The sequence below is a fragment of the Marinobacter sp. genome (assembly GCF_048266785.1).
Taxonomy (GTDB): domain Bacteria; phylum Pseudomonadota; class Gammaproteobacteria; order Pseudomonadales; family Oleiphilaceae; genus Marinobacter.
In genome coordinates, this window is the sequence record NZ_JBLWYX010000003.1 from 57,672 (window position 1) to 115,342 (window position 57,671).

The following is a 57,671-nucleotide window of genomic DNA, read 5'->3' on the forward strand; positions in this document are numbered from 1 at the left end:
TGGTGATGGGAATAACTCTGCTATTTTTTTATGGGACTATGAGACCAGTAAGAATTACGGTGCAAGAAACAAGCTCGCATTTCGGGGCGACCCACAAGAGACTAATTATAAAATAAAGTATCCGGCTCCGATTGATCTCCCTCGTGGCTTCACTGGTAGTATGTCCTTAAACTTCACAGGGAATGTTATTGACCTTGACGGTGATGGTCAGCCCGATCAACAGATTACTGACTTGATTAATCTGCAAAGCGGCCGATCCATTGACCCAGAAGGTAAAGTGGTAACGCATGATGAATTGTGGGGCAATGAATGGCACAAAGTAGAGTTTTTCATTCAGATGAACTCCGAACCTGGAGCAATGGATGGTGTTGTTAAACAGTGGTTCGATGACCAATTGGTATTCTCGAATGAATCCTTCCCGTGGATGGGCTATGAGAGTAAAGGGGATATTTTGTGGAACGTTGTACATTTTGGCGGAAATAGTCATTTTCACGCTTATCCCGATTCGGTAAGGCGTGAGGAGTGGTACTCAATTGACGATATCGTTATTCGAACCGATCTTCCCGAGGCTCGGAAGAATGATTCTGTTAACTTTCTACCAAAACCGCCATCTGATATTGCTATAGAGTAAGCGCCACTAAATCAGAACTTGTATTCCAGCACCCTGATTTGAAGCACAGATTCTCTTATTCAATCAGGAGAGATATCAATATATAGTGCTCAACAAATTTCGGACAGACGCAAAATCGGCTGGCTGAACTTACCAATGGGTGTCTATATCCAATAGAAACAATGGGGTTGATCTGTCTCAGGGCTGGCCCAATTTTTTCCTTATACCTTTTAATAGACCGATACTGCGGCCTACCAGATAAAAGTTATCAATTAATAGTATCTTTGTTATTTCATCTAACGAGCTCATATGCCAAGCAGACCTTGTTATACGTTTCAAACTGAGGATGATTGCAGGCACTTGGCTGAAAGCTATCAGAAGAGCGGTAAAAAAATAGTTGGCTGTAAATATAGAAAATAGTGCGCTAGCCAAGCATCCAAGGAAGATCAAGGTTAGCCAGAATACTTTATCCTTCAGCGAATTTCTCAAATCAGGGATGTAGTTTTCAGAATGCCAAATCTGCCTTGTGACGAAGTCTCTCGGCGTTTCCGGACACCCTAAATGTGCTACAGAAAGCTCTGGAGAAATGATGACCTGCAGCCCGTTTGCAAGGGCTCGTTCGTATAAATCAGAGTCCTCTCCAGATGTCACGGTCTCGTTGAAAGCACCCAGTCGCACAACATCCACCTTCCACATGAAGATGGAGCTGCCTGCAAGCGAACGTTGCTGAGTCGTATCTCCTGCTTCGTTCAGTATCCAGTATTTCTCAACCCACTTAGCGTTTTTTCGAGGCCTTAATCCTCCACCAAAGGCGTGTTTCGGATTTTGTTCCAGAAGAGACACGCCTGTTTCTATCCAGTTCGGAGGCACCACGCAATCAGCGTCCGTGCATATGATGACCTCGCCCGAGGCGTATGCAATACCAAAGTTTCTCACGGTCCCAACGTTGCCATTTGGCTTGCTGAGGATCAGATCGGCGTACGCTGAGGCTATTTCTGACGTTCTGTCGGTTGATCCGTTGTCTACCAGAATAATCTCATAGCGATCCCGAGGATACGACTGATTTGCAAGAGAGGACAGGCTTGCTTCGATGTCCTGCTCTTCGTTAAAGGCAGGGATTATCACTGAACAGAACGGCCGATCACTCATTCGCTGTTACCTGGTAACGTGTTGTGAGTTGGGGCGCTAGATTTTGGACTATAGACTTTGTTTTCAAGTGATAAATGCTCCATTCAGAAGAGAATCCATTAATTTACTGGTAGACATTCTGAACGACCATTTTATATTTCCCGTTGGGTTCGGGTGGGATGTCATTGACGTATTCAACGTTGATTTTGAGCGATTCCCCTAACATCTTTCTAAGCTCCCAAATCATAAATTCCTCAGATTTTGGATTGAAATCTGACTTTTTTACGAGCTTTACAATGACAGCGTTAGGTTCATTCTGAATGATTTGAGCGTTTTTTATTCCTTCCAAATATTCGAACGCAATCGCTATTGCTGCAGTAGGAGCTTGGCGCCCTTCGTTTATGACGACGGCGCCGACCTTTCCATGAAGTTCCTTTAAAACGGAAGTTCCACGACCGCAGAGGCATGACTCTTCGGTTATCACTCCGAGGTCTCCAATTCTGTATCGAATTAGTGGCATTGCATCGTTTAGTAAGGTCGTTGCGATAAGTTCGCCTTTGCCGGTTGGAGTGATTTCTCCGGTCTCGGTTAATACTTCGAGTATTCCATATTCCGGTTCTATATGCATCGTGCCGTGTGCGCACTCTGATGCGAAGACGACCGACTCTGCCGATCCATACTGGTCGAAAACTCTGCACTGAAAGGCACTTTCTATAACTTTGCGATGGTGTTTGGAAAAATTCTCGGAACTTGTGCTGATGCCAGCGGGCGTGAATGAAAGAGTTAGCGAGTTATTAAGAATGTGCTCAGCGATGCGATAGACGCTAAACGGATAACCTTCAACAACCTTAGGTTTGAACTCGTTCAGCTTATCTACATAGAGTGGAAGATTAGCCTCTTCCATATGGTAAGAAGAAAAAAGAAGCTGTTTATCAGCAATATTGTACCGCCAAAAAGGGGGCAGGTTATTGTCGGGCTCCTGTAGTTTTCTCCCAACGAATGAAGCCTTACGGTCTCCAATATTGAAACCCATGTTGTCATAGAATAATTGCCAGAAAGAGTAGGTTTTCTGCCGTGTCATTTTCGAAATGTAGACTTTTAGAGGGCTTGCGGAGCTACCCCCCGTGTAGAGTGCTATCAAGTTGCTAACATCGAACTTACTCGATATAAATTGCTTAGTATTGTTAGCGACTTGTTGCCTGTCAAGTAGAGGGAAGAGAGAGAGGTCTGGCTGGTCTGAGCGTAAGTGCTGATAGGCAGGTACATTTCTGGTCGCGTTATCGAGGGTGGCTGTTAGAAGTTTTTTCTGAAGGGTATTGTTTTCCTGAAGCGTAAGGAATTTGTTGCCTCTGAGGTGTTTCAGAAAAACGCTATGTTCCCCTCCGTATCGTCTTTCACGCTCAATGTTTCCATAGATGCTCACCAGAACATTTTGGAGCCATACGGGAGAATATAGGTAGAGTTGCTCGGGTAGGTGGCTTTTCATCCTATGGTTCCTTGATGCTTTTGGATACCATCCGAAAAGCGGTTTCGGATGGTTCTTGAGGGGTTACCGGCGAGTATGTCGCCTTCCTTATCCGCAGCTTTACTTAATACGCTACCTGCGGCGACAATGCTGCCATCGGCCACCGCCGCCATAATTACTGCACTATTACCAATCCAGCAGTCAGCACCTATCCGGACTTTTTCAAAGGCGCCGCCCTGGTCCTGGATGAGCTTTTGATTGTCCTGGAATCCATGCTGACGACTTCCACTCAGAATATGAACGCCGCTGCCGATCAGAGTGTTTTCTCCGATGGAGCACATTCCGACATTACACTGGGGGCCGATATACACCCCTTTCGCGATACTGGTGTCACGGTGGGAAAGAATGGTCAAAAAACCCACTGAGATTTCGTCAGAGGTGGCCGGGCAGGCCAGATGGTAGAACGCCGCCCGAAGGTAGACTCCGCATTTACCGGGTATCAGGCTTAGACCCTGTGAGAACGACGTGAACACCCCGTCGGCATTGCCCAGCTGACTGAACAGCAGGCACAGCAAATACAGGGGGGTTGCGAGCGCCAGAAATACCGATTTTACGAGGCGTTTGAATACTCGCATGTTAAGTACGATCCAGTCGTGAGTGAATCCAGGCCCGTTCCCTGGCAGGCCGAAATGTAAGTATTCCTCGGACTAGGCGGCCAACTATCCTGGCTGCAAGCTCACCCCAGGTAAGGCTGGGGGGCTGGCTGTTATTCACTGGGGCCGGATCCTCGGTAAGTTGTGCCAAGCCTTCGCATGAACTGATCTGCTGTGGTCCATAGTTCTGCATTAATATAATGAGGATTCGGGCGTAGTGCTTTTGCTCACTCTGGACGAAAGTTTCGCAGATACCTGCCAACCACTGGTTTCCTTTATTTTGGTATTCTTCCGCGCGCGCCGGATGCAGTTCTGCAGCTTGAAACATCAGCATGGCTTTGCGTACATCCTGGGCTACCCAGGTGTCGTTGGGGAACTCGAGTTGCGCCGGATCGGACAGGAAAGGCCGCTCATTCTCCACCATCCAATTGGCGTAATGCATAAATGCAGCCCGGGCGTAGCTGTAGTGGATATCAGTGTTTCCTGCTTCTCTCTTGAGGAAAAGGTAGCGGGCGATACTGGCCATCAGTATCAGGTACGACCAGCCGGTTTCTACCTCCAGCAAATTTCGCTTTTTGATATTATCTGCCGGATGGATGGTTTTGCGAATGACCACTTCCGCATGTTCCAGCCAGTCGGCACCGGGTTCCAGCAGCGATGCGTCTAGCAGGGTATTGAGGTAATTGCCGGTACCCCTGGTAAACGGATATTGATGCGAGGAAGGGCGCTCGCCTTTCAGCAACGCCTTCAGCTTTGGCAAATCGTGTTTCTTCAGCGCCAGCAGTTGCTCCAGCAGGCCGCCTTGGCCCTCGTGGGAGGCCCGTATCCAATTGGCTAGTTGTAGAACTGCATCCCGCGACGCTGGCGCGCCGGTTATATAGTGGTGGTAAAGCAAACCAGTTGTATAGCAGTGTTCGGACGCTGGCCCGCCTCCTGTCTGACCAGGCGTTGAGCTGGTCTCGTTGTGGCGGGTGAAGGTCCGGTGTGCAGCCGTATGGGCATCCAGATAGTGATCGGTGTGCCAGAACAGTCCGTTGTTGTATTCGACTCGATCTTCATCGGTATGATAGATGTCGATGTCTACAACGTGCCGAGCCAAATCGTCCATTAACTGAAACCAGCGTTTATCCCCGGTCAGGGCGTACTGTCTTGCGAAGCCATATATTGGATCATACTGGTTATTGTAGTGGGAGATGAACGGTGGTTCCCCTTCGTTTTGGTAAAGGGTTTCATGATCCGCGAAAATATCGCCAAAGTTACGCCAGCCAAATTCGTCAATCACTTCTCTTTTGGCAAAGAAGTTAGATTTCCCATCCAGGCCTTCAGCTATGAGTTTGTCGAGAGCGTCGGGTTGAGTATTTGCCTTGAACCACGGAAAAGCATCAGCTCGCTCGTAGCAATCTGGAGCAAGCACTGGCACTAGAGGTGTGTAAGCTGTTGCAGATATGCTGTTATTGAAGTGATGGGCCATTAAGCAGCGCAGAGTCTTCCGTTCGCCACCCTGTAGCTCATAAGCATTCCTTGCATCTTTTGGGAACAGACCGATCGTTACCTTATTGTCTTGCTTATGTAGGCTGGTTGGGAAGTTCGGCCAGAAGTTGGGTATTGCCAAGTCGAGCTGTTCGCAATCGTGTTCAATGCTGGCGCGTGGATTAGCACGCTTACCTCCATTCCGCCTCTGGCTTTGGTTAGTGAGCTTGTAACCACAGAATTGAGTGCTGATTTCGACTTTAAAGCCTACGTGATTCCGGCTTTGCCAATTTTCGCCTCCACTTGAGTCTTGGTAAAGGTTGAAATCAGAAAGATCAAACACACTTGGGTTTTCATCTATAGCCTGCGGCGTGACCCTGGTATTGCTCGTGGCAAGCAGTGTTGTTTCTACCGCAAGTTCGCAGAAATAAACTGAGCCTGGGCCCCCTAAATTCCACAAAGCGCCAAGATGGCGGGCACGTTTGGGGTTGTGAGTTACGAGCTCCACTTGTATTAGCCCAGTTTCCAGAAAGACGCGGAGCTCACATTGAAACCGCGCCAGAGAGTCGTTGTTTTGCTTTAGCCATTCGCCTTTTAAAGTCGCGGCGATAAAAACGGGACCTTTTTGAGAGGTTTCCCAATTGGATTCCGCTTTAACGGCACAGGGCGCGTTTGCTTCATCACTCAGACTTACCATGGATGGAACGCTGGCGTCGCTATGATTAAAGACCTGCCAAGCCAGGTTGCCGGGCTGCAGAGCAATTCTGCCCGTTGAGGTATGGATCGCGAGGCTTTCAGTCGACTGGTTAGTTACAGACTCAGGAGTACAGGGGGAGGGTGCTGGTTGTTGGGCCAGTATCAGGCCTTCCTTGCTGTTTAGCTCCGGACTGACCAGAAAACTTACGTGAACCCAACAGATGCTGCCGTCTGGCCAGTGTGTGAGGGGTTCAAGCTGCAGGCTTAGAGGCTTCCGGTCATCCATCAGTGTGAGATTATGGACAGTCTGAACGGTGCCTTTGGGTAGTGGAATGCCAAGGCCAACGGGCTCATTAATGCGAGCTATGCCGTTTACTTTCTCTAGCTGAATGGCTATTTTTTCCATAACTTTACCTACTGCCTAACTTCCTGTGTGGTGCATAGGATAATCTGCCGGCTTGGTAACTTAAAGCTGCAATTTGGCGGCGTTGTAATCCCAAGTTTTTCACCTATCAGCAGGTTGCTGAACGCTGCCAGCAAGTGCGGCCGGTTGTTGTTCTTGGCCAATCCGCGATAGCGAACCTTGCCATAACCAAAGACCTGCTTAATGTACCGAAAGGGATGCTCCACTTTGGCGCGAACACTGGCTTTGATCTTTTCGGCTTTCAGTTTGTCGGCATCCAGTTTCTTCCGGGTGCCGGGCCATTTGGCAATGAACCAAGATACGTTCTTGCGGTGCTTATGCTCGTTCCGTTTTTGAACTCCGAGATAACCGGCATCGCCGAACACCCGTTGCTCGTCACCATGCAACAGGTTGCCGGTGGATACGATGTCGTGGACGTTGGCTGCTCATGACAATTCCTCCTATGCTCTAATCATAGGCTAGGGGTGTATAATGCACTGGGTAAGTCCAATCATAGGCTAGGAGTGTCTACTGCACCAGGGTAAGTCCAGTCTACTATTCATGGGTAACTCGGATTGGAAACGCCGCTTGTTGTTACTCTACAAATCTTCGAGGATTAGTTGCTAAAGATATTAACATTTACGGGTGAAAATTATGAATAGATGTAATTCAAATAAATCGTTAAGGCAGGTGATATTTATTCGATCTGCAACAATAATTATGTTAAGTGTTGGGTCTGTAACACTAGCCGATAATGAATTAATTTTCGACGCAGACTTCGACAATCAAGCTGATTGGCGGAATACTGAGTCTCGTCAAAAATTGCCTTATCCTAGTTATTCAACCAAAGCCGAAGCTAATTTACCGGGCAATTTTGATTCCTATTACACAAGCGAAAAGTGGTACCCAAATGGATCGTATACGGCTGGGTCAATTACCGGTCCGCATCCAGTTGGTCAAATTTCGGGGGTTCAGTCCCGCCGACCGGGCGGGAAATCTCTTCTAGTGTACGACGAGTCCTACGGTGGCAACAGTCGATGGGGGTCGGAAGCCCAGTTAGGTAAGGATTTTCAAGAAAACTACCAAGTGCTTTGGGTGGAATTTTACATCAAATTTCAACGCGATTATGTCTTACATGACCAACTTCGAAAAGGATCCAGCCAGAGCATTATGAAAGTGTTTAGGGCCCGTCATGTTCCAGAGAATTATAAAGGCAAAAACCGATACGATTTTTTCGGTACCGGCGGTAGAGCGAAGTCACCAGTATACATGTTAGATTTCAAGTCGTGGACAGTTCGAAGTAACAATTTTTCGGTAGCTCGCCTAACGCCCTTTATCCGCGGATACACTCCGCAAGAATTAATTGGCAGTGATGAAAATTATTTTTTAAAAAATTATGAAAAAGAAACTTCAATTAAGCAGGGTGGGGGTGACAGCCTCTCCTTTGCAGAGGTTTTCCAAACCGGTGAATGGGTAAAAATTAACATCTTAATTAAAATGGACTCCGCACCGGGGGCAGGAGATGGTGTTGAAGAAGTTTGGATCAATGACATTCTCGAAAAGGCCCGTTATGATATTCCGTTTCGTAGAGCTGGAGAGGGCGAGGGCGTTGGTTTTAACTGGTTTAGCATCGGTGGAAACTCGCATAATATTCCCTACCCTGAAGAGGATCACTATGAACAATGGTTCGCAATAACGGATCTGAAAATATACGGCGGCAAGCCGGATATAAGTAAGCGATTAAATGTAGAATGACTACGAATTATAAAGGCGTTATTACTTCATAAAAATAGCGTCGGTCGCCGCAAAAGTTTTCTCCCAAGTGTTTTCCATTAAAGGGAGTTGGTCGACGATCTCACGTTCTCTTATGGCTAACTCAGATTTTATAAATCTGATGCCGGTGCGAATACTTTCCAAAGAGTTTAATTTTGTGTAATTGGCACCAAAGGTAAAATACGATCGAATGGTTTTAGTATCGGAAAGTAACATTGGTTTTCTCGCTGCAAGGGACTCGTAGGCTCCACAATTCAATGTGAATTCCTGGTTGGTTAATATTACCGTGAAATCACAATTGAAAAGATGGTCTATGTAGCTTTGGTTGCTTACAAAGCCCAGAAGTTTTACATTTGATGGAAGACCTTCGATTTCTGATTTATTCAACGCACGATCATAATCTCCCGTCACCTCTAGACATATTTCCGGAAAATACCTGAAGGCGGCGAATACCTTTCGGAAAGGCTCGTCATCGGCAAAAGTGCAGATGAAGAAGGCTGTAAGGTTGGATTTAAGAGACTTAATTACCAACTTACTGGAAGGCATTAGATTTGGTATTTTGTCCGGAAGTACGGCTGAATTTTTGGAGTGATTTCTAATAAGGAGTTTCAGGTATTTATTGGTTACGATGGTATGGTCAGCATTTTCTAAACTATAATTACTTAAGCACCTGAAAAGCACCCATTTCAACTTATAGGATTTTCTCTGGTTTAGCTTAAAGTTTGTGTGACGGTCAATAATCGCTATAAATTGACAAGGTTTTTTTAGAAAACAAATCAAGGCTGCAAGAACGACGGAGGGATTTTGGGCGAAGACGTATTTCGGCCTTTCTCGAAAAATTATTTGAACGGTTTTAACAACTAGTTCAGGGTAGCGGAGCAGTCCGTTTCTTTTATTTCTTACGATAAAAAGTTTCGCATTGAATTCATGGCTCAGTATGATGGTTCGCCTTTGTCGCTCCCACGAGATCCATATACGATCATTAAACTGAGTGAACTGTTTTAGTTTCATATTTTCCTGCACTTCGGAGATTGGCGTCACCCGCTTTAACTGGTTTTGTTAGTTTTGATTACCGACCTGAATTTTCCATTATCGCCCCGGACAATTGAGTCTTGATAACGAATTTCGATTCCAAATTCTTGCCCGGCTCTTTCTCGAAGATTCTCCTTGAGACGATCTTCGTTTATTGCCACAAGCCCAGTTTTTACAATCACAATAGTGGCTTCTCCAGGGGAGATTTGTTGGATCTGAGCCTCTTTGATCCCGGCTATGCCTTTAAAAATGTGATCAATGCGTCCGATGAGGCGTCCGTCACTCGTTTCGATGTAGTCGTCGATCCTCCCATTGATGAACTTTAGCTCTGGTGTGCCAATCGTTTCTCCCGGTGCATTCGCTAAGGTTGCCGTATCGCCAAGATTGTAACGAAGAAGTGGCATTTGTTTGTTGGTTAGAGAGGTGGCCAGTAATCTGCCTGTATCAATTGAGCCTGAATCTAATTCAACCTCTGTAATACCAATTATAGGATTCGGTTGATAAATTCCTGTCTTATCCTGCCCGGCGAACATCACATATTCGGCTGTTCCATAGTAGTCGTAAACCGGGCATCCAAACACGGATTCAATTTTTTCACGTTGCCAAAGAAGGAGTGTTTCGGAGTTTGTAATCACCACTTTTGGTTGGAAATTCGGTCTGGAATCAGACTTTAGGTAGTGAACGGCAACATCATAAATCGCGGATGGGTAGCCAATCAGTTCTTCAGGCTGAAATCTGTCCAGCTCTTCTTTATAGTGGGGAAACGTCTTTTCATTAATGTGGTAACTGGAAAAAAATCGTTGGTTTTCAGAGTGGTTAAAGCGCGAAAAAGGAGGTTTCATGTCATCAACCGATTTTAGCATCCTCCCGGCAAAGGTCGCTCGTCTTGAGCCAAAAGGAACGCCGTGGCTTTCTTCATGATCGACCACTAGCGCCATAGCCAATTTATAAGTACGTTCATCGATCTGGAGCGCTAGCGGTGTACCGGTGCTGCCGCTAGTATGCTGGGTCATGAAAGGTTTTAGGGCATCTTTCGACCGAAAATTATGATTCTGTTCCAGTATCGTCTGCTTATTCAGGATAGGTATTTTTTGGAGGTCTTGAACCTTTGTAATATCACTTGGGCATAGCCCATGCTCAGCAAAAACCTTCTGGTAGTATGGAATTCGGTTTGCGCAGTAAGTCACCATCTGATGCAAGCGTTCTTCCTGGAGTGCTTTTATCTCGGTAGCGTTAAATCCCTTAGTCTTCTCAAGCTCTTTGCGAATTTCGTAATACAGACCTTTGTATCGCTTCTGATAAAGCCGATAACCATAACCTGATATCATCAGGTTCTGAAACAGTGGTGGAGAGAGAAAATATATTTTTTCAGCGATTTTCATCGTGAACGGCGCCTCCAATTTTTATCGATTTATTGTTAGCGGATAAATAATAATCTATGGTCTTTATTTTACAGACCATGTCCATAGTAGCGCCGGCTTCTATACCATTTTTTTGATTTGAAGCGATAGTTTTTAACATCCGATTTTTAGACCAGATGTCGGATATTAGCGAGTGTATAGTGGTTTCGAAAAAATCGCCTGAATAAAGGTGTTCGTAGTTAAACCATCCTAAATTAGGGCGATTTTTCTTCAACTTGAAAAAGATATTTTCAAAAAGTATTCGCAAGATTCTTGACAGTTCTTGAATAAAAATCGGTTGCTTCGCTTTCGCCAAAGTAGCTGCCATAGGGAATTCTAATAAATCGGCGTTGAGTTCAGAAATGACTCTTTTGGTTAACCGATTTTGAACTCTTTGTTTGAAGGGGAAATTGTACACCAGTTTGAGTAGATCTGGGTGGCTAAGAGGGGAGTAATACCCTTGAAACGGTTTTGCCATGCTGGGCTGTTTCATCATGTATTGGCGACTGACGTGGTCATAGTTAAATTTCTCAATCGCAAAAGAAAAATCGTCAGTCTCTTTTAAGTAGTCATCTAAGGTGTCATGAATTTTTTTAGTTGTACTGGCAGCGGTTTTGCTAAATATTTTACTGCCTTTTTCGCTTGTAAACCAAAAATTGTGAGGGGCCGTCGCATGTTTCTTAAAGTCGTTTATGATCTTTTCTTCCGAAACTATTTTTGAGCTTATCAGATGTAAAGCATTAAAGGCTTTCTGGAACCGGGTTCCTACGCTTGGAAAGCCATTGTGCCCTCCTAGCCTGGCGCCTATCACACCGCTGGTGATGGGTAGGCAAAACCTTTCTGAGATAAACTTGCTGGATAAATGCCAAATCGGCCATAGACAGTGGCCGTGAAGCTCCAGCATTTCGTCGAGCAAGCCTGTATCTATCACCATTCCTTTCACATCTTTAAAATAGTGGTCCGTCCGCAGAGTACCTGATAGTTTTTTTGCAATGGTGCATTCGCGGCTGGAGGTGTCACCATGGGTATAGGCTACCGTTATGGGGGAGTTTTGCGGTGCGAGCAGAGTTCTGGAGTCCCAACCTGCTGACATCATTAAAGCCATTGGGCCGTATGTCAGCATTACGTCGCTAAGCAGTTTTGCGAACGTTCTGCCATTGCTCGATGGCGTTTCAGCATTTAGTGTTCGTGGCGCGGCATCAGCAATCTGTTTTGTTACATCCAGAGATCCGGTGTTGATCTCTAACCTTTGATTAGGCAGTGTCTGCTGAATGTTCTCAAAAAAGGTACTTTCGCCTAATGTGTAGCCAAACGAAAGGTAGCAGTGAATCGCGTCCCAGTCGGGGCGATCACTGTTTTCAATGAGGTTGTCCAGTCGGTTTGATAACAAAATTCTGGAGTTAACATGCCGATAGTAGAGAGGTTCGGCGCCAGCCAAATCGGATCTTACCCTTAGCTTTTTATTTACGACAGAGTAGGTTATTGAAGTCCCGTTTACTGGAGCCTTGAAATCGATAGTTTTGCTGTCCTTTCTTTCGCCGAAGAACAGATTAAAGTCGCCAGAGTCCTGGACTTCGTGACGAATATAGAAAGGGTTAATGTCGCTTACCTGGAGTAAAACTTGGGATCTGGGGTACTGTATTTCAGTACTGTAGTTGTCCTCTGATCCAATGATCACTAGAAATGAGTTCGGCTTCAACATTTGCTGCTTCTCTTAATTCCGTAACCTGATCTTGACGGCTGGATTTCCGCCCCAAATAGCCCCCGGTTCCTCGATGGGCCGAGTCAACACTGAGCCTGCAGCGACTATAGATTTGTCGCTGACATCTGCCATCAGAACAGCGCTATTTCCAATCCAGCAGTCTTTGCCGATTTTAACTTTTGTATATTTTCCACCTTGATCCTGAATGGGTATTTGAGGATCACTAAAATTATGCTGTTGGTTGCCGCTCAGTATATGTACCCCACTCCCCAGTAGTGTGTTTTCGCCGATCGTACATTTCCCAATGTTACACTGCGGGCCGATATATACGCCTTTGTGAATAGACGTATCCCGGTGTGAAAATACCGTTAGAAAACCGACGAGGATCTCGTCAGAGGTGTCTTGGCAGGCAAGACGATAGAAAGCCGCACGGAAATAGATCCCAATTTTCCCCGGGATCAGGCTAAGTGCTTGAGAGAAAGACTGGAACGTGCCATCCGAAGTGCCGAAGAAGCTCAAGAGCAAATATGCGGCGTAGAGAGGGAAAATTAGTAAAAGAAAAATATTCTTGATAGATCTCTTTAATGTGTGGCGCATGTTCATGATCGATCCAGTCGCGTATTCAACCAGTTTATTTCGCGAAGAGGCCGAAAAGTCAAGATGGCGCGCAGCATTCGCTTTTCAATACGCGAGATAAGTAATCTCCATGTCATAACCGGTGGAGCCCAGTGGCTATGCAGGGAAGTGACGCGATTAGCTGGTAAAGGACTAGAGGTGGTCAATGACTGGGGCCCATGATTTTGCATTAGAATCACGAGTATCCTCGTAAGATGAGCTTCCTGACTGTATTGAAGTGTTCTCGTGACATCTTGCAGCCACTTTTGCCCCGTTTTCTGATATCGAGCGGAGTTCTCATGGTCAAGTTCGGATGCCTGGAACATGATCATCGCTTTCCGTATATCTTGGGCTACCCAAGTATCGTTCGGAAATTCAAGCTGAGTCTTATTGGCCAGATAAGGGCGCTCATTTTCAAGCATCCAGTGTGTGTAACGCAGCAGTGAGTCTTTGGTGTACTCATATTGTTCATCTTCGCTGTCTATCTGGCGCTTCAGGTGAAGATAACGGAAAAGACTTGCGAGCAGAACGAGATAGGACCATCCGGTCTCGACGTTCAGCAGGTCCCGTTGCTCGATATTGTCCGCAGGATGAATCGTATTCCTGATTAACGCTTCGGCCTGATTGAGCCAAGATCCGTGTTCATCCAGTACCCAGGCATCCAAAAGTGTGTTCAGGTAGTTCCCGGTCCCACGGGTAAAAGGGTATTTGTGGGTGGTTACGTGTTCTCCTCGGATCATTTTCTTTAAGGTTCGGATTTCTCTCTTTTTTAGGGCAAGTAGTTGTTCAAGTAATCCGCCTTGGCCTTCATGAAGTGCAGTCGTCCACCGTGCAAGATCAAGAACGGCTCGTCGTGATTTTTCATTACCGGTAAGGTAATGATGATAGAGGAGGCCCGTTGAGTAGCAATGCTCATCAGCCGGCCCGCCCCCTGTCTGGCCAGGAGTAGAGCTTGTGTCGTTGTGTCGGGAAAAGGTTCTATGGGTTGCTGTATGGGCGTCCAGGTAGTGGTCTGTGTGCCAGAATAAGCCGTTGTTGTATTCTGCTCGATCTTCATCGGTATGATAAATGTCTATGTCCGTGACATGCTGAGCCAAATCGTCCATCAACTGAAACCAACGTTTGTCCCCAGTGAGGGCGAATTGCCTCGCAAAGCCATAAATTGGGTCGTATTGATTGTTGTAGTGAGAGATGAACGGCAGCTCACCGTCGTCCTGATAGAGGGTTTCATGGTCCGCGAAGATGTCGCCAAAATTGCGCCAGCCAAATTCGTCAATAACCTCTCTTTTTGCAAAGAAGTTAGAGCTTCCGTTTAGCCCCTCAGCAATAAGTTGGTCGAGAGCGTTCGGTTGAGTTTTGGCTTTGAACCAAGGGAAGGCGTCACCTTGCTCATAACACTCCGGAGTGAGCAATGGTACGAGAGGTGAATAGGCTGTGGCAGGGATGCTGTTATTGGAGCTATGTGCCATCAAGAATCGTAGAGTTTTCTGTTCTCCACCCTGTAGTTCATAGGCACTCTTTGCATCTTTCGGGAACAGACCAATCGTTAGGGTGTTTTCTTCTTTGCGGACACTCGTTGGAAAGTTTTGCCAGAAGTCGGGTACTGCAACGTCGAGTTGTCCGCAGTCATGTTCAATACTGACTAGCGGATTAGCGCGTTTACCTTTCTGAACTAGCTCGCTCGGATTAGAGAGTTTGTAACCACAGAATTGAGTGCTGACTTCACCGGTGCAGTCTATATGGTTGCGGCTTTGCCAATTCTTGCCTCCGCTGGAGTCCTGGTAAAGATTGAAATCGGGCAGATGAAAAATATCAGACGTCTTATCGGTCGCCTGCGGGGTGACTTGGACTATGCTTGTGGCTGGCAGTGTTGTTTCTACGGCCAGTTCCTGAAAGTATACTGAGCCTGGATCTCCTAAATCCCATAAACCGCCGGGATGACGGGCACGTTTTGGATTGTGAGTTGTCAGTTCCAGCTGAACGAGGCCGGTTTCCAGAAAAATACGCAGTTCACAGTCAAAGCGCGCCAGCAGATCGCTGTTTTGTTTTAGCCATTGGCCTTTTAAAGTTGCCGCGACAAAAACGGGGCCTTTAAAAGTAACTTCCCAGCTGGTTTCCGCTTCGGCTTTGCAGGGTGCGCCAGTGTCATCGCTCAGAGTCACTGTCGATGGAATACCCGCACCGTTGTGATTATAGACTTGCCAGGCCAGACGCCCAAGGTGTAATGCCACGCTGCCGGTTGAGGTATAGACCACAAGACCGCTCGTAGTTTGATTAAAAACAGGTTCGGGGCTAGAGGGGGAGGGGGTTTGTAGTTTGGCCAGCTCTAAAACTTTTTCGCTGCTGGCATCCAGACTGATCAAAAAGCTGGTGTGGACCCAGCGAATGCTGCCGTCAGGCCAGTGACCGAGGGATTCGAGCTGCACGCTGATAGATCGCTGGCCATCCATAAGTGCAAGCTGATGAACTGATTGCACTGCGCCTTTAGGCAGCGGAATGCCAAGGCCTACTGGCTCTTTGATGCGAGCAACACCATTTTGTTCTTCTAACCGAATGGCTATCTTTTCCATAAATCTGCCCACTGCTCAACTACCTGTGTGAAGCATAGGATAGTCTGCCAGTCTGCTAACATAAAGCCATGTTTTAGCAGTGTCATCCTAGCCACTAAAAACTCCAAACCATGGGAATAAGCGTCACGCTCACAGCACCGGCAATCAAGCTCAAAGGCAACCCGATTTTCACATAGTCTGAGAACTTATACCGACCCGGCCCATAAACCATGAGATTGGTCTGGTAACCAAGCGGGGTAATAAAAGATGCGGATGCAGCGAACATGACCGCAACCGCAAAAGGCAATACGCTTACGTCCAGCTTCTGTGCCAGAGCCAGCGCGATAGGGAACATCAGCACGGCGGCGGCATTATTGGTGATCAGCTCGGTAAACATTACTGTCAATAAATACACCAGAATCAGCACTTGCCACGGGGATAAGTCCCCAATGCTCAATAGCCCACCTACTATCCAGTCTGCGGCCCCGGTAACCGTCATGGCATTGCCCAGTGCAAAGGATGCGGCGATAATGACCAATACTGGCAAGTCCAAACTGCGCCGGGCACGGCTGGCCGTCAAACAACCGGAAACAATCATGCCGCCCGCTGCCATAAAGGCTGCCTCCATAATGGGAAACAAACCACTGGCGCTGGCCAACACCATCAAAGCCAGAATGCCTAAAGCCGTGGGAGCTTTGCGAAAGTCCGGCGGCGTTGAATCGTTCAATGCACTAACCAACAAGAAGTCGCGCCGAAAGCGATACTGCTCGACAAACTGGTGGCTGGTTTCAAGCAACAGGGTGTCGCCAACGCGGAAGGTAATATCACCCAGTTTACCGGGGACGCGTTTTCCTTCGCGGGCGAGGGAGAAAATCACGGCATTAAACCGGGTGCGAAACTGGCTGTCGCGAACGGTTTTCCCGAGAGCTGGGAACTCCGGCCCAAGTACAACTTCTACCAGGCAACGCTGATGGTTCGCGACATCCAGCTTGTGCACATTGCCACTGGCGGGCCTTAACCCTTGAATCCTGCGCAACTCACTGGCACATTCTGGAGCGCCAATAAAATACAGCCTGTCGCCGGCTTGAAGCACGCGGTCGGGCTCAACCGCAGTAATAAGCCGGTCATCACGTTCAATTTCCGCGAGGTAGCCATAGTTCAGGGCGCGCAAGCCGGCCTCAGCAATCGATTTACCCACCAGCGGTCCAGAATCTACCACCTCAACCTCAACACCGTATTCCCTTACCTGGTTCAACTCTTCGCGTACACCGCCACGATCTGGAAGTAGCTTCGAACCAAACAGAACAAGGAAAGCCCCGCCGATCAGTAACAGCGGCACACCCACCCAGGCCAGCTCAAACAACCCCAAGTGGATATCGAGCTCGGATTGCAAAAGGCCGTCGACCACCAGGTTGGTACTGGTGCCAATTAAGGTGCAGGTTCCGCCCAGAATGGCCGCATAACTGAGGGGCAAAAGCAGTTTCGATGGAGAAATACCCAGCCTCTGGGCCCAGTCCTGAATCGCGGGGATGAACATGGCGACAACGGCCGTGTTGTTCATAAATGCGCTAAGAACACCCGTTGGCGCAATCATCCGTAACTGCGCGCCTTTAGCGGTTTTCGGGTGGCCTAGCAGGCGCCTGGCAATCCACTGCACCGCACCCGTTTCTTTCAAACCTGCCGCGACCACATACAAGGTGGCGATGGTTATAACGCCTGGGTTGCCAAAGCCAACCAGGGCTTCTGAAGGCGTCAGGACGCCCACAATCAGCAAAAGAGCCAGTGCTGCCATCAGCACCAGGTCTGCTGAAAAGCGAGTCAGCATAAGAGTGGACAACACCGAGAACAGCGTTGCCAAGGTGAGAATGCCTTGCCATTCCATTGAATGCGGAGTCTCTTGTTTCGGATTGTGGCGCGGTGGTCAGCCTACGATCAATTTTCGATCGAGAAGATAATTAATCAACGATTCCACACAATCATCCACCGAGGAGCCGGATGTATCCAGGCTGATTTCCGGGTGAGCCGGTGCTTCGTAGGGTGAGTCAACACCCGTAAAGTCACTGATCTCGCCGGCGCGCGCTTTCTGATAGAGCCCCTTGGGATCACGCTCTTCGCACGTTGCCAGAGGTGTATCCATATACACCTCTATAAACTCGCCCGCCGGGAAAAGTTTCCGCACCATACGTCGATCACTGTTGAAGGGTGAAATAAACGCACTCAGCACGATCAAGCCTGCATCTGCAAAGAGCTTGCTCACCTCACCAATGCGGCGAATGTTTTCAACCCGGTCTTCATTGGAGAAGCCCAGATCTTTGCACAAACCATGGCGGACGTTATCGCCATCCAGCAGGAACGTGTGGTAGCCCCGATTATGTAGAGCTACATCCAACGCATTGGCGATGGTGGATTTTCCGGATCCGCTCAGGCCTGTGAACCAAAGCAGGCAAGGCTTCTGGTTTTTGTTCTCCGCGCGTTGAGAGCGGACAACTTTGTGATCGTGCCAAACGATATTGTCTTCCAAAACAGCATCCTTCTGGTACTAAACAGGTTTGCAGGCCCACTCGGGGTAATTTTCTCGGACGAACCGGTTGAGATTCCGCTCGGCCTCTGTGTACTCCCGCTTCGGCGATTCATCGGAGCCGTTCAGTGCACGCTCTACCATGCCGGCGGCGACGGTTACGTTGGTGAGCCGGTCAATGAGGATGAACGCCCCAGTACCGGGATGGTTCTGGTAGTTTTCCATCACTACTGGCTCGGTCACTTGCAGGTCACACAAGCCGATGGCGTTCAGTTCCAAGCCTCCAGCAATCTGCTTATGGCGTTCGAGCGTGTTTATGTCGACTTCTTCCAGCACTTCATTCACATAGCAACTGGTCACCTTTGTGCCGATTTTAATGCCGTATTCGCGCCCGGGCACCAAGGTTTTCTCATTCATCCACACAAGGTGAGCGGCGAAGCGCTCGCCCATGGCGGGTTGCTGGCTGGCATGCACCAGTAGATCTCCCCGGGAGATATCAACTTCATCTTCCAGAGTGATGGTTATCGCATCCCCCGGCCATGCCAGTTCAATCTCGCCTTCGTAGGTATGAATGCCTTTTACCCGGGAACTCATGCCCGAGGGCAAGACGGCTAAAGTGTCACCCTTGTGCACCACACCACTGGCAACCGTGCCGCAGTAGCCACGAAAGTCCAGGTTAGGGCGGTTCACATACTGCACCGGGAACCGGAAGTCTGTGACATTCTGATCTTCACGCAGCTCTACCTGCTCCAGAATGTTCATTAGAGTCTCGCCGTGATACCAGGGCATGCTTTCGCTGCGATTCACCACGTTATCGCCGTTCAGGGCAGATATGGGCACGTAGTAAACGTCCTTCAGGCCCAGCTGTGCTGCGAGCTTCTGGTACTCGATACGGATCTTGTTGAAGACTTCCTCGGAGTAATCCACCAGATCCATCTTGTTGATGGCGACAACAATGTGTTTAAGGCCTAGCAAACTCACAATGAAACTGTGCCGGCGGGATTGGGTCAGCACGCCTTTACGGGCATCGACCATCACCACGGCCAAATCACACGTAGACGCGCCTGTGGCCATGTTTCGAGTGTACTGCTCATGCCCCGGGCAATCAGCAATGATGAACTTGCGCTTGTCGGTGGAAAAATAGCGATAAGCCACATCAATGGTGATGCCTTGCTCTCGCTCGGAAGCAAGGCCGTCCACCAGCAACGCCAAATCCAATGCTTCACCGGCATTGCCCTGGCGCTCATTGTCTTTGTGAAGCGAGGCGAGGTGGTCTTCAAAAATCAGTTTGGAGTCGAACAACAGGCGACCTATGAGCGTCGATTTGCCATCATCCACACTGCCGCAGGTCAGAAAGCGCAGCAGGTCTTTATTCTCGTGCTGGTCCAGGTACGCGAGGATGTCGGATTCAATCAATTCAGATGCGTGTGACATAACAATTCCTTAGAAGTACCCTTCGCGTTTTTTCTGTTCCATGGAGGCCGCGCCATCATGGTCGATTACCCGGCCTTGGCGCTCAGACGTTTTGGTGAGCAGCATTTCCTGAATAATCTCCGGCAAACTCGCTGCCTCGGACTCAACCGCGCCTGTCAGCGGGTAGCAGCCCAGCGTACGGAACCGCACCATCTTCATCTCCGGTTTCTCACCGGGCTCCATGGGCATGCGGTCATCATCCACCATAATCAGCGTGCCATCCCGCTCCACCACCGGGCGTTCAGCGGCCAGATATAACGGCACAATATCGATGTTTTCCAGGTAAATGTATTGCCAGATATCCAGCTCAGTCCAGTTGGACAAGGGAAAGACCCGAATGCTCTCGCCTTTGTTTACCTTGCCGTTATACAGACTCCAGAGCTCAGGGCGCTGATTTTTCGGATCCCAACGATGGAACTTGTCCCGGAACGAATAGACGCGCTCTTTGGCACGGGATTTTTCTTCATCACGACGTGCACCGCCAAACGCCGCGTCAAAGCCGTATTTCTCCAATGCCTGCTTGAGAGCCTGGGTTTTCATTACATCTGTGTGTTTAGCACTGCCATGGGTAAAAGGCCCGATACCCTGCGCTACGCCTTCCTGATTGGTGTGAACAATCAGCTTCATGCCGACCTTTTTGGCCATTTTATCCCTGAAGGCGATCATCTCCCGGAACTTCCAGGTAGTGTCCACGTGCATCAGTGGGAATGGTGGCTTGCCCGGCGCGAAGGCCTTCATCGCAAGATGTAGCATGACAGCCGAGTCCTTGCCCACCGAATACAGCATCACCGGGTTATCAAACTCGGCGGCCACTTCACGGATGATGTGAATGGACTCTGCCTCAAGCTGTTTGAGGTGGGTTTTCTTGGGAGGGGTTAGTGTCATGGTGATCCGTTAGCTCCAGAATTCGGCAATTGCATTCAGAAATTCGTCCAGTTGGTTTCCTGGCAGTACATTGATGCCAGCGGCGGCTTTTCGGCCGCCCCCCGTTGGAAATTGGCGAGCCAGTTCGTCTGCGCCGGTGCGGTTATTAATGGGCGCACGAATACTCACCAGATAGCTACCATCAGCTTTCTCGGTAACGATACCACAGGCTTTATCCGGATTTCGGTTGGCCAGCTCATTGCCCAACACGCCACTTACTCGACGGGCCCAGGGTTCGTCTGGGAGTTTAACAACAATAGAGGACGCATTCTCAGCCATTATGGGGGCTGCTAGTCCACTGGCCATATCGGCCTCATAGCCTTTTCGCAGTTTCTTCCATGCCAGCGGTTTGGAGGCAATCAGTTCAAGTGGATCCTCAAACTTTACAAACTCGCGGTATAGATCTGCCGGATGGAAATGCAGGTCGTCCACCGTGGCGCCATAACCGTTGTAGTTAATGCATACACCAAGGGCTTTAAGCGATGTCGCTTGTTCCGCAGACAACCCAGCTGCTCTCGCGAGACCTTCAGCGACGGCATTGAGGTTGTCACCAAAGGCTGCAGCAATCGCCCAGTTGTGAAAACGACCACCCAAATGCTGGTCTATGAGCAAACTGGTGCAGGTGGTGGGCTGGGTATCAATCAATGCTGTAAAGCCGGGCGCATCCGGCAACGACTCGCCTGGGAAATGGTGATCCACATAAAATACCTCACTGCCTAGTGCCAAAAGTGCATCTACAGCTTCTCGGTTCTTATCAAGGCTGATATCCAGAATTGTCGCCTTCACAGGCTTTATAGTTGGAACTTGTCGCACAAGGGCAATGTCACGCTTAACTCCAGTAATCAGGGTGGTCTCGGCAGGCTCCGCAAGTCGCAGCTGTATCAGGGCGCAAATTCCATCGGCATCGCCGTTAAACACATCGTACACATTCATATCGATTCACAATTCAGTAGGTAGCAGTGATGGGCAAGGGCATCGTGAAAAGCCAAAGTTTCTACTTCGAGAACTTTAGCGGGTACCCCAGTGTGCTAATCATCCGTTATGCAATGAAGGTAGATTATCTAATGTTTTCCTTAACATTGGTTGTTTGCCGGACTGGGTATCAAGCGACAGGATACTGCGTATTTCGTTTACATAAAACTCAAATTCTGACCGAAAAGCCACCCATGCTTTCCTGGTGTCAGAATAATTTACGCATATTGAGGTCGGTTTGTTGTTCAAATTCGTTTCTAATCCTCGAATAACTACAAAACGATCTCTTTAGAACTTTTTGTTCTTATCGGGCGTGTTAAATGCTTCGCTAAAAAGCACATGACGTCTCAGGAGGTGCGTTTGCGCTCCTTCAATGTCGAAGACGTTTACACCTGCATCTCCACATCAGTTAAGTTCTGATTTTACGTTATTTCACGTTGTTGAAAAATAACAATTTTAAACACGTGGCATGGATGATGCTGACTAGCAGGAAGCGCTGGCGTGCTGACTCGAATTCCGGTTGCCAGTGTCCACCTTCAAGGAGAAACAACATGAACAAGGTCCTTAAAAGAACGCTTTTATCATCTCTTGTCGTGCCCTTTGCATTGGGAGCGCAATTGGCCAGCGCGGGGACGCTGGTTACCACGTGGGACTATGCGGTCGACAGCACGCTTTTCGTTACGGGCGAGACTGGCGGAACCGGCACTGTTGACGGTTCCGGCAGCAATCTCCTGTCATGGGGCGTGGGTGATGGAGACCAGTCGTCTGTCGGGATTACTGATGTAGCTAAGACAGGTCCCCTTGTAACCGGCGGTGGCTTCGTAGACGGTGGTGTATTCACCCATACCAACAACATTCTCCCTGCTGAAGGTCGTGCGCTGTCCAGCTTCGATCTAATGTCCGATCTGACGCTGAGCCCGACGAGCCCGGTCGGCCCCGACCAGGGTCCGTTCACAACCACTTTTGAAAGCTTCTTCATAGAAACGGGAAATAGTGCACCTTGTGTCACCGGCGCGGGCAGCATCTGTGATGATATTTTCACCATTGCCAACTTCGGCGATCTGGGTGCGGTGGATAATGGCGACGGTACCTTCGACTTCAAATCGTCGTTCGTGTATGACGCCTACAAGTATACGATCTTCCTTCAGGTGGCGGGTGTGACAACCCTGCTCGACGATGCCTGTACGGAAGCGGGTGCTGATCCCGGATGCGTGGGTCTTCTGACTTTAGAGGACAATGAAAACGAGTTCCAGACCCGGTTCCGTATCGAGGGTGTAGCAGTACCCGAGCCAGGCACCCTGGCACTGCTGGGCATGGGCTTGGCCGGGCTTGGTCTGTCACGCAGGAAAAAAGCTGCAAAGTCCTAACTTTCGAGCATTTATAGCGCCTGGATGACAGTGCTGAAACAAGAAGCCCCTGCTGAGAAGCGGGGGCTTCTTACATTGGCGTTGGGTCAGGCAACCTGTTTGTTGTTATGCTTATAGGTTATATCGGGTTTGGCTGGCAAGTATCGCCCACCGTCAGTAATCAGCGCCCAGACATCTGGGCGGCGCTTCCTTATGCCTTCAATCAGTGACGCGGCTTCGGTGAAAGCAGGGCGGCGGCGACCGTGATACTCCAGCACGGGGCCCACATGATCAAATTCAACTCCAAATCGCTTTAACAGGCGCAGCTGTGCCGGCTCCATGACCGCCATCCAGTGGGTTATGCCATGTTTGACCGACATCTGGAGAATAGCGGCGAAAAGCCCAAGGCTGATATAGGGCATGGCGCGTTTGCCGTTTTCCGAATCGCTGTAGCAGACGAAATCGCTGATGCCAACGTCCGATTTGTCCTCATTGAGACGCCGCCGAAACTCTCGGCTGACCGCCATCCGGGATATTTCTGCGATCTGCTCGCGACGTGCGCCTGCGAATGCTTCCCTTGCATACCGGTCCATCCGGGGGAGGCAGTGGCCTTCCATGGGAAAATCGGCCTGTCCCGGGTTATCGCCCGCCATAACGAGACGAACGGTGGCAACGTTGTCTCTCGTCAGTCGGTGTCGGATCAGAGCGTGCGCGGATCGTGGGTCGTATGCATCGTGTTCGCGTTTATCGGCGAAGCAATCGGGGTCCTCGAAAGGCCGGTCAACACAATAAACCTGATACCGAACTTCAAAGACCTCGTTAATCGCCTCTGGGGACGTTGCCAACTCGACATTGAATACCGAGTTGAAAATGGTGCTGACGTCTTCCTGAATTTGATGGTTTTTTGTGTTTTTTGTTTCGTGCTGAAATGCAAACCCTGTGTGCATTGCTAAATCCTCATTCTGTCCCGTTCAGGGAGCTGTTGTGGCGATAGTCGCAGTGATAAAAAGGCGCCGCCTGAACTCCATTTGACGGCGTACTACGGGTGTATCGAGGTGACAGCTCATCAGACCTCGGAACGCTTGATCCTGGGCACGTAACGTCCGGGCGCCAGGATAAAATTGGGGTCGACTGCCGCTTTCAGTTGGCTGGCAAGTCTGGAGAAAGCAGAGCCACCGGTATGAAGGATGTCCATCGCGTCGATGTTGAGGCGGTAGGGCAGGAAGCCTTCCTTTTGACCCGCGTCGTACAGTGCACGATAACAGTCGTTGGCCCGTGCTGTTGCGTCGGCGTTCCTGCGATCAAAGAGCAGGGGAACGGTCGAGTCAAAACAGCGATCGTTTACTGTCGTCAATGTAATGAGCGGATTGACGCCGTACTGCGGGCAAATTCTTTCAACCATATTGATATAACGGCGAACGTCTTTGCCCCGTATCGGAACCAGCGGTGCGAACCAGATGAGCCCACAGCCATCGCGTGCGGGGTTTTTTGGTTGCCCGGGCCCGGGCAGGGCGCCTGAGCGCCAGTACGCCAGTGCCAGCGCGACATCATTGGGAGTGCCGTGCATGATTTCCAGCGCGCCCGAGAGCGTGTCCGCCATACCCTTAACCCGAGTAGCCAGCCTGCCGGGTAGTACGCGGGCAATCTTCCGGACGGCATCAACTTTCCGCCGGTTGATAAAGATGAGGCGGTCGGTCACTGGGCCGAGAAGTCGCCGTAGCGTGCGTCGGGCCGCTCGGGCTACCTCTTTTGAGGCATAAATCGCTCCAACCCCACTCCACGCCGGCACGCCATGACTGTTGGCGAGACTTTCAACTTCGTGAGCAGGCAGAACACCGTCAAGGGCCTTGTCTTCAGGGAAGGGCGTCATCATCGAGAGCATGCGTTGGCTGTTGAGCAGGTTAATCGCCACAACCGAACCGCCGAGCGTTCGCAACACAGCCCTGACGGTGGGCACAAGCGCTTCCAATTTGGCATCGTCTTTTGTGGAAAAGAAAAACGCAGTGACGGTATCGGGCGCTGGTGCAAGGGCGATGGTCATATTCACAACCACGCCGAAATTCCCCTGGCTGAAAAGCCCGTCGAGATAGGGGCCCAAGCCCCATTTGAAAAGACCGTCTACTTCCGCGCCGCCAAGTTCGCTGAGCGGTGTCCGGTAAAGGGTGCCGTCGGGCAAGATCGCTTCTATCTTTGTCACCGCCGCAAAATGATCAGTAATCGGCGTGATGCCATAGCCCCGCTCGAGCGCATTACCAAGTATGCTGCAGGTGGGCCCCGCGCCCGTCACCGGAACAAGGTAATTGCCTTCTTGTTGATCAAGGAAGTCCCTCAGGGCGCCTTGGGTGACACCGGGTTCAACGGTGACAACGCCCATTTCGGGATCAAAACCGGAGATACGGTCAAGCCCGCTAAGATCAAGGATGGCGCAGCCGTCTTCAACCGGGTTGGCGCTACCGTAGCCCCAGTTATTACCTGTGCTCACGGGATAGACGGCTACGCACCAACGTTGCGCGACCTTTAGAACCGCTGCGACCTGCTCTTGATTCTCTGGGCGGAGCACAGCGGGAATAGAGCGCTTGGTTCCGATTGTGGAGGCGCCGAAATCTGCTGCTTTAGACGCGACGACTCCAGATTCACCCAGAATAGTAATCCATTCGGCAATTGCAGACTCGGTAGAGATCCTATCCACTGGTGTTTCCACGGTTATCTGTGACTTTTATGAACACTTAATTAAAGTTTTGTACCGAGGTGTTCATCATTGGCGACAATTTTAGTCGAGAAAGGGTTGACAAAACATGTAGTATCAGTAATGGCTTTAAAGCAGTATGTGCTAAAGAATAGACGTGCAAACAAATAGTTGGAGTGAAATCAGAGAAATTCGGTGAGGAGTATTTTTGTTAAATAATGTTAAACTGGTTAGTTATTAGGCAGTGATGAAAGGGAAACCTAATGCCTTTCGGGCTTGTGATTAAGTTTGTTTATCAATTGAAGACACCGCAGTTTGCATTTGGGCAAGCACGTTTGCGCAGTCTCGAGGGCCGCAGAATGTTTGTATAGTAATCAATGCAAATCGCGTTTCGCCTGTAAATGCGGCCGGTATCTGCAGTAGTTTGGCGTTGCGGTAGCTCCAGCTTGTGTGCGAACCCACCTTATACAATTGGGCCACCAGAACCTTATTTCTGGTCAGGATGTTGCGATAAATTCGGAGGCCAGGCTCCAGTTGCTTTTCAATGTGCCAAATCGATTTGTCAAATAATTGAGGCAGATAGGGCACGAGTTTTTCATCAGCGCTTTTTTTCTGGCTCTGTGCGAACGATATCCAGGTATCGCCTGAATGCCAGACTTGCTCTTTTAGGCCATCTGGAAGAGAGATTGGCAATGGCAGTCTGCCGGATTGGAGCTGCCGGAATTCCGGAAGGTCAATGACCCATTCCGGTTTTTGGCTGGCCGTATTTTGAGCAAGTACGAGTGCAATCGGGCCAAGAACAATTGCAGTTGCAATCGCAGCAAAACCTTTTTTGTAGTTGATGCCTTCGCCAGCATTCAGGTTTGGCTTTGTGGTGCGTCTGCGAACGGGCGAAAAGTACAGTGCTGGTAGGATAAAGGCGGCAAAGACAACCCAGCCCATGGTTTCATGATCGGAAAGCATTTCGCTTTGCATATTGGTTTCGTAGGCAACGACGACCAAGATGGTTATGCGCACCCAGTTAGCGATGAGGCCGAGTGTGGCGGCGACGAGTAACGTTATCAGCCAACCGCGCCAACGGTAGTCGTTGAGGATGGATGTCATCATGGCCAGCAAAATGGCAATCGCGAAATAGCGTATTCCCGAGCAGCCGTCGGCGATGAGAAGGCGACCATAGGGAAGGGTGATGCTGTTGCCTTCAATAAGGGCTGTCATCCCGAACCAGCCTACCCAGGTTCCGACAACGACACTTGCGAGCTCCACAAGGGCCGGGACCACGTCTGCCCAGATAGGCAGTGAAAGTGAGAGAAGCAGAACGTAAGGGAGGAACTTCAGTGTTCGAGCCAATCCCAACAGTACCCAGGCCGTTGTGATTAGGCCAGCAGGAAGCAGCAGGTAGGCCAGGGTGTCGATACGAACCAGTTCCAGCAGCCCCCAAATCAGCGTTGTCGCAATTAATAGAACTGCGCCGGCAAGATGGTAGGGTTTGAGCTTTGCTTGAGGCTCGACGTGGCCTGGTGGATGAATCAACAAAAGGCCAAGAAATATTACGGCAGTTACAAGACCGTGTGCCAGAACCTGCTCAAATTCAAGCCAGGCTTCCGCCAGCCTGATCCAGGTGGGGTAAAAAATCAGGACGGCAATCGCTGTAACGACCAGATAAGGCCTGGAGAGGGGTAGGTTGTCTAATGTCTTCCTTAACATCGCTTGTCCGCCAGCCTGTTTATCAATCGACAGGATACTGTGTATGTCGTTTACATAAAACTCAAATTCAGAACAAAAAAAACCAGCCGAAGCTGGCTTTCTTATTACTCAACCGAAATCAAGCTTTTTGCTGACGGCGAGCCGCAGCAAGGCCTGCAAGACCAAGGCCAAGGAGGGCAAGAGTGCCAGGCTCGGGTACTGCTATTACGTCACTGACTGCAACAACCATGTCAGTAAAGTCCTCATCACCACCATTGGGCAGGTCTTCCCAGGCAAGAATAAGATCGAACGCATTGGTTAATCCGCCTTGGCCTGCAGTGCTATATGCCGCTAGATGGTCAAAGCCGTCGTTGTTCAAATTAACGTGGGAGTAATACGTCTGGCCTGTGTTTACAACGTCCAGATAGAAACCGAATGTGCCTCCGATAAGCGCTTGAGTATCGCCGGCTGTTAAACCTGTGTTGCCATCATCGTCCAGGTAGGCAATGCCGCTCAGCAAGTCAAAGTAAACGGATTGGCTGGAGGCGAAGCCGGGTTCTTGGCTCGCAGAGAAGACCTGAAGCGCATTTCCGAGTATGGCATTACCGTTGATATCGGTTTCAAACGAGTAAATGCCCATGTTGCTTTCATATGAGGCTTGTTCAAGCACAATTTGCGCAAAGAAATCGTCTTTTGTGTTGTCCATATCAATAAGCTGAAAGGACTGGGCACCATTATCGGAAAGGTTAGGTGCGCCTGCGAGAATCTGATCCAGTGTGGGCGTAGCAAAAGCTGCTATAGGAAAAGAGAGCATCGCTGCCATCGTAAAGGCTGTTTTGTACTGCATGTGTATTCTCCGGTTGACTGCTTCGAATTCCGTTTACGTGCAACCAGGCTGTCTCATTGTTTTATTAGAGATCCTTGGCTTTCCGTCCCACCCTCTCGAATGGTTTGGCATACGACCGGGACTGCCGATCTTGCATTTAGGCAATAAGCGATTATCGCGCCAACATTTTAACTAATTGAATTTAAACAATATTTTTGGTTTTCATTAGTTGAACTGTAAAGAAAGTCGACGCAAAAATAAAAAAGACCCAAGATTGTTACATCTCAGGTCTCTGCTTATTAAACGTTCTAGCGTTAACGTCGATTTTCTTTACAGTGCTTTATTTACCGTCTCAAGATGCCCCGCTATGTCCTCATTGCCCGGCGCAAGGGTAAGAGCTTTTTCTATGGCAGTTTTGGCTTCTGCGTGCTTCCCGTTCAGGTGGAGCACCCAGCCATAAGTATCCAGGACCGCAGGGCTGTTGGGCGCGAGCTCACTTGCCTGCTGGGCGAGTTTCAGTGCGCGGTCGGAGCTTTGCTCGCGCAACACCCAGGCCAGATTGTTCAGCGCGGCAACGTTATTCGGCTGCTGTGCAAGAACTTGTTCGTAGTGGTTTGCTGCTGCCGTTTCCTGGTTGTCGGTCATCAGCCAATCGGCTCTCGCCAAATGTGCTACAAGGTTTTGCGGGGCTTCGTTAAGCCAGCTTTCTGTCAGGCCGTCTAGTGAGCCGGGAGCTTCTTTTTTTGCCAACCCAAGGAGGGTGGGCATCAGTTGTATATCTTTGGTGGCTTGCCATCTTTCCGAAAGGTATTCGTAGACAGCTTCTGAGCCCTGCTGTTGCTGGATTAACTTAGCACGGGCAAGTCTGGTCGCTGTCACTTCTCCGTAGGTTTTCTCCACTGCGTCCAGCGCTGAGAGGGCGTCTTCAATCTTGCCTTCCACTTGGGCAATTCCCACTGGCAACAGTGCGAGCCGGAGACTCTCGGGCGCAAGAGCAATGGCTTCGGCAGCTTTGGCCCGAGCTTCAGCCCATTCCTTGTTGTTCGCTGCGGCCTGAGCCTCAGCAACCAACAATTGGGTATAAACGCGTTTTATCGTTGCGGAGTCGGAATCTTTCAATGCTGACAGAATTGCTCTGGCTTCTGACAGTTCGCCCTGGTTTATATTAATTAGCGCGGTGAGTGTATCAGTATTCTGTTTCAGTTCAGGGTGGGCTTTCGCCACACCAGCCAGCCAGGTCTTGGCTTCAGCTACAGTATGATCCAGCGTATAAATTTGGCCGGCCTGCTGAAGTGGACGGATAATATCCGGAGTAAGGGTAGCCGCGTCTACCAGCAAGGTAACTGCGCTTTCACGTTTGTCAGATTGGGCATAAAGGCTCGCGAGTGCAACTTTTGGCGCCTGTAGTTCGGGGCTTTCCTTGACCAGTTTTTCAAGCCGCGTTGCGGCCTTATCCGGGCTCCCCAGCTTTGCATCTGCAAGGCTTGCCAGTAAAACGGCCCGGGGCTGGTCGCCGTAACCGTTAATCAGAGAGTCGCGGATCTCACCGGCTTCTTGCTTTTCACCTTGCAGGATTAGCAGGTTCAAGTAGGTGCTGGTGGTGACCCAGTCCCCAGGGTTGGCAGTGAAGGCCATCCGCAATTGGCCGAGTGCCTGCTCGGCCTGGTCGTTCTGCAGGTAGTGCCTTGCCAGCGCGAGCCTCAGGCGCACGCGCTCGGGTTCATTGCTGATGGCTTTGCTAAGGCTGGCAATGCCGTCGTTCTCGCGGCCAGGAAGGCTGAGTGCAAGAATGCCGTGCATGGCCAGGAGTTCGTTGTCGTTAGGGCGAGCTTTTATGGCTCTGTCCAGGGTTGCGATAGCGGCTTCGCGGTCTCCGGTATCAATTTGGGCCATGGTGGCAGCCCTGATGAACTGAGTAGGTGTCGTTTCCGGGTCCAGGTTTTCCGTGAGCAACTGAGCGCCTTCCTCCAACTCGCCGGTGCCTGCAGAAATTGCTCCGAGCAGCATGGCTACATCTTCGTTTTCAGGGTCCAACTTGAGGCTGTCACGCAGGATCGTTTTCGCCCCTTCAAAATTGCGTTCTTTAAGTGCTGCAATAACCGCTTCGCCTTGTTCCCGTGCGCCAGTGTTAACATTTTCTGCCAATATCCGGTTATAGATCTGGGCTTCGGTAATCTTGCCCTGTTCAGTTAGTACTCGGGAGAGAGTGGCAAGCACATTACGGCGTATGGGCAGGAAGAGATCGGATGTGGGGAGCATACCTACGGCATCCGTCAGGGTTCCAACGGACTGTTCCAGTTGATTCTGCCGATACTGAGCCACGCCTTTCCAGTAAAGAACTTCTGGCGACTGTTCATTTGCGGCAAGCCATCCATCTGCGGTTTCTAAAGCCCGTTCGTTGTTGCCCAGGTTAATCTGGGTTTGAATAAGACCGGTGACTGCCTCTGTGTTGGATGAGTTACTGGTAACGAGATTATTGTACAGTGCCAGCGCTTCGGCCAATTCTCCTGATTTGCGCAGGGCTTCAGCTCGGATAAGGGATGTTTCCAGTTGATCTGCCGCGGAGTTGGGTGTCTGCTGGGCGAGGGTTTCTGTTGCTGAAAGGTGTTTACCCTGTTCCACATAAGCGCGGGCGAGTATAAGAGCTACAGCTTCAGGTTGTTCGTTCATCCAGGGTGCCAGGAGTTCGGAGGCTTCTTTCGCGGCGCCTAGCTGCAGATACAGATCTGCCAAGCGCACAACGTGTTCCACGTTGTTTGGATCCTTCTGGATGGCATTTTTAACTTCAAGCAGGGCCGAGCGGAATTGCCCCTGATCCGCGTATGTTTCTGCCCGAGCAACGTGTGACAAAGCCTCTGACGAGTCTGTGTTGTTGCAGCCAGTGAGCAGAGAGAGTGCAAGTAGGAGGCTGCCCGCCAGCGACAGGCTTGAAAGTGATTTCAGTGTTGTTTGCTTTATGATCATGTACATCTGCTCCTTGATCCGTTCGCTGCTATCGGGTGCCTGGAAAGTAACTCAGACTTCCGGGGCTACTGCCGATGTGTCGATTTTGTATTTGTCGGTAAGGTTGTACAGGGTTGGGCGGGTTACGCCGAGAAGCCGGGAGGCTTGTGCCATGTTGAAGCCGCTCGTCTGCAGCGCTTGCATTATGGCCTTGCGTTCGGCCTGTTCGCGCACCTGGCGAAGGTTCAGGTGGCATGCGCCTGGCTCCTCGCTACCCCGTAATTCCAGGTCTTCACTGGTAATCCGCTTGCCATCGGCCATTATGATGGCTCGTTTCACCTTGTTGATCATTTCCCGCACGTTGCCGGGCCATGCGTAGCTACTGATTGCATTAATGGCGCCTTCGGAGAAGGTGAGATTTTGCCGGTCCATTGCCTTACCGAGGGATTTGAGCAGGGATTGGGCGATAACCAGCGCGTCGCCGTCTCGTTCTCTTACAGCCGGCACGTCGAGGGTTATTTCGCTGATCCGGTAGTAAAGATCCTCGCGGAACGCACCGTTTTCGATCAACTGCTGTACGTTGCGGTGTGTTGCGCATACTACGCGCACGTCCACGGTTATTGGCTTTACCGAGCCCACTCTGTCTACAACCCGCTCTTGCAGAAAGCGTAACAGTTTGGCCTGAAGCGGCATCGGCATATCGCCAATTTCATCAAGGAAGAGGGTGCCGCCGTTGGCACTTTCAATCTTGCCTTTCTTGGACTGAGTGGCACCGGTGAAGGAGCCTTTTTCAAAGCCGAACAGTTCGCTTTCCAGTAGATTTTCAGGGATGGCTGCGCAGTTGATGGCTGCAAATACGTTTCCGGCACGAGGGCTCAGGTCGTGGAGTGCGCGGGCGAGAAGTTCTTTGCCTGTGCCGGTTTCACCGGTGATAAGTGTTGTTACATCGGTGGGCGCGACTTTTTCCAGCGTGCGGCATACAGTCATCATTTGCGGGCTTGCTGCGATAATTCCTTTGATGTTTGTACCATTGCCCGGATGCGCCAGAGCCTGGTTTTCCCGCTCCAGCTCCGCAAGCCGGAAGCCTCTGTTAACCACAAAATTCAGGATATCGGCATCCAGAGGCTTCTGGTAAAAATCGGACGCACCTATTCCGATCGCTTTAACAGCGTTTTCCTTGTCCTCGCGACCGGTCACCACAATCACCTTGGTCATGGGTGCAAGTCGAAGAATCTCTTCCAACAACGCGAAGCCTTCTGTCGCGCCGCCCGGGTCTGGCGGGAGGCCCAGATCCAGTGTTACGACATCAGGCTCTTCGCGCCTGATTGCCGTCAGAGCAGCTTCTCTGTCTGAGGCGACAGTCACTTCCAGATCTTCGCTGAGACACCAGCGCATCTGGCTTTGCAGCCCCGGATCATCCTCTACAATGAGCAGTCGTCTAGTCACAACAGCAACAATTCCTTTGTTTGAGTGTTCCACTACTTCTGATTCTTAACTGAACATTGACACTTTGCAATGGTCGATTGAGTTATTGCGAGTTTTTGCCATTTAATTGACGAACTCTTGAGGGTTGGGATTGTCGGAAATTGATCGATTCTCTTCAATTTCACCTCCCCCGCCACTTTCTCCATCCGCATCATTTGTATGGCTGTGTATCGGCTCATCCATCAGCGGAATTCGAATGGAGAAGCAGGAGCCAATGCCGGGTTCACTTGTGGCATCAATGGTGCCGCCGAGTCGCTGAATGTACTCCCGTGCCTGGTAGGCGCCAATGCCCATACCGGTGAGGCCCTTGGTGCTTTCGAACGGTTTGAACAGTCGGCTGCCGATAAAGTCCTCTGTCATGCCGCAACCGGTGTCCTGAATAAAGAGTACGACGTTCCCTTTGGCAATTTTAAGAGACAGTGTGACTTCTCCATCAGGTGGGGTTGCATCCTGCGCGTTCTGGATAAGGTGCCCAAGAACGCTCCGCAATTGTTCCGAATCCGCTTTAATCATGATCCTTTGCGGATTTCCCTCCAGTTTGGGTAAGGGAAGCTGTCGGTTGTAGTGCTCCAACAGGCTGGATACCAGACTGGTGAGGTCGAGTGATTTGGAGTCGTTATCTGCTTCTTCACCCGGTTTTCGGATGTGCTCAACAAGATTGGTCATCTTGCTGACCGCATGGTCGGTGGTTTTGATCATGTCCTCAATAAAGGCGGGGTTGTTCCGGTGTTTCTGGGCGTTGTTCACCAGCAGTGACAGCTGGGCAATCACGGTTTTCAGGTCGTGCACCATGAAGGCGGATGCTTTGCTTACGGCTTCGAACTGCATCGCCCGTGATAAACGGTTCTGTGAATCCGCCTGCGCCAGCAAATTACAGGTCTGGCGGGCAACTACTTTGATCAGATCGAAGTTTTCCCAGTTCAGGTCCACTCGCGCATAGGGGTGGCCGATCATCGCAATTCCGTATAACTCGTTACCCAGATACAACGGGATAACCAGCCAGGCATCCGGGGTTCTGGAGATGGCGTCGGGGATTTCCAGCAGGTTGTAGCGCACCGGGTCCGCCTTGTATTCATCGAGATTAATAATCCATTCTTTATCGACGAAAAAACGCACCAGATCAGAATCTTCATCAATGATGGTGTATCTGGGGGTGGCGAGATTGGCGGATTCTTTGAGGGCATAAGAGCCCTGTTCGCTCTTCAGCCAGATCGCGCCAGCGTTGCTTTCTACCAGGCCTGCAAGAATCCGGATTGCGCGCAGGGGAAGGGGAGGCTCATCGCTGAGGTCCGACAGCACTTTGGTCATGTTCAGCCATTCTTCCCGGTAATCGTACTTGTAGTCAAAAAAGTTCTGGCTGATCAGCACCATCAATTTTGCTCTCAGGCGCCTCGAAAGCACCAGCATGACGAGAAAAACCACAGCGACAACGGATAAAAGTACCTGCAAGGCTTCGCCCCAGTTACCGCCTAGCGTACGGACGTAGTAACCGCTTATCGAAAGCAAAAGCAGGTAAACGCCGGCCAGAATCAGTGTGCCAGCGTGAAACACAGCAGAACGGGAGAGCTGAAAGTCGATGGGTTGCTTGCGGGTGTTGACGACGTTTATGGCAAACAGCGGCACCAATGCAGCGTTTACGAAGCCCCGGGCGTTCCAGAAGGAATCGGCGATCGAACCGAACAGCAGCGCGTCGGCGTACATGAAAAAATCAAACGCAAAAATAGTGGCTGTGCCGATGCACAGATACTTCATGCTGGAGCGGCCGAATGCTGGAGCGTTGCGCCAGATCTGCTCAACCAGAGACAGGCCAAGAATCGACAGTGCAATTTGCCCGATGAGCTTGGTCTTGCCGTCTACCAATGCCAGGCTAAAGATGAATTCGAGGCTGCCGAGGGCAAGCAAGGTGGCGAGCAGGACGACCGTTGCGATTCCGAGGAACTTTTTGATTTGCCCGCTCAGGCGACCTTGCCGGAAGATGTCTCGCAGCATGGCGAACAGAAGAAGAATCCAGGCGGTATCGCGGAGCAGTTCCAGCAGGTAACGAATAAAAAAGCTGGGTTGCCCCCAGATGCTTTGAGTAACGAGGGCAGAAGCCCAGAGTATTGTAACGATGATTGCCAGAAACAACGCCCGGTCTATGTCACGCCTTAAATAGCGCGTGCCCACGAGCAACGCGAGTATTGTAAAAACTGCGGCTGCTGCGCCGTGACTTATCACGCTCAGATCTGGAAGCATGTAATCTGCCTGGTTCTTGGATAGCTGTAGTTTGCGATGGGCGGCGGTTCTGTGCAACTCCGGATAGAACCGAAGCTGCGGTCGCGGTTACAACGGCCTTTTGTTGTCCCGGTAAAACCGGAAGATTTCCTTCAGTGGCCGCTTGGGCTGGAATCCGAACTCTTTCGCAAACGCCTGGCCATCGATCACCACCGGGTATTTGAAAAACTCCATGAGATAGGCGGGAAAGCTTTGCAGGCGCAGTGTTCGCAGAATCAGCCGTGGCAAGACGGGCGGAATAGATGGCACCGGAATTCGCGTGCAGCCGGACAGCTCCAACGCTCGTTGGTAGGCTACCCAGTCATCCGATGCCACGTTGAATATTCCCCTTACTGGCTTGTTGTAAGCCAGCACTATGGCATCGGCCATGTCGTCGATATGCATAAACTGCATCATGGGGGAGAAGCCTGCGAGAACCGGTGCCCAGTGGCTGGCCAGTAATCGACTCATGGTGTTCTGGACGCTCGGGCCCACGATGTTGCAGGGGCGTAAAATGGTAATGTTCAGTTCCGGGAAGCGCCAAAGATAGAGGTTTGCCAGGTTCTCCAGTTCGAGTGAATCGATCAGATCTGCGCTCAGGCCAGCGCTTTTCATGGGCGCCGACTCGTCTATGAGGGCGGGGTTGTAGGCCATGGCTCCGTATACGTGGAAAGTGGATAGCACCACGATGCGCTTGATGCCGTATTTGTGGCTCAGGTCCAGCAGCTTTTGTGTGCCCAGAACGTTGGCGTTATAGCGCCGCAGCCGGGTGAGCTGGCTGGAGCGGATACGTCCTAGATGAATAACGCCGTCAAACTGGTACCGCCGAAACAGATCCTCAAAGCTGCGATGATTGAAATCGATACAGTAGCTGGGAATGTCATCACCGAGCGGAACCTGTATACGGGCATCCACGGCCACGAGATCGCAGGTTGCCTTCAGCCGTTCGATTACCCGTTGCGCAGTTGCACCGGCGGCGCCCGTGATCAGGATTTGAGGCTTGCGGTGCATGTTTTTCGGAACATTCATCGGAACAGCCCTTTTCTTTCAGCCAGCCCTTTGCTGATCAGCCGGTTTATTTCAGCCTTTACCTGTTCAACGCGTTCATTGACCTGTTCTTCGGAAATGTCCCCTCCCTCAAAGTACATGGGAGGGCCAAAATTCAGGTGAACCTTGGCGGGCAATATGACGGGCATCGCCACCGGGGCATAGGGTACGCCCAAGGCTTTGGCCAGAGGTTTGATGTTGGCGATGGCCGGAATGGTTTCTTCACAGCCCACGATGCCGACCGGCACGATTGCAGCGTTGTATTTCATGGCAAGGTGCATGAAGCCGTTGCCAAAGCGCTGAAGCTTGTAGCGATCGCGGTAGAGTTTGCCGGAGCCGCGCACGCCTTCGGGAAACACAATGATGGCTTCATTGTTGGCGAGCATTCTGGCGCAATTTACCGGATCGCCCAATGCGGCTCCCACCTCATTCAACAGGTTGCCGAGCCAGGGTACGGTTGGGAAAAAGCGTTCAATCATCGCCCGGGGAATGCGCGGATTTTTTTCTCGGGACGCCAGTGCATAGCCCACCAAAATGCCGTCAATCGGGAGTTGCCCGCTGTGATTTCCCACAATCAATACCGGCCCGTCGGCGGGCATGTGGTCAACGCCGTGGGCTTCCGTGCGGAAGTACTTCTCGTAGATCGGTTTCGTCAGAGAAAAACCGTACTTGAAGGTCTCGTTATTGAAACCCCAGGGGTCGTATCCCAGTGACCCTATGGGTTTGCGGATGCGGTTGATTTGTTCGTCCAGCTTCGCTGGAATCAACCGGGATTTCAAAAACGATGCCAGGCTCATGCATACTTCCTTATTAGCATTGTTCAGCCACGTCCGATCGACACTCCGAGGGTGTGGTTTTGGCCTTCATTAAGCACGCGATAATCGCTTGCCGCATTGGCAGTTTCGACACAGAGCATTGTCTTCCAGGCAGCTCCCGGAAAGTCGCTTAGCGCAACCGCTTTATCAGGGCCGGGATTCCATATAACAGTAGAATCACTCCCGACCGCGGTCAGCTTTCGGCTGGCACCGGGCGTTGCGATGGTGAGTGGCTCGCCGCTTTCGTATATTCGGTCTGTTTCGCCATCGAAATACACAGGGCCATCCTGGGTGCAGTATTCCCAGTTTTTGAGCGTATCAATGTAATTGCTGAAGCCCAGCCCCAATACCCTCGACCGCGTTATGTCGGTTGTTGGCAGGTAAGTGTGCAGCGCCTGGCTGAACGCCAAGGGATCACTGCTGAGGTTTGTGGTTGTGAGGGCAAGCTGGCAGCCGCGTACCGAGAAGCTGAACGTAAGGAGGGCCAGGGCATGGCCATTCCATACGTCGGCAAAGTCGTCGTTGGCATCAAGAGACAGGCTTATTTCGACCTCATGGGCGTTTTCTCGCACATCTTCCAGCTTCCAGAGTGCCGTGCGGGCAAACCCGTGTGGGCTCGGCGTTTTTACCCGTTTGCGCACTTCCGGCGCGTTGCGGGCAGGATCGCCGAACCAGGGCCAGCATATGGGAATCCCCCCCCGAATGGCTCGTCCGGGCTCAAAGCGTGCAGTGGGGCTGAGCCATAGCCAGTCGGGTTCGTTCTTCGGGATAAATCGGGTGAGATGCGCGCCTTGCAGAAACACTGTTGCCTCGAAGAGGGGGTGATGAACCTCCAGTGCTTCCAGTTGTCCGATTGTATTCCAGCGGGTAAAAGACCATTGTCCCGGTGTCAGGGATAAAGGTGGCTTGTTGCTGCTCTCGGACATAGGGCTCGGTTCCGGACTTAAGTGCATCTGCTTACTCAAAGAGTAAATCAAATCTGTGTCGCGGGCGACAACTGGCCATAAAATAGCCTCGAACGTACTGAAAATACCGTCAGATCATAAGGAATGTCATTGGATAAAGCGAAGTGGTTGGATGAGCTTGCTCAGGGCCTTTGTGAAAGCGGCTGGATAAGTTTTGACATTACGCCCTGGCTGGGCCCGGAGCTGTTGCAAGCGTTGCAGCAGGAAATCATCGTGCTTGACCAGCGCGATGCCCTGAAGATTGCCGGGATCGGGCGGGGTAGCGCACCGGTTCAGGATCGATCCGTGCGTCGCGACAAGATTGCCTGGCTGCAGGGGTCAACTCCCTCTCAGGTGGCTTTGTTTGATTTTCTTGATGATCTGCGAACGGGATTGAATCAGCGGCTGTTTCTGGGCCTGAAACGTTTCGAAGCGCATTACGCAACCTACCATCGCGGTGATTTCTACAAGCCTCACGTGGACAGCTTTCAAGGCAGGGCGTCGCGTATTGTCAGCCTTGTTCTGTATCTGAATGATGCTTGGAAGCCCACAGATGGAGGCGCACTTCAGATCTATAACCGGGAAAACCAAAATGACGCCTGCGGGCTGGTGTTGCCCGAAGCGGGCAGGGTGGCGCTGTTTATGAGTGAAGAAATCCGCCATGAAGTTCTTGAGGCCCACCGCACGCGTTACAGCCTGGCATGCTGGTTCCGGCAGGATGTGATTCCATTGCCGTTATCCGTGCTTATATAACGCCAATTCTGTGGGCAGTTGGATTTGCCGTTGTAGTCCGCAAACCCTTTTGTTAATATTCGCGCCGCTTTCAGGGAGTTTGTCCTGAAACGCCGTTATGGTGGCTCCGCTGGTGCCTCCGCAACATGAAACCGTGAACCCGGTCAGGCCCGGAAGGGAGCAGCCGCAGCGGTGGAATTGTGTGCCGGAGTGTCGCTGGTGGGGCCACCCCCAGATTTTCCCCTTATCCCACACTTTATAACGCTCCTTGCCTTATCTCAGAGCCCTCTGATCTTCGCTTCTTATAACTTCTTATAAATTCGTGTCCGTGCTAAAGTTGCAGGCGTTTTTCTCAGCATTTGGCGGATCATGAGCTACCAGGTACTTGCCCGTAAATGGCGCCCCCGCACGTTTGAAGACATGGTGGGGCAGGAACACGTTCTTCAGGCGTTAATTCACGCTCTGGAAAACCAGCGCCTGCACCATGCTTATCTGTTTACCGGCACCCGGGGCGTGGGTAAAACCACCATCGGGCGTTTGTTGGCGCGCTGCCTTAACTGTGAAACCGGTATTACGCCGCGACCCTGCGGCACCTGTTCCAGTTGCCGGGAGATTCAGGAGGGCCGGTTTGTTGATCTGATCGAGATTGATGCCGCATCCCGCACCGGTGTGGATGACATGCGGGAACTCACAGACAACGTTCAGTACGCGCCCAGCCGTGGCCGCTACAAGGTGTACCTCATCGACGAGGTGCACATGCTCACCAATCAGTCGTTTAATGCGTTTCTCAAAACCCTGGAGGAACCGCCGGAGCATGTGAAGTTCCTGCTCGCGACGACCGATCCCCAGAAGCTGCCCGTAACTGTTCTCTCGCGTTGCCTGCAATTCAATCTCAAACGCATGACGCCGGAGCATATTGCCGGTCACCTGACAAAGGTGCTGACGGCGGAACAGATTCCCTTTGAAGAGCCGGCGCTCTGGCTGCTGGCCCGCGCTGCCGATGGCAGTATGCGCGATGCTCTGAGCCTGACCGACCAGGCTATTGCTTTCGGCAATCAGAACCTTGCCGCCAGCGACGTCAGCAGCATGCTGGGCACGATTGACCAGCGGGATATCGAGCGAATCGTGAACGCGCTGGTCGGCCGTGATGGGCCGGGTTTGTTGGCGGAAATCAGCCGGGTATCGGATTTTGCGCCGGACTACAGCGTGATACTGGCGGACCTCTTATCCCTGTTCCACCGAGTGACCATGGAACAAGTGATTCCGGGCAGTGCTGACAACACGCTCGGCGATGCCGCGCAAGTGCAATCGCTGGCCCGCAAACTCAGCGCAGAAGATGCTCAACTCTTCTACCAGGCCGCGCTTTTGGGCCGTAAAGACTTGGCGATTACTCCCGATGCCCGCATGGGCTTCGAGATGACACTGCTCCGCATGCTGGCGTTTCGTCCCGGCTCTGACCGGCGAGCGCCCCCTGCGGTGAGTAACACGACTTCCGGCGTTGAGGGTGAGTCTCGCGACGAACCTGAGCCAGCATCAGCTCCGGCCGCACCAGAGCCAAAAATACCGGAACCTGCAGGCCAGCAACCTGAGCCGTCTCAAGCTCCCGAGCCTGCAAGGGCTGAACCTGATTCAGCACCTGTTCAGAAAGGTGAACCGCAAGATTACGGCAATGCACCTGCGGACGATGCCTGGCTCGCGAGCCTGGATGCACAGGCCGAATCGGCCCCTGATGATCCAGAACCGGAGCTTACTGCGAATACGGACCCGGAACCGGTTTTTGAGGCTCCCTTTGAAGGAGATGAGGTCGCTGATGGAGAATTCGTTTGGGAACGTGATTTCCGTAGCCTCGGCATTGTGGGTATGCCGGGCAATCTGGCCAGCCACGGGGCCATGTCCCGCGACGGCGACACCATCACGCTATTGATCGATGCAGGTCACGCGCGGCTGCTGAATGCCCGGCATGAAGAAAAAATTCTGGCCGCCTTGAGAAATCACTTCGGCGACGCCATTCAGTTAAAGATAGAGCAGGGCGATTCAGGGCCCAATACGCCAGCGGCTTTTGAGGAGCGGCTGCGTGTGGCGCGTCAAAGTGCGGCAGAAGAGTCTATCCGCAATGATCCCTTGGTAAAGTCCATTGTTGAACGGTTTGAGGCGCGGGTGGTCGAAGAGAGCATCCGACCGACAGAGAATAAGCAGGAGATGAAAACATGATGAACGATATGGGCGGCCTGATGAAAAAGGCCCAGAAAATGCAGGAAGAAATGCAGAAGGCCCAGGAAGAAGCGGCAAAAGCTGAAATTACCGGCGAAGCTGGCGCGGGCCTGGTGAAAGTCACAATGAACGGTCGCCACGATGTGCGCAAAGTGGAAATTGACCCATCCCTGATGTCTGAGGAGAAGGATGTCCTGGAAGATCTGCTGGCAGCGGCTGTTAACGATGCAGTGCGTCGTGTTGAAGCGAATCAGAAAGATAAAATGTCGGGCATGATGTCCGGTATGGGGTTGCCGCCTGGTTTCAAGATGCCGTTTTAAGGCGTGTTTCTGATTAGCAGTCTGAGGATGATTCATGGCGTTCAGCCCACTGGTCGATGAACTTGTCGAATCTCTCCGGTGTTTGCCGGGGGTAGGTCAGAAAACCGCGCAGCGCATGGCCTTTCATCTGCTTGAGCGGGCGCGCTCCGGTGGTACCCGGCTTTCTGATGCGTTGAGTAAAGCCATGGAGGGTGTCCGCCGCTGCGAAAGCTGCCAGAACTTTTCCGATACCGAAGTGTGTGGGATTTGTGAGAATTCGGCTCGACGTACCGGCATACTCTGCGTGGTGGAAAGCCCGTCAGACCTCCTCGCAATTGAACAGGCGGGAGACTATAAGGGCAGCTATTTTGTGCTGATGGGGCACCTGTCACCCATTGATGGCGTGGGGCCAGAGGAAATCGGCATCGAACGGCTACTGCGCCGCGTGCGCTCTGATGGTGTAACCGAGCTCATTCTTGCGACCAACCCGACCGTAGAGGGTGAGGCAACCGCGCACTACATTTCCGACCGGCTTGACGGGTCAGAGATTCTCATCACCCGGCTTGCTCACGGTATACCCGTAGGTGGCGAACTGGGCTACGTCGATGGTTTTACGCTCACCCATGCGTTTCGCGGCAGAAAACCTCTGCTGGACTGATCCCGCGCCAAAGTCTTCACGGCGCTTTTAACTGGCTTTTTCTATGACCTTTTCTTTACCGGCTATTGATGTTCCCCCGGCACCTGAAACCATTGACTGGATTCCATTACCGGAGGAACTGGATACGTGGCTGGACAGCGCGCCGGGACGCCCCCTGGTTCTGGACACAGAATTTGAACGCGTAAACACCTTTTACCCCATTCCCGGCTTGGTTCAGCTCGGTCTTGGCAACCAGTTTTGCCTTGTTGATCCGGACGTTGCAGAGCAGTCTTCGCGCTTTCGGGAAGTCATCGCTGACCCTGGGGTTACCAAGCTACTCTATGCCATGAGTGAGGATCTTGAGCTTTTTCGCGACTGGCTCAATATAAAACCGAAAGGCGTTGTGGACTTGCAGATTGGCGCGGCTATGGCCGGCGCCGGCTTTTCTCTTGGGTATGCGCGGCTTGTTGAGCAGCTCTTTGGCGAGACACTGGATAAATCAGTGACGCGGTCTGACTGGATTTCCCGGCCCCTGAGTGAGGCTCAGCAGCGTTATGCTATAGAAGACATACGTTTTCTTGCGCCCATGCACCAGTGGGTGAGCGCGCACCTTCGTGAGCGCGGGCTTGAGGCGGCGTTGGTGGAGGAGTCCACGCGCTTTGCGGACGAACTGGCAGGGCAAGATGATCTCGACAAGCATTACCTTCGCCTGCGCGGCGGCTGGATGCTAACGGCCCAGCAGCAGGTTGTGCTTCAGAAGCTGGTAGTTTGGCGGGAGCTGGAAAGCAGAGAGCGCGATCGTCCGCGGGGGCGGGTGTTAGCGGACCCACTTTTGATTGCCATTGCCGACCAGTTGCCCAAGTCTTTGAACGATTTTTCCAATATTCAGGGTGTTCCAGGGGGGGTGGTTCGACGATATGGCGAGGCGTTGCTCAAGCTTGTTGCTGAGGGGCGTAACGCTGACATTTCCGGTATCGAGCTCATTGCGCCACCGCTGACCCGGGATCAACAAGCTTACTTTAAAGACTTGAAGCGCTTTTTCAAGGATGCAGCAGACGTATCTGACATTCCTATTGAATTGCTCGCGCCAAGAAAGCGCCTTGAAAAAGTTGTTCAGGGTGGGACCTTGGCTACGAGCCCGTTTTTCCATGGCTGGCGCGCTCAGATTCTGGAACCGGTAATGAAAGATATTGAGGATTTTCTGACATCATGAAAGATCGGCAGTTCGTGTCTGTTTTTCGAAGCAGCAAAAAAAGCGACACCTACCTTTACGTTCGTCGCGGACAGAAGTGGGATGAGTTGCCCGAAAGCCTGAGAGCTATTTTTGGCACGCCTGTACACTCGATGGATCTGATTATGACGCCGGAACGCAAACTCGCCAGAGCAACCGGTGAACAGGTGCTGAGCGCTATCGCTGAAAAAGACTTTTTCTTACAGATGCCGGAAGAGCGCGATGCTTACGTTGTTGATTTTCGCACGAAACCGGGGCTAAGAGATTCATGATTGCGCAAATCCCGTTCTGGCAGCGCAAGCGGCTGAACGAGATGACGCCAGAGGAATGGGAATCCCTGTGCGACGGATGCGGAAAATGCTGCCTTAACAAGCTTGAAGACGCAGACACCGGCGAGGTGTATCACACCGATCTGGTGTGTCGCTATATGGATGACGACACCTGCCAGTGCACGGTTTATCCGGACCGTCTCAGCAAAGTCCCGGGCTGCACGGTGCTGACACCGGGTACGGTGAACGATTACTATTGGTTGCCCTATACCTGTGCCTATCGCACGCTTGCAGAGGGCAGGCCTCTGGCCGATTGGCATCCGCTGCGCAGCGGGAGCCCGGATTCGGTGCACGAGGCCGGTGTTTCCATACGCCACAAGGTGATTCATGAGAATCAGGTGGCCGAGGAAGACTGGGAAGAACACATTATTCACTGGGTTCTGTAATGATCGATACTGACGCACAAATTGCTTACGGCATTTTCTGGGCCGCTTACGTCATCGCTTTCGTCGTGTTTTATTACATGATGAAAAAACTGTTCCGGTTTTTGCCGCTATACGGCTTGCGCACCCTGTTGCTTGCGGCACTGGTGGCTTTTCTGCTGACACCGGTAGAGTCTCCTGAGCTTGCGGGCTGGTGGATGCCTGCGTGGCTTTTCGGAGGTTACGAACTGATTCTCGGTGATGCCGCCAACGCAGGCCGGGCATGGCTCAACCTTGGCATTGGGGGGCTTGTGATGCTCCTTGTCTGGATTCTGGAACTGGTCCGTTTTCGATTATCCCGCCGGTGAGCTAACCCATACACTTTTTGAGAGCGACAATGCCGAGATTCTTTGCGCTGGTTTTTTTGACTGCTTTATGGCTGCCCGCAACGTTGTGGGCCCAGGAAACCACAAAGCTGACACTACCGGAAAGCCCGGATGTCCGGATCATTGTTGACATATCAGGGTCCATGAAGGAAACCGACCCGAATAACCTGCGGCAACCAGCCGTAAGGTTGTTGGCCCGGGTATTACCCGAAGGCAGCACGGCGGGTGTCTGGACCTTCGGCCAGTACGTAAATATGCTCGTGCCCCATGGCGAGGTTGCCGACCCCTGGCGCGAAACGGCGATTGACCGCTCCCGGCAAATCAACTCTGTGGCATTGCGTACCAATCTAGGCAAGGCCATTGAAGTCGCCAGTGACGACTTCGTGACCGGCGGTACTCTTGAGAATACCCACTTCATCCTGCTGACAGACGGCAAGGTGGACATCTCAGACAGCGCAGACGTGAACCAGGCTGAAGAGAAACGGATCCTGGGCAAATTGCTGGAAGGCCTGGTGGCTAAAGGTGCCAGCTTCCACCCGGTTGCGTTGTCACACCAAGCAGACGCCGGTTTTCTGAAGACTCTTGCGGAGAAATCAAACGGCAGCTTCAGAATCGCCGATACGGCGGAATCCCTCAATCTGGCCTTTTTGGACGCCCTGAATACTGCAGCACCGCAAGAGCAGATTCCGATTGAAGGCAATGCGTTCACTGTGGATGGCGGCGTGAAAGAATTCACTGTACTGATCTTCCGTGAACAGGCGAACAAGGATGAAGCAGAGCAGCCCGTCAGCCTGGAGCTGATCCGGCCTGATGGTGAAACAATTCTGTATTCCGCACAGCCTGAGAACGTTCGCTGGGTGCGGGAAGCGGCCTACGATCTGGTTACGATTTCTGAGCCTGCAGCGGGCGAATGGCGCGTAACGGGTGAGCTGGGCGAGGGCAGTCGCGTTACGGTTGTCAGTGATTTGAGAATGGTGGTCGGCCCGGTTCCAGCGACGTTTACCCCGGAAACTCCGGTCGATGTACGCGTTGCTTTTTTCGACAAAACGAAAAAGATGGTCGACCCGGAATTTCTGAGCGTAATAAGCGTTACGCTCAGCATGACCTCTGCCGACGGTCGCAGCGGCAGCAGGTCGCTCTCAGCCGATCAGCCGCCGGTGGATGGCGAATACACGGATACCATCAGCAAGCTTCCGGCAGAAGGTTTGTTCAGAATGGATATCGTGGCGGACGGCAAAACCTTTGCCCGCAAATTTTCCGCAACGACCCAGTTTGTGGTTCCTGTTGGTATGGTTGAACCAACCATCAAGTCACCCATTGATATCAGCCTTGCTGAGCGGACAGAGCAAACGCCCGTGCCTTCGGAACCTGATCCGGTGGCAGAACCTGAGTCTCAACCGGAGCCTGCTGAGCCGACAGAACCGGTGCCTGTATCGGAAGAAGAGCCTTTAGCTGTAGAAGAGCCCTCAGCGGAAGAAAAGCCCTCAGCGGAAGAAGAGCCGGAAGCAGTATCAGCGCTGCCCGTGCAACTGTGGATGATCGGAGCCGGCGCTCTGGTGGTTCTCGCACTGATCATTATTTTGGTGATGCGCAAGCGTCATGCCGCAGCGACGGGTGATGACAGGGCGAACGAAGATACTGAAAACCTGGAGGATCTGAAGCAGGAAATGGCTGATCTTGAGGTCGAGACTCCTGTCGTGATGGCAGAGCCCGAGCCAGAGCCAGAGCCCGAGCCAGAGCCAGAGCCAGAATCTGTGCTGCAGCCGGAGCCTGTATTGCAGCGCCACCCGGAAGAGGAACTGGCGGAAGAGGACATACCGGTTGCCAACGCCATTGTGGAGCCGGAAGAAGAAATTCCGGAACTGGTTGAGTCGATAGAAGAAAGCGATGAAGAAGAATTTGGCCTGGATGATTTTGATCTGTCAGAATTCGATGATTTACCCGACTACGATTTACCTGATGACCCGGACGATGAACGGAAAAAGTAACCAACAGGAACGATTCAGATGAAGTTTACCGGTACCGATAATTATGTAGCCACCGATGACCTGCAAATGGCCGTAAACGCGGCCATTACGCTGCAACGCCCACTGCTGATCAAAGGCGAGCCCGGCACCGGCAAAACCTTGCTGGCGGAGGAAATGGCGAGCGCGCTCGGTATGCGCCTGATTCCCTGGCACATCAAATCCACCACCAAGGCTCAGCAGGGCCTGTATGAGTACGATGCGGTTTCCCGTTTGCGGGATTCCCAGTTGGGTGATGAGAAAGTTAAGGACATCAGTAACTACATCGTAAAGGGCAAGCTGTGGGAAGCGTTTGAGGCCGACGACCAGGTTGTGCTGCTGATCGATGAAATTGACAAGGCCGACATCGAATTCCCGAACGATCTGCTGCTTGAACTGGATCGCATGGAGTTCTACGTATACGAAACCCGGGAGTTCGTAAAAGCCAAAAAACGCCCCATCATAGTGATCACAAGTAACAACGAAAAAGAATTGCCAGACGCTTTCCTGCGCCGCTGCTTCTTCCATTACATCAGCTTCCCGGATCACGCCACCATGCAAAGCATTGTCGATGTGCACTTCCCGGGTATTCAGCAGCAGGTGGTAAAGGACGCTCTGGAGGTATTTTTTGATGTGCGCAAGGTGCCGGGTCTCAAGAAAAAGCCCTCAACCTCCGAGTTGATTGACTGGCTTAAACTGCTGATGGCAGATGAACTGACAGCAAAAATGCTGCAGGACAAAGATAGCAGCTCGGCACTGCCGCCGTTGTACGGTGCTCTGGTGAAAAATGAGCAGGACGTGCACCTGTTGCAAAAGCTGGCGTTCATGGCACGTCGTCGCGGCTGAAATTCGGCAAGAGTGCGGTTTTATGTTGATTGATTTTTTTCTCGAAGTGCGGCGGGCCAAAGTGCCTGCCAGCCTGCGTGAATTCCTCGATCTGCTGGAAGCGCTGCAACAGCGGCTCGCCTTTGCAGATATGGAAGAGTTTTATTACCTGGCGCGGTTGTGCCTGGTAAAGGATGAGCGCCACTTCGACAAGTTTGATCTGGCCTTCAAGGCATATTTTGAAGGCATTGAGCACCTGGACCAGATGCTGGAAGCACTGATTCCCGATGAATGGCTGCGTTCAGAGTTTGAGAAAAACCTGAGTGAGGAAGAAAAAGCCAAGATTGATTCGCTGGGTGGCCTGGAAGAACTGATCGAAACCTTCAAGAAACGCATGGAGGAGCAGAAAGAGCGCCATGCTGGTGGTAACAAATGGATTGGCACAGGCGGCACGTCGCCCTTTGGTGCAGACGGCTACAATCCGGAAGGGTACCGAATTGGGCAGAAGAAAGGCCGCCACGGGCGCGCCATCAAGGTTTGGGAAAAACGCGAGTTCAAGGATCTGGACGACAGCGTGACCCTGGGTATCCGCAACATCAAGGTAGCGCTCCGCCGGTTGCGCAAGTTCGCGCGCCAGGGTGCGGCAGACAAGCTGGATCTGGACGACACTATCCGGTCCACCGCCCGCAACGCGGGTTATCTGGATCTAAAGATGGTGCCGGAGCGCCACAACGCGGTTAAAGTGCTGATCTTTTTCGATGTGGGCGGTTCCATGGACCCTCACGTGCGGGTTTGCGAGGAACTTTTTTCCGCCGCCCGTCTTGAGTTCAAGCACATGGAGTACTTCTACTTTCATAACTTCGTGTACGAGAGCTTGTGGAAGAACAACATACGGCGCATGAATGAAACCACAAGTACCTGGGACATTCTTCACAAGTACTCGCCAGACTACAAAGTGATTTTTGTAGGCGACGCCACCATGGCGCCCTATGAGATTTCTCACGCGGGCGGCTCCATTGAACACTGGAATGAAGAATCCGGTGCGGTCTGGTTTCAGCGCATCAGCGAGCATTTTCGCAAGGTGGTCTGGATCAATCCGCTACCTGAGAGCTACTGGGGAACGGGTGGCTCCCTGGGCATGACCAGGCAGCTTGTGAACAATCATATGTACCCGCTCACGGTGGAAGGCCTCGAATCGGCCATGAAGCAACTGAGCAAATAAAAAAGCCGATGCGGTTGAGACATCGGCAAAGCTCGACATATCAAGCGGGGTGTGTGGAACATATCCCCCGCCTTTTCATATCAGCAAATACAGGGCCAGAACAGAATAGTCCCTGAGATACAGCTGAGTAGGGGTTCTTTGCAACAGGTTTGTGCTTTCATTCTCGCGCTTTGCATTCACTTTCTGTCAAATAAATCGACGCTTTTCCCATTGATTTCCTGCCGGGCTACAACTGCCACCCCGATTGTCAGTCGTGTCCTTCGATCGTGATGTTCGGGAGTGGCGGCCTGTAAACGGAAATTTTTTCCGTGGGCGCAATCACCCTGGCCTCCCCCGTAACAACCTTCTGATTGTTCTGGTTAGTTACCTCGCAACGGAAAACAACCCTGTTTTTCGGGCCTTTGCGCGAGACTGTCAGCTTTACGGTTACTGTATCGTTGAGTTTGACGGGGCGCTTGAACGAAAGGCTTTGCTCCAGATACACAGTGCCGGGGCCGGGCATAACCGTGGCCAAAGCAGCAGAGATCAGTGCTCCGCTCCACATACCGTGGGCGACCCGCTCCCCGAATATTGAGCCGGCAGCATACTCTGGATCCAGGTGCACCGGGTTTGCGTCTCCCGAAACAGCGGCGAACAACACCAGCTCATCTTCTGACAGCGTTCGGACGAATGTCGCGGTGTCGCCCTCATTTAGCTCGTCATAAGTAATGTTTTCAAGGATATCAAGGGTGTCGCTCATCAAGTACTCCGTGCGCGAGGCTTAGTGGTTGAGGTGTTTCAAGTTGGGACCTGAAACTACCTCATCGTTACCAAAACTGCTATTCTCTCCCCACTTTTTCGAGGCTGATACTTATGTCGAGTTGATTTTTGAACTTCACGACATTCGTAAATACTATAAATAAAAGCGCCAGACAGGAGATGGTGATGGATTTTGAGAAGTTCTATCAAGACAAATACCCTGCCAGCGTTCCCCGTGCAGTTGATCTGAAAAAATATAGCAGCATGGTGGACGTGTTTAATCGGGCGGTGAAGACATACGCAGACCGTCCTGCATTCAGCGCTGTCGGTGTGACTCTCAGCTATCGCGACCTGGACACTCAAAGCCGGAACTTCGCAGCCTGGCTACAAAACAAGACCGACCTGAAACCCGGTGACCGTATTGCGGTGCAAATGCCTAACCTCACCCAGTATCCGGTTGTGGTTTTTGGCGCCATGCGTGCCGGCCTGATTGTGGTCAATACCAACCCGCTGTATACCACTCGCGAGATGGAACACCAGTTTAACGATTCGGGTGCCAAGGCACTGGTCGTTCTGGCAAACATGGCTGAAAGCGCTGAAAAGGTTCTGCCTCATACCAGCATTGAGCATGTCATTGTGACTGAAATTGCCGACATGCATTCTCCCATCAAGCGCACACTGATGAACGCTGTCGTCAAGCATGTGAAAAAGATGGTGCCGCCCTTCAGCATTCCGCATGCCCACAAGTTGCCGGCCGTGCTCAGCGCAGGTGCCCGCGAAAAGTTTACGCCGGTTGAATGTAAGCAAGACGACATCGCTGTACTGCAGTACACGGGTGGGACAACCGGTGTCGCCAAGGGCGCGATGCTCACCCACGGCAACCTGGTTGCGAACCTGCTGCAGGTTCGGCCAATGATGGAAGACACGATTATTGAAGGGCAGGAAGTGGTGATTGCACCTTTGCCGCTCTATCACATTTATTCCTTCACTCTGAACTGCGGCATCATGCTGGAAGCCGGCGGCCACAACGTATTGATCCCCAACCCAAGGGATATCCCGGGCTTTGTCAAGGAGCTGAAGAACCACAAGTTCACCGCGTTCCTGGGTCTCAACACGCTGTTTGTTGCCCTGTGCAACAACGAAGAGTTTCAGGATCTCGATTTCGGCCACCTCAAGCTGACATCTTCCGGTGGCATGGCATTGACCACGGATACGGCGAAGATGTGGGAGCGTGTGACCGGCTGTGCAATTTCTGAAGGCTATGGCATGACCGAAACCTCTCCGGTGGTTACCTTTAACCCCCGAAGTGCTATCCAGTTAGGCACCATCGGCTTGCCGGTTCCTTCCACACAGGTCAAAACCATTGATGACGATGGCAATGAGACCGCGTTGGGAGAGCCGGGCGAACTGTGTGTGAAAGGCCCTCAGGTTATGCGCGGTTACTGGCAGCGCCCGGAAGATACGCAGAAATCCTTCACTGAAGATGGCTACATCCAGACCGGTGATGTAGCGGTGATTCAGGAAGACGGTTACATCCGCATTGTTGATCGCAAGAAGGACATGATCATCGTATCCGGGTTTAACGTTTACCCGAACGAGATTGAGGATGTCGTGAGCAGCCACCCGAAGGTGGTTGAGTGCGCAGCAGTGGGTATCCCGGATGCCAAGAGTGGCGAAGCTGTAAAGGTTTACCTGGTCGCGACAACCGAAGGTGTCACCGAGAATGAACTGAAAGAGTTCTGTCGTGAGCGCCTGACAGCATACAAAGTGCCGCGCTTCTTTGAGTTCCGCGATGATCTGCCAAAGACTAACGTGGGTAAGATTCTGCGCCGTGAACTGCGTGACGAGCCGGGGAACAAGTAAATACGGTGACCTTGCACTCTGATATTCGGTCAGCCCTGCACAAACCCGTCAGTTTTCCGGCAGGGCTGCCGGTTTCTGATCGTGTAGATGATATCCGCGAAGCGATTGAAAACCATCAGGTTGTCATTGTTGCCGGCGAAACCGGATCGGGTAAAACAACCCAGATACCCAAGATCTGCATGAATATGGGCCGCGGAATTCGCGGCCTTATCGGTCATACCCAGCCAAGACGTATTGCGGCCCGCAGTGTTGCTGCCCGTATTGCAGATGAGCTTGGCGAGCAGACCGGGCAGCAGATCGGCTATCAGGTGCGGTTTGCCGACAATACTTCCGAACAGACCCGGGTCAAAGTAATGACTGATGGGATTCTGTTGGCGGAGGTCCAGCACGACCGCTTTCTCAACCGTTACGACACGCTGATTATTGATGAAGCCCACGAACGCAGCCTGAACATCGACTTCCTGCTGGGCTATCTGAAACAACTTCTCCCCAAACGTCCTGATCTCAAAGTCATCATCACCTCTGCTACCATCGAAGTGGATCGCTTCAGCAATTTCTTCGACAAGGCTCCGGTGCTGGAAGTCAGTGGCCGTACCTTTCCTGTAGACGTGCGGTACCGACCACTGGCCGGCGATGAAGATGATCGCGACCAGGGCTGGAATGATGGCGTTCTCGCTGCGCTTGATGAAATTGAGCAGCATGAGCGTAGCGACAAGTTGCCACCGGGCGATGTGCTGATCTTTCTGCCGGGTGAGCGTGAGATCCGCAACCTGAGTAAAGTGCTGCGCCACGCAGAACTCCGGCACACGGAAGTCCTTCCGCTGTACTCCCGGCTGAGCAATCAGGAACAGAACCGGGTGTTTCAGAACCATCGCGGGCGCCGGATTGTGCTTTCTACCAACGTAGCGGAAACCTCTCTGACGGTACCTGGCATCCGCTACGTGATTGACACCGGTGTTGCGCGAATCAGCCGTTACAGCGTTCGTTCAAAAATACAGCGCCTACCTATTGAGCCGGTATCGCAAGCCAGCGCCAATCAGCGGGCAGGGCGTTGTGGCCGGGTTGCTCCGGGCATCTGTTTTCGTTTGTACGATGAAACAGACTTTCTCAACCGCCCCGAATACACCGACCCGGAAATACTGCGAACCAATCTTGCTTCCGTGATCCTGCAGATGGCCACTTCCGGTCTGGGTGAAATCCGCCATTTCCCGTTTCTTGAAGCGCCCGACAAACGCCTGATCAATGATGGCTACAAACTGCTGGAAGAACTGAGTGCGGTCGATAATTCGCGGCGCGTTACAAAGCTCGGGCGGACCATGGCAAAATTGCCCCTGGATCCGCGCCTGGCGCGAATGCTGGTCACCTCCGCAGATCAGGGCAGCCTGGCGGAAACGCTGATCATTATTGCCGGTTTGAGTGTCCAGGACCCCAGAGAACGGCCGCAGGATAAACAGCAGGCGGCAGACCAGGCCCACGCGCCGTTCAATGATAAAGAATCCGACTTTATCACTCTGCTGAATATCTGGAACTTTTACGAAGAGCAGCGTCAGGAACTGTCCCAGAATCAGCTCAAAAAGGTGTGTCAGAAGAGCTTTCTCAGCTGGATGCGTATGCGGGAGTGGCGCGACATTCACCGGCAACTTACGCTGATTTGTCGTGATCAAAAACTGTCGTTCAACCGGGACGTCGCCACCTACGACACGATACACAAAGCGATTCTGGCCGGTTTGCTGGGGCAGGTAGCGACCAAGGTTGATAAAAAGGAATACCTGGCCACTCGCAATCGCAAGGTCCTGATTTTTCCCGGCTCAAAAGTATCGAAAACCGGGCCGAAGTGGATTGTCGCCACGGAAATTGTAGAAACCAGCCGGGTGTTTGCCCGCATGGTGGCCGCCATTCAGCCCGAATGGATAGAGCCCTTGGCCGGGCATGTGGTGAAGCACCACTATTTCGAACCGCACTGGGAGCAGAAGAGAGCTCAGGTGATGGGGTATGAAAAGATTACCCTTTACGGCCTTGATGTGGTGGCCAAACGCAGCATAGCCTTCAGCAAAATAGACCCGGTTGAATGCCGCAATTTGTTTATCCGTCATGCACTGGTGGAGGGTGACTATCGTTCGAAAGCGCCTTTTATCAGCCGCAATCGCGAGATGCTGGCCAGTGTTGAGGATCTGGAGAAGAAAACCCGTCGCCGGGATCTTCTGGTGGATGATGAAGTACTTGTCAGTTTTTACGATGAACGCTTGCCCGCCGGGATCGTCAGCGGTCGTCACTTTGAACGCTGGTGGAAAAATCTTACGGCTGAACAGCTTCGCAATCTGGAATTGACCGAAGAAGACGTTCTGCAACGGCCAGTTGATGCTTTGGCGGGCGACCTGTACCCGGATTTTCTGGAGTGGGAGGGGGTTCGTTACCCGCTCAGCTACGAGTTTGAGCCGACCAGCGAGCGTGATGGCGTTACGCTTCAGGTGCCATTGATGGCGCTGCGGCAAATTCCCTCCCGGCGCCTTGAATGGCTGGTGCCGGGCCTGCTTCGCGAGAAATGTATTGCGCTGGTTAAAGGCTTGCCAAAATCCCTGCGTCGCAACTTTGTGCCGGTGCCAGACTTTGTCGACGCTGCTGTTGCCAATCTTCAGCCTTCCAATGAGCCATTGGCTTTCCAGTTGGGGGAGCAGTTGCGCCGCATGACTGGTGTACGCATTGATCCGGAAGCCTGGCCTCGGGATGAGCTGCCACGCCACCTGAGAATGAACCTCAGAGTTCTTGGGGACGGCGGTAAAGTGATCGCCGAAAGTCGCGAAACGGGCGAGCTTCAGGATCAGCTTGAAGGGCGGGCTGAAGAAGCACTCGCGTCAGCCACAAGCGATAGCCGAAATCAGGAGCCTGCGGGCGAATTCACGGATTGGGAATTTGGTGACCTGCCCAGGCAGGTGCAGACTGAAAAGGGCGGCATGCAAATCACGGTTTACCCGGCTCTTGACGATCTGGGAAAGCGCGTGCGTGAGATTCGTTGCCTGGATCGCCTTACCGCAGAAGACACAACCCGCAAGGGTATTGCTCGTCTGATCCTTAACCGGTTTGGAAACACCCTGGACGATCTGGAGAGAAAGCTCCCCCGCTTCAAACAGTCAGCTCTGATGTTTTCAACCGTCGGGCAGGCAAAGGTTCTTCTGGACGATCTGCTTCTTTCCACTGCCATGGAGCATTTTTTACACGACCGGATACCCGGTACCCGTGAAGAATTCGATGCTCTGTTTGATCAGCATCGGGGTGACTTTATTCCTGCTCTGGAGCAGGCCGACGAGCGTCTTTACGAAGCCATGACCGGCTACCAGAAGGTGGCAAAGCAACTGAAAGGTAAGATCAATCTGGCCCTCGCAAACAGCATGGCGGATTTGAAGTTTCAGATGCAGAACCTTGTTTATCCGGGATTTTTGGTGGCAACTCCGCCTCAATGGCTGGCCGAGTTCGGGCGCTATTTTGAAGCGGCGCTGGTCAGGCTGGAGAAAATGACAAGGGAAATGGGGCGTGAACGCGAGTTTCTCCATACACGGGATGCGCTGTGGAACCGGTACGCAAGCAAGCGCGATGAGCAGCAAAAGCAGGGCGTTCGTGATCCAGAGCTGGCGCTCTACCGATGGATGCTGGAGGAATACCGCGTGTCGTTTTTTGCTCAACAACTGGGCACGATCATGACCGTATCTTTAAAGCGCCTGGATAAGCAGTGGGAACTCACCCGGGTGTGATCGCATAAGACCTGCCCGTCGTAGTGGCTTCTGCGGGGCGAGCAAAAGCCCGGGACTGTGTTAGTATTTCCGAAAGTAGATATACCTGTCTTCCTGTTTCCATATTCATGACGTGGGGTTAGCGTGATTAAAGCCGTTATTAGCGGAACCGGCCTGTACACACCGCCGGCGACCATCGAGAACGATGAGCTGGTTGAGGCTTTTAACCAGTTTGTCTTGATGTACAACTCGGAACATGCAGACGCGATTGAGCGTGGCGAAGCTGAGGCACTTGAACCGTCCTCTTCGGCATTTATAGAAAAAGCTTCAGGTATCAAGCGCCGGCATGTTATTGACAAGACCGGCATTATTGATCCGAAACGCATGGCGCCGTATATCCCTGAGCGCGGCAACGATGAGCCGTCCGTTCAGTGTGATATGGCGGTTGCTGCCTGCAATGAAGCATTGGCTCAGGCCGGCAAGAAAGCCAGCGATGTGGATGCGGTGATCGTAGCCTGCTCCAACTTGCAGCGAGCTTATCCTGCGGTTTCTATCGAAGTTCAGGCTGCTCTGGGTATTGAAGGCTTTGCCTACGACATGAACGTGGCTTGCAGTTCTGCCACCTTTGGCCTGCAAGCTGCCGTTAACTCCGTAGAGAACGGAACTGCGCGCGCGGTATTGGTTGTCAGCCCTGAAATCTGTTCCGGCCATCTGAATTTTCGCGACCGTGACAGCCATTTTATTTTTGGTGATGCCTGCACGGCCATTTTCGTCGAGCGTGAAGAAGATACGCAGCCAGGGCAAGGTTTCGAGATTCTTGGCACCCGCCTGAAAACGACCTTCTCGAACAACATTCGTAATAATTTTGGCTTCCTGAATCGGGCGGATGAATCCGGTGTTGGCCAGCCGGATAAACTGTTTATCCAGCAGGGGCGCAAGGTATTCAAGGAAGTTTCGCCTTTGGTTGCAGAAACCATTCAGGGCCACCTTGATAGCTTGTCGCTTTCGCCGGAAGATCTTCGCAGAATGTGGTTGCATCAGGCGAACTTGAACATGAATCACCTGATTGCCCGCAGGGTGCTTGGTCGGGACGCGAGCGAGGATGAAGCGCCTGTGATTCTTGACGAATATGCCAATACCAGTTCTGCCGGCTCGATCATTGCGTTTCATAAACACAAAGATGACCTGAAAACCGGTGATACCGGCGTGATCTGCTCCTTTGGCGCCGGTTATTCCATAGGCAGTATTGTGGTGCGTCGTCGCTGATGACCTATTATTCAAGCCGGAGCCGGCTGTTCGCCACGCCGTTGATGGCTATTTTGGCATTTGTGATGTTTGTAGGGCCGGCTGCGGCCCAGCAAGCGCAGGAGCCAGCACCTGAAGCCCAGGTCGCTGTCAACCCGCAGGACCCCTATGAGAACTGGAACCGCAAGGTTTACCGGTTTAACGATACCATTGACCGCTGGGCTCTGAAGCCGGTCGCCCAAACCTATCGTACATTCACGCCGGATTTTATTGATCGAGCGATTACCAACTTCTTTAATAACCTGTCGGAAGTTCGCAACTTCACTAACAGCATTTTGCAGTTGAAAGGTGAGTCTGCTGTTGTTGCGGCAGGTCGGTTCACCTACAACACGGTGTTCGGTCTGGGTGGTCTGATCGATGTTGCGACAGCGTTTGACCTGCCGGAAAGGCCGGAAGATTTCGGGCAGACTCTGGGATACTGGGGGGCTGGTTCTGGTCCGTATCTGATGTTGCCGTTTCTGGGCCCATCAAGCCCTCGACATCTTAGTGGGCTGGGCGCCGACGGTTTTGTGTTTCCGTCACTCTGGGACGAGATCGACAGCCCGGAAAACTATTACGCCAGGGCGCTTCAGATTGTCGATAAACGCGCGGATCTTATCCCCGCTGAGGGCTTCATATCCGGCGATATCTATATCTTCGTTCGCAATGCCTTCCTGCAACGAAGGGAATTCCTGATCAACGATGGCAAGGTAACCCGGGACCCATTCGCCAGTGATAATGACGAAGATCTGATGCTGGATGATTTTTGATCCGGGCCTCCGGTTGAGGGAGACTCAGCGTGCTTAAAGATCCGCGGATTCAAAAGTTTCGCAAGATGCTTGCCGAGGCGCCCAACTACGAGGTGTGGAAGGCCGCTGCGCTGGAGCTGGACTTTCTGGAAGGTAATGCCGAATGGAAAGAGGATTTCGCGTCTGAGTTCTACAATTATGAGCTGCTTTACGATCGCTTGAGCAGCATCAAACAGTATCGTCAGCAGAACGATTTTGAACGCCTGAAGCGCGCTTTGCGCGAGGGGCTGCATCACGATCTTGGCAACATGGGTAATCCGGCGCTGTATACCCATTCCCGGGTTGGCACCAAACACCTGATTGAAGAGTATATTGCTCAGGCCTGCGAAGCGCTGGACTTCCTGTGCGACCACCCGGTGCCGGGGTTTCCGGTAGCTGACAAACTTCAGTTTTTCCGCGATACCCTGACCAGTTATGGGCGACCTACGCTTCTGCTGAGCGGCGGCGCCAGCCTTGGAATGTTTCACTTCGGGGTTATCAAAGCGCTCTGGGATAAAGGGCTGCTTCCCCAGGTTGTTACCGGCTCAAGCATTGGCGCGATCATTGCCGGAATGTTGGGTGTTCACACAGACGCCGAGATTCCCGAAATGCTGGTTCCGGAAAATCACAATCTGAAAGCCTGGAAGTGGCGAGGACTGCTCAGCGCCATGCGAGGCGAAGGCTTGATGGATCAGGATCAGCTTCGCACATGCCTGAGAACCAACATCGGTGAATACACGTTTGAAGAAGCCTATCTGCGCACCGGCCGCTCTATAAACATGAGTGTATCGCCGGTCCAGGCGCATCAGAAGGCCCGACTGTTATCCGGCTATACCTCACCCTATTTGATGGTTTGGAGCGCCGCGCTTGCGAGTGCAGCCGTGCCGGGAATCTTCCCGCCGGTCACTCTGATGAAAAAGGATATCCATGGCCAGGCTCTGCCGTACATGCCGAGGCTCAAGTTTGTTGATGGTTCGGTTGTCAGTGATCTGCCCATTGAGCGGTTGATGCATCTTTACGATGTAAATTTCACCATCGTCAGCCAGACCAACCCGCACGTGGTGCCATTTCTGAACGCACGTGGACAGGACGAAAAACTTTCTCTGGCCAGTCTGCCTTGGCACCTGATGAAATCCGAGATGCAATTTCACTGGCAAGGGGTGTTTGATTACCTCCGTAAGCGGGCCAGGCCCGAACTGCTCAGGCAGGTGTCTGGTCAGATGTACGCCATCATGGCTCAGAGGTATTCCGGAGACGTAACCATTGCGCCCAACTACCGGTTCAAGGATTACCGGCGAATGCTCGCCGATCCGAAACCCGAGTTTGTGCGTGAAATGATTCTGGCGGGGGAGCGCGCGACCTGGCCAAAAATATCAATGATTCGTTCTCACGCCCGCATATCCAAGACTCTGGAACGCTGCGTGCGCCGCCTGAAACAGCAAAATCGCCGCAGCGCTGCGGATCTCAAGCTGGTAGACAGTGCGAATTCCGGCCCACTCTGAGATGACAGGCCTGCGAAGCGGGCGGTATGATACGCTGTTATAGAGCCTGGCTCGGTGAATGGCCGATCAGCCCGGCGCCTGAGCATTTGACTGGACGCCCATGTACTACGACTTCTTCGGCTT

At 51.9% G+C, this 57,671-nt stretch carries 45 protein-coding genes, 1 other RNA gene, 2 pseudogenes and 1 riboswitch (2 of these 49 cut by a window edge); of the genes and pseudogenes, 21 read left to right on the forward strand and 27 right to left on the reverse strand.

The genetic code is table 11. The features are described from left to right. A protein-coding gene (locus ACN0V1_RS05780; protein WP_417544104.1) for a hypothetical protein crosses the window boundary here: on the forward strand, positions 1-631 show its 3' portion. Its footprint begins 560 nt before the window's first position; 631 of the gene's 1,191 nt are visible here — the last part of the coding sequence; its start codon lies off the left edge, out of view; the stop codon is at positions 629-631. A gap of 177 nt (positions 632-808) precedes the next feature. Here the strand turns inward: ACN0V1_RS05780 and ACN0V1_RS05785 are convergent, their stop codons facing one another. The 6 genes and pseudogenes from ACN0V1_RS05785 to ACN0V1_RS05810 form a co-directional block, all read right to left on the reverse strand. Beyond that, a complete protein-coding gene (locus ACN0V1_RS05785; protein WP_417544105.1) occupies positions 809-1,759 on the reverse strand; it encodes a glycosyltransferase in 951 nt (316 codons plus the stop codon). A 103-nt stretch (positions 1,760-1,862) separates the two neighbouring features. After that, positions 1,863-3,224: a hypothetical protein gene (locus ACN0V1_RS05790; protein WP_417544106.1), complete on the reverse strand. Its 1,362-nt coding sequence runs from the start codon at positions 3,222-3,224 to the stop codon at positions 1,863-1,865. Next, entirely contained in the window at positions 3,221-3,838 is a 618-nt protein-coding gene (locus ACN0V1_RS05795) for an acyltransferase (protein ID WP_417544107.1), read from the reverse strand. The genes ACN0V1_RS05790 and ACN0V1_RS05795 overlap by 4 nt, the downstream gene beginning before the upstream one ends. Before the next feature lies 1 nt (position 3,839). Next, on the reverse strand, positions 3,840-6,023 hold the full coding sequence (locus tag ACN0V1_RS05800; protein WP_417544396.1) for a hypothetical protein: 2,184 nt from the start codon (positions 6,021-6,023) through the stop codon (positions 3,840-3,842). Between the two features lie 213 nt (positions 6,024-6,236). Continuing rightward, positions 6,237-6,428: pseudogene (locus tag ACN0V1_RS05805) on the reverse strand (hypothetical protein); the annotation flags it as partial. An 8-nt stretch (positions 6,429-6,436) separates the two neighbouring features. Continuing rightward, positions 6,437-6,856, reverse strand: a pseudogene (locus ACN0V1_RS05810) (transposase); the annotation flags it as partial. Positions 6,857-7,079: 223 nt separating this feature from the next. Between ACN0V1_RS05810 and ACN0V1_RS05815 the strand changes: the two are divergent. After that, positions 7,080-8,180 carry a hypothetical protein gene (locus ACN0V1_RS05815; RefSeq protein ID WP_417544108.1) on the forward strand — a complete coding sequence of 367 codons (1,101 nt, stop codon included), beginning with the start codon at positions 7,080-7,082 and terminating at the stop codon, positions 8,178-8,180. A 21-nt stretch (positions 8,181-8,201) separates the two neighbouring features. On the opposite strand, the gene ACN0V1_RS05820 is transcribed toward ACN0V1_RS05815, so the two are convergent. The 10 genes from ACN0V1_RS05820 to ACN0V1_RS05865 form a co-directional block, all read right to left on the reverse strand. Continuing rightward, positions 8,202-9,209: a hypothetical protein gene (locus tag ACN0V1_RS05820; RefSeq protein ID WP_417544109.1), complete on the reverse strand. Its 1,008-nt coding sequence runs from the start codon at positions 9,207-9,209 to the stop codon at positions 8,202-8,204. Between the two features lie 35 nt (positions 9,210-9,244). Then, the gene (locus ACN0V1_RS05825; protein WP_417544110.1) at positions 9,245-10,612 is read right to left on the reverse strand and encodes a hypothetical protein; all 1,368 of its coding nucleotides are present in this window, start codon (positions 10,610-10,612) and stop codon (positions 9,245-9,247) included. Then, positions 10,599-12,332 carry a hypothetical protein gene (locus ACN0V1_RS05830; protein ID WP_417544111.1) on the reverse strand — a complete coding sequence of 578 codons (1,734 nt, stop codon included), beginning with the start codon at positions 12,330-12,332 and terminating at the stop codon, positions 10,599-10,601. Before ACN0V1_RS05830 ends, ACN0V1_RS05825 begins: the two co-directional genes overlap by 14 nt. Positions 12,333-12,344: 12 nt before the next feature. Beyond that, entirely contained in the window at positions 12,345-12,935 is a 591-nt protein-coding gene (locus tag ACN0V1_RS05835) for an acyltransferase (RefSeq protein ID WP_417544112.1), read from the reverse strand. After that, on the reverse strand, positions 12,932-15,517 hold the full coding sequence (locus ACN0V1_RS05840; RefSeq protein ID WP_417544113.1) for a hypothetical protein: 2,586 nt from the start codon (positions 15,515-15,517) through the stop codon (positions 12,932-12,934). The genes ACN0V1_RS05835 and ACN0V1_RS05840 overlap by 4 nt, the downstream gene beginning before the upstream one ends. A gap of 94 nt (positions 15,518-15,611) precedes the next feature. Next, the gene (locus tag ACN0V1_RS05845; RefSeq protein WP_417544114.1) at positions 15,612-17,378 is read right to left on the reverse strand and encodes an SLC13 family permease; all 1,767 of its coding nucleotides are present in this window, start codon (positions 17,376-17,378) and stop codon (positions 15,612-15,614) included. Positions 17,379-17,417: 39 nt separating this feature from the next. Then, a complete protein-coding gene (cysC, locus tag ACN0V1_RS05850) occupies positions 17,418-18,017 on the reverse strand; it encodes an adenylyl-sulfate kinase (protein WP_417544115.1) in 600 nt (199 codons plus the stop codon). Between the two features lie 18 nt (positions 18,018-18,035). Continuing rightward, a complete protein-coding gene (gene cysN, locus ACN0V1_RS05855) occupies positions 18,036-19,448 on the reverse strand; it encodes a sulfate adenylyltransferase subunit CysN (RefSeq protein WP_417544116.1) in 1,413 nt (470 codons plus the stop codon). Between the two features lie 9 nt (positions 19,449-19,457). Continuing rightward, on the reverse strand, positions 19,458-20,372 hold the full coding sequence (cysD, locus tag ACN0V1_RS05860; protein ID WP_417544117.1) for a sulfate adenylyltransferase subunit CysD: 915 nt from the start codon (positions 20,370-20,372) through the stop codon (positions 19,458-19,460). A 9-nt stretch (positions 20,373-20,381) separates the two neighbouring features. Next, on the reverse strand, positions 20,382-21,344 hold the full coding sequence (locus tag ACN0V1_RS05865) for a DHH family phosphoesterase (RefSeq protein ID WP_417544118.1): 963 nt from the start codon (positions 21,342-21,344) through the stop codon (positions 20,382-20,384). 590 nt (positions 21,345-21,934) lie between these two features. Between ACN0V1_RS05865 and ACN0V1_RS05870 the strand changes: the two genes are divergently transcribed. Next, the gene (locus ACN0V1_RS05870) at positions 21,935-22,750 is read left to right on the forward strand and encodes a THxN family PEP-CTERM protein (protein ID WP_417544119.1); all 816 of its coding nucleotides are present in this window, start codon (positions 21,935-21,937) and stop codon (positions 22,748-22,750) included. 86 nt (positions 22,751-22,836) lie between these two features. Here ACN0V1_RS05870 and ACN0V1_RS05875 read toward each other — a convergent pair whose 3' ends face one another. The 10 genes from ACN0V1_RS05875 to ACN0V1_RS05920 form a co-directional block, all read right to left on the reverse strand. After that, positions 22,837-23,676 (reverse strand): PEP-CTERM/exosortase system-associated acyltransferase, encoded by an 840-nt coding sequence (locus tag ACN0V1_RS05875; protein ID WP_417544120.1) that lies wholly within the window; start codon positions 23,674-23,676, stop codon positions 22,837-22,839. Positions 23,677-23,795: 119 nt separating this feature from the next. Continuing rightward, the gene (locus tag ACN0V1_RS05880; protein WP_417544121.1) at positions 23,796-25,418 is read right to left on the reverse strand and encodes an FAD-binding oxidoreductase; all 1,623 of its coding nucleotides are present in this window, start codon (positions 25,416-25,418) and stop codon (positions 23,796-23,798) included. 279 nt (positions 25,419-25,697) lie between these two features. Continuing rightward, positions 25,698-27,119 carry an exosortase/archaeosortase family protein gene (locus ACN0V1_RS05885; RefSeq protein WP_417544122.1) on the reverse strand — a complete coding sequence of 474 codons (1,422 nt, stop codon included), beginning with the start codon at positions 27,117-27,119 and terminating at the stop codon, positions 25,698-25,700. Positions 27,120-27,237: 118 nt separating this feature from the next. Further along, positions 27,238-27,945: a DUF4114 domain-containing protein gene (locus ACN0V1_RS05890; protein WP_417544123.1), complete on the reverse strand. Its 708-nt coding sequence runs from the start codon at positions 27,943-27,945 to the stop codon at positions 27,238-27,240. 35 nt (positions 27,946-27,980) lie between these two features. Beyond that, positions 27,981-28,064, reverse strand: a riboswitch (cyclic di-GMP riboswitch). A 190-nt stretch (positions 28,065-28,254) separates the two neighbouring features. Then, complete coding sequence (locus tag ACN0V1_RS05895) at positions 28,255-30,888, reverse strand: tetratricopeptide repeat protein (RefSeq protein ID WP_417544124.1); 2,634 nt, start codon at positions 30,886-30,888, stop codon at positions 28,255-28,257. 51 nt (positions 30,889-30,939) lie between these two features. Beyond that, a complete protein-coding gene (gene prsR / locus ACN0V1_RS05900; protein ID WP_417544125.1) occupies positions 30,940-32,313 on the reverse strand; it encodes a PEP-CTERM-box response regulator transcription factor in 1,374 nt (457 codons plus the stop codon). 102 nt (positions 32,314-32,415) lie between these two features. Then, positions 32,416-34,587, reverse strand: coding sequence for an XrtA/PEP-CTERM system histidine kinase PrsK (gene prsK, locus ACN0V1_RS05905; RefSeq protein ID WP_417544126.1), 2,172 nt, complete (start codon positions 34,585-34,587; stop codon positions 32,416-32,418). Between the two features lie 87 nt (positions 34,588-34,674). Continuing rightward, complete coding sequence (locus ACN0V1_RS05910; RefSeq protein WP_417544127.1) at positions 34,675-35,634, reverse strand: SDR family oxidoreductase; 960 nt, start codon at positions 35,632-35,634, stop codon at positions 34,675-34,677. Next, positions 35,631-36,449: a lysophospholipid acyltransferase family protein gene (locus ACN0V1_RS05915; RefSeq protein ID WP_417544128.1), complete on the reverse strand. Its 819-nt coding sequence runs from the start codon at positions 36,447-36,449 to the stop codon at positions 35,631-35,633. Before ACN0V1_RS05915 ends, ACN0V1_RS05910 begins: the two co-directional genes overlap by 4 nt. Positions 36,450-36,472: 23 nt before the next feature. Continuing rightward, positions 36,473-37,393 carry a D-hexose-6-phosphate mutarotase gene (locus ACN0V1_RS05920; protein WP_417544129.1) on the reverse strand — a complete coding sequence of 307 codons (921 nt, stop codon included), beginning with the start codon at positions 37,391-37,393 and terminating at the stop codon, positions 36,473-36,475. 129 nt (positions 37,394-37,522) lie between these two features. Here ACN0V1_RS05920 and ACN0V1_RS05925 point away from each other — a divergent pair, with 129 nt between their 5' ends. The 12 genes from ACN0V1_RS05925 to ACN0V1_RS05980 all read left to right on the forward strand — a co-directional run bounded on the left by ACN0V1_RS05925 (position 37,523) and on the right by ACN0V1_RS05980 (position 47,648). Next, positions 37,523-38,164, forward strand: a complete 642-nt coding sequence (locus ACN0V1_RS05925; protein ID WP_417544130.1) for a 2OG-Fe(II) oxygenase — start codon at positions 37,523-37,525, stop codon at positions 38,162-38,164. 107 nt (positions 38,165-38,271) lie between these two features. After that, positions 38,272-38,368: signal recognition particle sRNA small type (gene ffs, locus ACN0V1_RS05930), an RNA gene on the forward strand. A 144-nt stretch (positions 38,369-38,512) separates the two neighbouring features. Further along, complete coding sequence (gene dnaX / locus ACN0V1_RS05935) at positions 38,513-40,354, forward strand: DNA polymerase III subunit gamma/tau (RefSeq protein WP_417544131.1); 1,842 nt, start codon at positions 38,513-38,515, stop codon at positions 40,352-40,354. Next, the gene (locus tag ACN0V1_RS05940; protein ID WP_417544132.1) at positions 40,351-40,674 is read left to right on the forward strand and encodes a YbaB/EbfC family nucleoid-associated protein; all 324 of its coding nucleotides are present in this window, start codon (positions 40,351-40,353) and stop codon (positions 40,672-40,674) included. Before dnaX ends, ACN0V1_RS05940 begins: the two co-directional genes overlap by 4 nt. Positions 40,675-40,708: 34 nt before the next feature. Beyond that, entirely contained in the window at positions 40,709-41,311 is a 603-nt protein-coding gene (recR, locus tag ACN0V1_RS05945; RefSeq protein ID WP_417544133.1) for a recombination mediator RecR, read from the forward strand. Between the two features lie 43 nt (positions 41,312-41,354). After that, complete coding sequence (locus ACN0V1_RS05950) at positions 41,355-42,503, forward strand: ribonuclease D (protein ID WP_417544134.1); 1,149 nt, start codon at positions 41,355-41,357, stop codon at positions 42,501-42,503. After that, positions 42,500-42,793, forward strand: coding sequence for a YcgL domain-containing protein (locus ACN0V1_RS05955; RefSeq protein ID WP_291949660.1), 294 nt, complete (start codon positions 42,500-42,502; stop codon positions 42,791-42,793). The genes ACN0V1_RS05950 and ACN0V1_RS05955 overlap by 4 nt, the downstream gene beginning before the upstream one ends. After that, entirely contained in the window at positions 42,790-43,236 is a 447-nt protein-coding gene (locus ACN0V1_RS05960) for a YcgN family cysteine cluster protein (RefSeq protein ID WP_417544135.1), read from the forward strand. The genes ACN0V1_RS05955 and ACN0V1_RS05960 overlap by 4 nt, the downstream gene beginning before the upstream one ends. Further along, complete coding sequence (locus ACN0V1_RS05965) at positions 43,236-43,580, forward strand: hypothetical protein (protein ID WP_417544136.1); 345 nt, start codon at positions 43,236-43,238, stop codon at positions 43,578-43,580. Before ACN0V1_RS05960 ends, ACN0V1_RS05965 begins: the two co-directional genes overlap by 1 nt. A gap of 29 nt (positions 43,581-43,609) precedes the next feature. Next, positions 43,610-45,586, forward strand: coding sequence for a VWA domain-containing protein (locus tag ACN0V1_RS05970; protein ID WP_417544137.1), 1,977 nt, complete (start codon positions 43,610-43,612; stop codon positions 45,584-45,586). 18 nt (positions 45,587-45,604) lie between these two features. After that, on the forward strand, positions 45,605-46,447 hold the full coding sequence (locus tag ACN0V1_RS05975; protein WP_417544138.1) for an AAA family ATPase: 843 nt from the start codon (positions 45,605-45,607) through the stop codon (positions 46,445-46,447). A 22-nt stretch (positions 46,448-46,469) separates the two neighbouring features. After that, positions 46,470-47,648: a vWA domain-containing protein gene (locus ACN0V1_RS05980; protein ID WP_417544139.1), complete on the forward strand. Its 1,179-nt coding sequence runs from the start codon at positions 46,470-46,472 to the stop codon at positions 47,646-47,648. 247 nt (positions 47,649-47,895) lie between these two features. Here the strand turns inward: ACN0V1_RS05980 and ACN0V1_RS05985 are convergent, their stop codons facing one another. Then, positions 47,896-48,387 (reverse strand): MaoC/PaaZ C-terminal domain-containing protein, encoded by a 492-nt coding sequence (locus tag ACN0V1_RS05985; protein ID WP_417544140.1) that lies wholly within the window; start codon positions 48,385-48,387, stop codon positions 47,896-47,898. Positions 48,388-48,572: 185 nt separating this feature from the next. Here ACN0V1_RS05985 and ACN0V1_RS05990 point away from each other — a divergent pair, with 185 nt between their 5' ends. The 6 genes from ACN0V1_RS05990 to ACN0V1_RS06015 all read left to right on the forward strand — a co-directional run. Then, the gene (locus tag ACN0V1_RS05990; protein ID WP_417544141.1) at positions 48,573-50,249 is read left to right on the forward strand and encodes an AMP-binding protein; all 1,677 of its coding nucleotides are present in this window, start codon (positions 48,573-48,575) and stop codon (positions 50,247-50,249) included. Positions 50,250-50,254: 5 nt separating this feature from the next. Next, on the forward strand, positions 50,255-53,995 hold the full coding sequence (hrpA, locus tag ACN0V1_RS05995) for an ATP-dependent RNA helicase HrpA (protein ID WP_417544142.1): 3,741 nt from the start codon (positions 50,255-50,257) through the stop codon (positions 53,993-53,995). 123 nt (positions 53,996-54,118) lie between these two features. Continuing rightward, positions 54,119-55,240, forward strand: a complete 1,122-nt coding sequence (locus ACN0V1_RS06000; protein ID WP_417544143.1) for a beta-ketoacyl-ACP synthase III — start codon at positions 54,119-54,121, stop codon at positions 55,238-55,240. A 44-nt stretch (positions 55,241-55,284) separates the two neighbouring features. Beyond that, positions 55,285-56,028, forward strand: a complete 744-nt coding sequence (locus ACN0V1_RS06005; RefSeq protein ID WP_417544382.1) for a VacJ family lipoprotein — start codon at positions 55,285-55,287, stop codon at positions 56,026-56,028. A 29-nt stretch (positions 56,029-56,057) separates the two neighbouring features. Next, on the forward strand, positions 56,058-57,548 hold the full coding sequence (locus ACN0V1_RS06010; RefSeq protein ID WP_417544144.1) for a DUF3336 domain-containing protein: 1,491 nt from the start codon (positions 56,058-56,060) through the stop codon (positions 57,546-57,548). Positions 57,549-57,648: 100 nt separating this feature from the next. Next, a protein-coding gene (locus ACN0V1_RS06015; RefSeq protein WP_417544145.1) for an ExeA family protein crosses the window boundary here: on the forward strand, positions 57,649-57,671 show its start. Its footprint extends 1,714 nt past the window's final position; only the first 23 of its 1,737 coding nucleotides appear in the window; it begins with the start codon at positions 57,649-57,651; its stop codon lies beyond the right edge, outside the window.

What these genes read in the sequence shown, in the direction of transcription:
- ACN0V1_RS05895 (WP_417544124.1), bottom strand. Translation starts at nt 30,888, where the DNA reads ATGATCATAAAGCAAACAACACTGAAATCACTTTCAAGCCTGTCGCTG.
- recR (WP_417544133.1), top strand. Translation starts at nt 40,709, where the DNA reads ATGGCGTTCAGCCCACTGGTCGATGAACTTGTCGAATCTCTCCGGTGT.
- ACN0V1_RS05920 (WP_417544129.1), bottom strand. Translation starts at nt 37,393, where the DNA reads ATGTCCGAGAGCAGCAACAAGCCACCTTTATCCCTGACACCGGGACAA.
- ACN0V1_RS05940 (WP_417544132.1), top strand. Translation starts at nt 40,351, where the DNA reads ATGATGAACGATATGGGCGGCCTGATGAAAAAGGCCCAGAAAATGCAG.
- cysD (WP_417544117.1), bottom strand. Translation starts at nt 20,372, where the DNA reads ATGACACTAACCCCTCCCAAGAAAACCCACCTCAAACAGCTTGAGGCA.
- ACN0V1_RS05840 (WP_417544113.1), bottom strand. Translation starts at nt 15,517, where the DNA reads ATGGAAAAGATAGCCATTCGGTTAGAAGAACAAAATGGTGTTGCTCGC.
- ACN0V1_RS05980 (WP_417544139.1), top strand. Translation starts at nt 46,470, where the DNA reads ATGTTGATTGATTTTTTTCTCGAAGTGCGGCGGGCCAAAGTGCCTGCC.
- ACN0V1_RS05795 (WP_417544107.1), bottom strand. Translation starts at nt 3,838, where the DNA reads ATGCGAGTATTCAAACGCCTCGTAAAATCGGTATTTCTGGCGCTCGCA.
- cysN (WP_417544116.1), bottom strand. Translation starts at nt 19,448, where the DNA reads ATGTCACACGCATCTGAATTGATTGAATCCGACATCCTCGCGTACCTG.
- ACN0V1_RS05825 (WP_417544110.1), bottom strand. Translation starts at nt 10,612, where the DNA reads ATGAAAATCGCTGAAAAAATATATTTTCTCTCTCCACCACTGTTTCAG.
- ACN0V1_RS05870 (WP_417544119.1), top strand. Translation starts at nt 21,935, where the DNA reads ATGAACAAGGTCCTTAAAAGAACGCTTTTATCATCTCTTGTCGTGCCC.
- ACN0V1_RS05955 (WP_291949660.1), top strand. Translation starts at nt 42,500, where the DNA reads ATGAAAGATCGGCAGTTCGTGTCTGTTTTTCGAAGCAGCAAAAAAAGC.
- ACN0V1_RS05875 (WP_417544120.1), bottom strand. Translation starts at nt 23,676, where the DNA reads ATGCACACAGGGTTTGCATTTCAGCACGAAACAAAAAACACAAAAAAC.
- ACN0V1_RS05910 (WP_417544127.1), bottom strand. Translation starts at nt 35,634, where the DNA reads ATGAATGTTCCGAAAAACATGCACCGCAAGCCTCAAATCCTGATCACG.
- ACN0V1_RS05815 (WP_417544108.1), top strand. Translation starts at nt 7,080, where the DNA reads ATGAATAGATGTAATTCAAATAAATCGTTAAGGCAGGTGATATTTATT.
- ACN0V1_RS05845 (WP_417544114.1), bottom strand. Translation starts at nt 17,378, where the DNA reads ATGGAATGGCAAGGCATTCTCACCTTGGCAACGCTGTTCTCGGTGTTG.
- ACN0V1_RS05990 (WP_417544141.1), top strand. Translation starts at nt 48,573, where the DNA reads ATGGATTTTGAGAAGTTCTATCAAGACAAATACCCTGCCAGCGTTCCC.
- ACN0V1_RS05865 (WP_417544118.1), bottom strand. Translation starts at nt 21,344, where the DNA reads ATGAATGTGTACGATGTGTTTAACGGCGATGCCGATGGAATTTGCGCC.
- ACN0V1_RS06005 (WP_417544382.1), top strand. Translation starts at nt 55,285, where the DNA reads ATGGCTATTTTGGCATTTGTGATGTTTGTAGGGCCGGCTGCGGCCCAG.
- ACN0V1_RS05985 (WP_417544140.1), bottom strand. Translation starts at nt 48,387, where the DNA reads ATGAGCGACACCCTTGATATCCTTGAAAACATTACTTATGACGAGCTA.
- ACN0V1_RS05960 (WP_417544135.1), top strand. Translation starts at nt 42,790, where the DNA reads ATGATTGCGCAAATCCCGTTCTGGCAGCGCAAGCGGCTGAACGAGATG.
- ACN0V1_RS05885 (WP_417544122.1), bottom strand. Translation starts at nt 27,119, where the DNA reads ATGTTAAGGAAGACATTAGACAACCTACCCCTCTCCAGGCCTTATCTG.
- ACN0V1_RS05950 (WP_417544134.1), top strand. Translation starts at nt 41,355, where the DNA reads ATGACCTTTTCTTTACCGGCTATTGATGTTCCCCCGGCACCTGAAACC.
- dnaX (WP_417544131.1), top strand. Translation starts at nt 38,513, where the DNA reads ATGAGCTACCAGGTACTTGCCCGTAAATGGCGCCCCCGCACGTTTGAA.
- ACN0V1_RS05970 (WP_417544137.1), top strand. Translation starts at nt 43,610, where the DNA reads ATGCCGAGATTCTTTGCGCTGGTTTTTTTGACTGCTTTATGGCTGCCC.
- ACN0V1_RS05830 (WP_417544111.1), bottom strand. Translation starts at nt 12,332, where the DNA reads ATGTTGAAGCCGAACTCATTTCTAGTGATCATTGGATCAGAGGACAAC.
- ACN0V1_RS05890 (WP_417544123.1), bottom strand. Translation starts at nt 27,945, where the DNA reads ATGCAGTACAAAACAGCCTTTACGATGGCAGCGATGCTCTCTTTTCCT.
- ACN0V1_RS05915 (WP_417544128.1), bottom strand. Translation starts at nt 36,449, where the DNA reads ATGAGCCTGGCATCGTTTTTGAAATCCCGGTTGATTCCAGCGAAGCTG.
- ACN0V1_RS05820 (WP_417544109.1), bottom strand. Translation starts at nt 9,209, where the DNA reads ATGAAACTAAAACAGTTCACTCAGTTTAATGATCGTATATGGATCTCG.
- ACN0V1_RS05975 (WP_417544138.1), top strand. Translation starts at nt 45,605, where the DNA reads ATGAAGTTTACCGGTACCGATAATTATGTAGCCACCGATGACCTGCAA.
- ACN0V1_RS05835 (WP_417544112.1), bottom strand. Translation starts at nt 12,935, where the DNA reads ATGAACATGCGCCACACATTAAAGAGATCTATCAAGAATATTTTTCTT.
- prsK (WP_417544126.1), bottom strand. Translation starts at nt 34,587, where the DNA reads ATGCTTCCAGATCTGAGCGTGATAAGTCACGGCGCAGCAGCCGCAGTT.
- ACN0V1_RS05800 (WP_417544396.1), bottom strand. Translation starts at nt 6,023, where the DNA reads ATGGTAAGTCTGAGTGATGAAGCAAACGCGCCCTGTGCCGTTAAAGCG.
- ACN0V1_RS05785 (WP_417544105.1), bottom strand. Translation starts at nt 1,759, where the DNA reads ATGAGTGATCGGCCGTTCTGTTCAGTGATAATCCCTGCCTTTAACGAA.
- ACN0V1_RS05965 (WP_417544136.1), top strand. Translation starts at nt 43,236, where the DNA reads ATGATCGATACTGACGCACAAATTGCTTACGGCATTTTCTGGGCCGCT.
- ACN0V1_RS05790 (WP_417544106.1), bottom strand. Translation starts at nt 3,224, where the DNA reads ATGAAAAGCCACCTACCCGAGCAACTCTACCTATATTCTCCCGTATGG.